Genomic DNA, 57,671 nt, shown 5'->3' with positions numbered 1-57,671 from the left:
CATTCCTGTACAATCCAAATCATAAATCATGACTTTCCGCTTCGGCCGTTCCACTTCGACTCCAGCTCTTGCCAATTCATATAATCGTTTCCCATGGACACGGACAGCCGAATACATAGGCGGAATTTGTTCAATTTCGCCTCGGAAACGTTGGAATACCTGATGTATTTCATCCAAAGAGAGGGAAGGAACCGTAACCTCTTCCAGTACTTGTCCCGTTTGGTCTTCCGTATCCGTCGAAATTCCCAATTTCATCGTTCCAGCGTAACGTTTCGGTAAATCCTGAATATATTCAACAATACGTGTTGCCTGTCCCAAACAAATAGGGAGCACGCCTTCCACTTCCGGGTCTAGCGTGCCTGTATGCCCTACTCTTTTTTGTCCCGTCAATCTCCTCATGAACCCGACTATATCATGTGAAGTATAACCCTTTGGCTTTCTGATTGGAATTACACCATGGAGTGTCATGCTTCTTCAAACTCCCTCTTCGCTTGTAAACGAGACAACACGCTTTTTTGGGCTTCCTCCAGGCTGGCATGAATCGTACATCCAGCCGCTCGAGCATGCCCTCCACCACCAAACGATTTGGCCAATTGTCCGACATCGGTTTTTTTCCGGGAACGCAAACTCACCTTGACAGTTTGTTCATCGATTTCACGAAATAAAATCCCGACATCCACGCCTTCGATATTCCGTGCATAGTTTACGATCCCTTCCACTTCCTGATCCGGCTCTATATCATTCCGTTTCAATACCATCCAGGCAATTGAACCATCTTGAGCCAGTTGCAATGTGGACAAGGCTTTTTGCAGGAGATTGAGTTGCCCGATGGTGGTTGTTTCCAACACAATATCTGCAATCTCATGCGACTTGACACCCAATTCAACCAACCTGGCAGCTTGTCTCAATACTTTTGGCGTGGTATTCGAATAACGAAATCCGCCCGTATCCGTCAACAATCCCATATAAATATAAGAAGCGAGTGATAAGTCCACCTTGCATTGCATGAATTCAATCCAGTCAAACAGAATTTCCACTGTGGCTGCCGCTGTTGGCATGACCACATTTATCGTTCCATACAAATCATTTGTCGCATGATGATCAATATTTAAAATCTGTACACCATCAGCAAAAAGCTCACGACAAGTTCCCATTCTTTCTCGATCTGCTGCATCCAGCGCGATGACATGGTGAAACTTCTCCGATACTTCTTGAGGCATGAGGATCTCTCTGGTTTCGGGCAAGAATCGAAATTTTTGTGGAACCGGTGATTCGTTCACCATTACCACTTCTTTCCCCAAAGAGCGGAGAAGATGTCCCATCGCTAGCGTGGAACCAATCGCATCGCCATCTGGATGCAGATGAGAAAGAACCAGAAAACGATCCGCTTGTTGAATAAATCGTGTTGCATCTGAAAAGTTATGCATCCCGATCAATCTCCGTCGATTTCACTTCTTCCAGCAAACGATTGATATGTTCACTATGCTCCAGCGAATCATCAATGATGAAATGAAGCTCAGGTACATGGCGAATTTGCACCCGACGGCCAATTTCAGTGCGAATGTATCCTTTCGCTTTTTCCAGCCCAGCCAATGACTGTTTCTTTTCTTCGGCAGATCCAAAAACACTTACATATACTTTGGCAATCTGTAAATCTCCACTCATTTCCACTGCTGTGACTGTCACAAAGCCAATCCGTGGATCTTTAATTTCAGTTTGAAGAATATGTCCCAATTCTTTTTTAATCTGTTCACCCACGCGACTCACACGAATCCGAGCCATATGGACTCCTCCTCATACACCTTACATAAATGTAACCTCTGCATGAATGATTTCCAGACCATCTGTTTCCTCTAGCAATCGCAATGCCTGCTGGAGCTCTTTCTCGATCAGTTGCTTGCTGCTGCCAACACCCGCGACTGCCAGAGCGGTCATTTGTCGATCATCCTGTTTTCCAACTTCTGCCACAGACAAATTGAATTTGTTCCGCAGTCGGGTCAAGGCGCTTTGAATAACACGACGTTTATCTTTTAATGAGGTGGAGCTCATTACCCAACCTTCACATTCCAACAAGCCAACAACCACTTTACTTTCGCTCCACTTCCTCGATGACATAAACTTCAATGACATCTCCTTCTTTAATGTCATTGTAATTTTCAATGGTCATACCACATTCGTATCCTTGTGCCACTTCTTTTACATCATCTTTGAAACGTTTGAGTGTATCCAGCTTACCTTCGTGAATGACGACGCCATCACGAATCAGGCGAACACGTCCATCACGGACCACTTTTCCTTCCGTCACATAACATCCGGCAATCGTACCCACTTTGGATACTTTGAAAGTTTGACGTACTTCAGCAGTACCAACCACTTTTTCCTCAAATTCTGGATCAAGCAGTCCCTTCATCGCTGCTTCAATTTCTTCAATGACATTATAAATCACGCGATGCAAGCGAATATCCACTTTTTCCTGTTCGGCCATCGCTCTGGCGTTTGGCTCTGGACGCACATTAAATCCGATAATAATCGCATTGGATGCTGATGCCAACAGGATATCCGACTCCGTAATCGCTCCAACCGCAGAGTGGATGATTTTGACTCGTACTCCCTCTACATCGATTTTCTCCAATGCACCTCGGAGTGCCTCTGCTGAACCCTGAACATCCGCTTTAATAATGATGTTCAGTTCTTTAATATCCCCTTCCTGGATTTGTTTAAACAAATCATCCAGAGTTACACGACTCATTGCCCCGCGTTCTTCTTCTTTTTGTCTTGCCTGACGTTTTTCTGCGATGGCTCTACCTTTTCGCTCATCTTCAAATACAATAAACTGGTCTCCAGGATTTGGCACATCCGGCAGTCCCAAAATCTCAACAGGAGTAGATGGAGGTGCTGATTTCACCCGACGACCGCGATCATTGACCATGGCCCGGATTTTACCGAAATAGTTCCCGGCAACAATCCCATCTCCCACTTTCAGTGTACCGTTTTGCACCAAGACAGTGGCTACTGCACCTCGACCCTTGTCTAATTCCGCTTCAATCACAACACCACGAGCCCGTTTATTGGGGTTCGCTTTTAGCTCCTGTACCTCTGCCACCAGGAGAATCATCTCAAGCAATTCATCGACTCCCTGACCCGTTAAAGCCGAAATAGGAACAAAGATTGTGTCTCCACCCCAATCTTCAGCAACGAGTCCATGCTCTGTCAACTGTTGCTTGATGCGTTCTGGATTGGCGTCTGGTTTATCGATTTTGTTAACGGCAACGATAATCGGAACTTCCGCTGCTTTTGCATGGTTAATCGCTTCAACCGTTTGTGGCATCACACCATCATCTGCAGCGACAACCAGAACAGTAATGTCCGTTACTTTTGCTCCACGTGCGCGCATGGTGGTAAACGCCGCGTGCCCAGGTGTATCCAGGAAAGTAATCTTTTTCCCATTGGCTTCCACTTGATAAGCACCGATATGCTGGGTAATTCCACCTGCTTCTCCAGCCGTAACGTTCGATTTGCGAATTCGGTCCAATAATGTCGTTTTTCCATGGTCTACGTGCCCCATAATGGTCACAACAGGTGGACGTTCGACCAGATCTGCAGGATCGTCGACTTCTTCAATCTCTTCGAAATTGGATTCATCGATCTCCTCTTTAAAATGAACGGTAACACCAAATTCATCAGCAACCAGTGTCATTGTATCTACATCGATCTCTTGGTTAATGGTTGCCAAAATCCCCAACATCAACAATTTCTTGATGACTTCTGATGCTTCTTTACGAAGTAACTTGGCAAATTCTCCAACTGTAAGCGGTCCTGATACTTCAATTTCTTTTGGAAGAACAGGTGCCTGTTTTTCTTTTGCTGCTACTTCTTTATGGTCTTTCTTTTTGCCGCGTTTTTTACCATGAGGCGGTGTCAATTCTTTAACGGGTTCATCTTTAAACTTGGAGAAATGGCTTTTGGTCTTCCGTTCTTTCTTTTTGGACTCTACACGTTTTTCATGTTCTTCTGCCGTAATGACAACCGCTTTCGGCACTTCTACGAAATCAGTTCGTGTCTGTACAGGTTTTGGAGGATTTTTCGGATTTTTTCCTTGCGTTTGATTTGGTTTATTTCCTCTATTTTGTGTTTGATTTCCTCTATTTTGCTGTTGATTTCCTTTATGTCCTTGGAAGTTTCTTTTATTTCCTCCATGTCTAGAGCGCGGACCCTGATTGGATTTCGCGCTTTTCTGTTTCTTCTCTGTCTGCATTTTCTGTTCCTTTGCTTTTGGTGTCGCATCTCCGTCTTTCGCTTGTTTCATATACTGCTCCACTTGCTTGATCATTCCTTCGTCCATGACACTCATATGGTTGTTCAGTTTGATATGGGCTTTTTCCAGGATGTTTAATAGTTCTTTACTAGTGATATTCAATTGCTTGGCGTATTCATAGACACGTATTTTTGCCAAATTCATTCACCTCCGTTTAATTACTGAGCAAGTTGCCGAATCATTTTGGCAAAGCCCGGATCGGTCACAGCAATCACAACCCGTTCTGCTTTACCGATGGCTTTTCCCAACTCTTGTCTCGTACCAAAACGGATGAGCGGAACTTGATAAGATTGGCATTTATCCGTTAGCTTTTTTTCTGTATTTTTCGCAGCATCCTTTGCCAACACGACCAATTTGGCCTTGCCTGCTCGAACTTCACGAATGACAAACTCCTCGCCCGAAACGACTTTCCCTGCTCGCATAGCCAGCCCCAACGCATTCAACAGCTTATTCATCGGTTGCTACCCGCTTTACGTATTCCCTTAATTCATCATAGATCTTTGGGTCTACATTGGTTTTTAAAGCCCGGTCGAGTGCTTTTTTCTTTTGTGCTAAATCAATATATTCTTCTTTGGCACATAAATAAGCACCTCGCCCGGATTTTTTTCCTGTTGGGTCAATGACCACTTCGTTCTCTGGGGTCCGAACTACGCGAATCAGTTCCTTTTTTGGAAACATTTCTTGAGAAGCAACACATTTGCGCATAGGGATTTTGCGTTTTTTCATTCCCCAGACACCTCCCGCGCCAAAAAAGGCTTTTCTCGCTTATTCCTGGTTTTCTGTACCTTCTACTGTTTCATTGATCTCATTTTCTGTTGTCTCTAGAGGTACTTCTTCTTGCATGATTTCTTCCTGAGCTTTATTGGCTTCAGATTCACTCTTGATATCGATTTTCCAATTGGTCAGTTTCGCCGCCAGTCGTGCATTTTGCCCTTCTTTACCAATAGCAAGCGAAAGCTGGTGATCAGGCACAACCACTCGAGCGATCTTTTCATCTTCCAAAATGGTGACTGATAGAACCGTGGAAGGACTCAGTGCATTGGCAATCCATTCTTCAATGTTATCAGACCAGCGTACAATATCGATTTTCTCGCCTTTCAACTCATTAACTACATTCTGTACTCTCATTCCTCGATGGCCTACACAGGCTCCGACCGGATCAACATTGGGATCATTGGAGTACACAGCCACTTTCGAACGATATCCAGCTTCTCTTGCAATGGAGCGAATTTCAACGACTCCATCAAAAATCTCTGGCACCTCAAGTTCAAACAAACGGCGAAGCAATCCCGGATGGGTACGAGAAACAAAGATCTGTGGACCTTTTGTTGATTTTTCCACTTTGGTGATATACACTTTCACCCGGTCTCCATGTCTAAAACGCTCGGTCGGCATCGTTTCAGAAAATGGCAACATGGCTTCAACACGTCCAAGATCAACATAATAGTAACGATTGTCCGACCGTTGAACGATTCCCGTCATGATATCTTCTTCACGATCAATAAAGTCTTGATAAATAATGCTCCGTTCCGCTTCGCGAATGCGTTGCGTTACCACTTGCTTTGCCGTTTGTGCAGCAATTCGGCCAAAGTCAGCAGGAGTCACCTCGATTTCCACAATATCTCCCAGTTGGTATACCGGATTCATTTCTCTGGCTGCCTCGAGAGAGATTTCCAATCGTGGATCCAATACTTCCTCTACAACTGTTTTTCGAGCGAATACACGCACAAGTCCCGTCTGACGATCAATATCTACACGGACATTCTGCGCTGAATGGAAATTGCGCTTATATCCTGAAATCAATGCTGCTTCGATTGCTTCAATTAAAATATCCTTACTGATTCCCTTTTCCTTCTCCAGTTGTTCAAGGGCCTCGATGAACTCAACATTCATCGGTCCTTATCCTCCCTTCACTAAAAGACAATGGCTAACCGAGCTTTCGCTACCTTCGCAAGCGGAAGGGTAATCGATCGACCGTTTACTTCAACTGTTAAATGATCTTCTCCGTAGTGAGTAAGCATACCTTCAAATACTTTATTTCCATCAATGGGTTCATATGTAGAGATATGAACATATTTGCCAATCGCTCGCTTAAAATCAGACGATTTTTTGAGCGGGCGTTCGGCACCTGGTGAAGATACCTCCAAAATATACGCACCAGGAATAGGATCTGTCTGATCCAATGCCTCACTTAATTTTTCGCTTACTCTGGTGCAATCATCCAAATCCACGCCTTTTTCTTCACGATCGATAAAAACCCGCAAAAACCAATTTTGTCCTTCTTTTTTAAACTCAATATCGACAAGCTCCAGACCTTCCGCTTGCAAAATAGGCAAAGCAATTTTCTCCACCGTTTCAACTACTTGGCGGCTCAAATAGAACTCCTCCTTCATTTGCTTGCGAGCAAATGCAAAGAGTGGGCCACTAAACCCACTCTTTCCATCCAAAAGTATCTACAAATAAAGTTTAACCAAAATGATTATAACACAATCGCAAAAAAGCTTGCAATGATTTACTGAAAACGTTGCTCTTTCCAGTACGTGTTCTGTTATAACATTTCCAATAATCCAATCGCAAACCTTTATGATTTTTTCCACTTCTTTTTACAGGTTTTACATTCCCAATAACTTCCGGTATTATAGACCCATTTACTCTCACAGTAGGGGCAATATCGATACAAATAAACATCCATATTCTTTTTCAATTTCTCGTTTTCCCACTTCTTCCCCATAATCCTCATCCTTTCCTGATGAAAAGATTGAGAAGTCCTACACACAACAGATTTACGCCAAATTGTGCAGAAAAATGGCACCTTTTCTCCTGATTTTTGTGACCTGTTGAGCGAAAACACCTATCTCCATAAAAGCAAAAATCACATGAAATGATGTTCATATATTCATAAGTAGAACATAGACAGCCTCCCCTTGTTTTCATTGGGGATTCAAGGTTAAAAACAAGCAGGCCAAACTCAATGGGGTACTCATTTTTCACACATCGAAAAGCAATAGAGAAGAAGCTAGAAACTTACACACAAAAAGGAAGATAAGGGAGAGAAAGAGGCAAACAAGAAGGAAGTTACACCAAGATCCATCGGATCCAAGCAAGTATTTGGAAAAGACAGCGACCCGAATCGAAAAGGATTGCTAATTCTCTACACGTAATAGAAAAAATAATTCATAATATTATTATACCTCGGGTTTCTATTTTCGTCAATTCGAACCATTCATTTCCAGTGGTTGCTTATACCCATCCGGTATTCTCTTCCCATGTTTTTCGGCATCGCTCACACTCAGCAAAATTACCCACGCGGTAAACATGTTTATATCCACAATGCGGACATGCATCCTCATTGTTTTTTTCCATTTCGATGTCCCAACTGCTTGTTCCTTTTTTATCTTTGTCTTTTTTGCGATTCCAAAACATGATGTCACCCCCATTGTCTTCATATCGATTATAAACAAATATTTATAGATTAGTATAAATATTATATAAAATTATTATAAAATAGTCAAATAAATTATAAAATATTACATTTTATGGACATTGTTATTGAAACAAATCCATATCTGCTATCATCCATTTTAATAAAAGTATTGTTTTTAAATTTTCATAATTAAACAGGAATCAATAAACAGATACCGTAATAAAGAAATAGAACCACAACAGGGAGGTCTCTAAATGGCTGAAAAGAAGATGAAAAAAGGGTCAGGACTCAAATATGCCCCAGAAGTGATTGAAACAATCGCAGGAATTGCTGCAAGCGAAATTGAGGGAATTGTGGGCATGAGCGGTGGAATGGTTGAGGATTTCGCTGAACGTCTTGGCAGAAAAAACTTTGCCAAAGGTGTTTCGGTCGAAGTGGGTGAAAAAGAAGTGGCCGTCGATTTGAAGGTGATTGTTGAATATGGTCGCAATGTTCCTGAATTATATAAAAAAGTGGTCATGAATGTGGAACAGGCAATCCAAAACATGACCGGGCTCTCCGTCGTAGAAGTAAATATGTATGTAGAGGGTGTTATGATTCCAGAGCCAGCTCCAAGGGAAAACTTACCGAAGGAAAGACAGATTCGCTAGGAAACGACAAAAATCCTGTTGACCAAGAACCATCAACAGGATTTTTGTCATGAAAAAACAGATCTTTATTGTTTATGCTTTTTCCATGCCATGATAAAACCCTTCTCTATCTCAATCCTCTACCTTTTCAAGCGAACAATGCGCCAAGTATTCCTTGCACTTAACACGAGCCATATGATCGATATCCTTTTCAGCGTTTCTGTACTTTATCTTGTCCAATGCGTTGCCGGCACCACTCCAGTGTTTTCCGGATCGCTTCCCGGTGTGGCGTTACCTCGGTGCCGAAGGCATTTGCGTATTTATTGTGGTTCATGACAAACGGTTTTTCAAATTGATATAAAATTTCTTTTACATCTCTCATAAACGGACTGAATAAAGATAGGAAAGCAATTCCCAGTTTTGGTGCCACACTTAATTTTGCCTGTGTTCCTGCTTCTTCATATACCATTTCGATGAACTGTCTCGTAGTTAAGGTTTCTCCACTGGGAATATGCCAGATTTCACCCAATGCTTCTTCACGTTCACCCAGTGTAATTAAACCTTTGGCATAATCATCGATAAAAGTATATGTGTGAGGTGCATCCGGATCACCAAGCACCTGTGCGGGCTTTCCTTCCAATGCTGCAATAAATAGCTTTTCACCTACGATAGAATCCAAAACATCTGGACCATAGAAGTTGGAAGCACGCCCAATTGCGGCTCTAATTCTCCGATGGGCATGTGCTTGCATAATCTTGTCCGCGATTTGCGCTCGTATTCGCCCTTTGGGTCCAGTAGCTGCATTTGGAAGCTCTTCGGTCATCTCTTTCGAGACAGGTCCATACATATAAAGATTATCTCCATAAACCAGCTTTGCCCCAGAAGCTTCTACTGCCAAGATGATATTTTCTATCATGGGCACTAACTTTTGAGACCATTGACTGTAAGGAACACTGGTACAGTTATAAACGACCGTGGCATCTTGGCAAACTTTTTGCATCATAGTAGAATTTAGATCAATGCCGTTTTTTGTTTTCGAAGTGTAGAGAACTGAAATTTTTGCTACGACCCCTTTAGGTCGCTAGCTCATTTCAGCCATTACTAAAAATGATATAAAAAAACGACACCGCCTATCTCTATAGGCCTAGTGTCGCTTTTTTATTATTGCCCATCTGCTTTTTTCAGCCAGTTTGGCAGTTCTTTGAGCACATCTTCGTGGGCCAGCTCAGCGCTTTCTCCAGAGCGGCGCAGTTTGATCTCGACAATCCCTTCACTTGCTTTGGCTCCAACGGTGATGCGAACCGGGATTCCGAGCAAATCGGCATCCTTGAATTTCACACCAGCCCGCTCCAGGCGATCATCGAAGAGTACTTCCATACCCGCTCTCTTCAGCTCTTCGTACAGTCCTTCGGCGATTTTGGCCTGGTCTTCATTTTTCATATTAACGGCAATGAGGTGAACCGCAAATGGTGCCACATTAACAGGCCAGATGATGCCATTCTCATCATGATGTTGCTCAATGATGGCAGCGACCAAACGTGAGATTCCAATACCATAGCATCCCATAATGAAAGGTTGCTCTTTGCCACTCGCATCCAGGAAGTTTGCATTCATGGCCTGGCTATATTTGGTACCCAGCTTGAATACATGTCCAACCTCAATACCTCGTTGGAACTGGATCGCACCTCCACAGCGCGGACAGACATCTCCTTCTTGAATGATGCGCAGATCTGCATATTGATCCACCTGAAAGTCACGTCCAGGTTGTACATGAACCAGGTGTGCATCGACTTCATTGGCACCCACTACAGCATCGATAACCACTTGAACAGCTTGATCTGCAATTACCTTGACCTGCTCCTTGAGCCCGATCGGACCGACAAAACCGGCTGGCACTCCGGCAATTCGACGAACGGTTTCCTCATCAGCCAGTTCACATACCGTTGCGTCAAACAGGTTTTTCACTTTGACTTCATTGACTTCATGATCCCCACACACCAGTACCAATACTGGTTCTTCATCCACGATAAAGAGTAAGCTTTTGATAAACTGATGAGTAGGCAAGCCTAAGAAAGTGGATACTTCTTCGATGGTTCTTTTTCCTGGCGTACTTACCTTTTCCATCGCCGGAACAGAGGCTTGACCATTATCTTGTCCTTGGAAGACCACTTCCGCCATTTCAATATTGGCTGCATAATCGCATGCTTCACAAATAGCAATGGTATCTTCACCGGCATCAGAAAGTACCATAAATTCGTGCGTTCCTTTTCCGCCAATCGCGCCAGCATCAGCTTCCACTGCACGGAAATTCAAGCCAAGACGGGTAAAGATATTCACATAAGCTTGGTAAATGTCTTCATAAGTTTGATCCAGACATTCCCGATCTGCATGGAAGGAATATGCATCTTTCATAATGAATTCACGACCACGCAACAGACCCGAACGAGGTCTTTTCTCATCGCGGAATTTCGTTTGAATTTGATATAACGTCATCGGCAGTTTCTTATAAGTATTGATCTCACCACGAACAAGGGCGGTAATGGTTTCTTCATGGGTTGGGCCCAGAATAAAGTCCCGTCCATGCCGATCTTGAAGCTTAACCAGCTCAGGCCCATACGTATCATAGCGTCCCGACTCCTGCCACAGTTCAGCGGGATTTAGGGCAGGCATCAGCAGTTCCTGTGCACCCGTTCGATTCATTTCCTCCCGTACAATCTCGATAATTTTTTGTAAAACACGTTGTCCCAAAGGCAAGAAGTTATAGACTCCTGCAGCCACCTGCCGCATATAACCCGCGCGAAGCAGCAATTGATGGCTGACCATTTCCGCTTCTGATACGGTACGAAGTGTAGGTATTAAAGCTGTCTTCTGTCTCATACCCATCCCTCTTTTTTCTTACTTGAATTTATGTGAAAAAGATTTTCATGATGTCATTATAGGTTACAACCAACATCAGCATCATCAATAAGGCAAACCCGACCAGGTGAACCAAATGTTCCTTGTTCGGATGAACTGGACGTCCACGAATCGCTTCAATGCCGATGAACACAAGACGGCTTCCATCCAAAGCGGGAATCGGCAGCAAATTGAATATGGCCAGGTTTAAACTTAAAAGAGCGGTCCATTGAATTAATGGATCTACTCCTTTTTTGGCAATTTTTCCGGTCATATCGCCCATTTGCACAGGTCCAGCCAGACTTTTGATCGATAGATCCCCCGTCACAAGCTTCACAAAGCCATCCAAAATGATCGTTGTCCAATCATACGTACGTTTAAAGCTGTCAGCAACCGCTTCAAACAGATTAGGCTCTTTCACATATTTGCTTTGATCAAACACTGCACCGATCAAGTAGACGTCCTCTTCCTTTTTTGGCTTTACTTCCAAATTGAGTGTCTGTCCATTACGCTGGACTGTCACCTGAATCGGCTCGCCTTTGGACTCCTGGATCAAATAACGAAGCTTTTCAGCCGAAACTTTTTCGCCATTGATGTGTGTGATCACATCGCCTTCTTTCATGCCCGCCTTGGCAGCTGGAGCATCTTTGACAAAATGATCTACAACGAGCTGATCTTCTACACCTACTTGAAATGCCAGGACCGTAAACAGAATGAGTGTCAAAATAATATTAAACAGAGGTCCAGCAAAAATCGTCATCGCCTTCTGTCCGACCGTCTTGGAAGCAAACTGGCGATCCAGCGGCGCAATTTGCACTTCATTTTTTTGATCATAATGAATGATCGCCTTCGGATCAAGCGAATACTTTGTCTCATGCCCTTGCTCATCTTCCAGAACCAGGTTGCATTCTTTTTCCATATCCATCTGGATGACACGTCCGACAATCAAAGGCTGTCTGGTATTGGCTGGTTCATTAATGTAAATATGATCAACCAATCCTTTGCTATTTTTCGTTATATAAACAAGCGTACCTGTTTTTATCTCCACCATCTCAGGATCTTCGCCCGCCATCCGGACATAACCACCCAATGGCAAAATCCGGATGGAATAGAGCGTCTCTCCATATCGTTTGGCAAAAAGCTTCGGTCCGAACCCAATTGCAAACTCACGAACCAAAATTCCCGCACGTTTCGCAAATAAAAAATGGCCTAATTCATGGAAAAACACCAAAACACCCAACACGAGAATAAAAACCAAGACTGTTTGCATCTTTGTTCCATTCACCACCCTGGTTTAGTAGCGAGCCAAGACATGCATCTCTATTCAAGCAGACATGCTTACCCACCTGTTAGCAAAATCTCTTGCCCAACGGTCTGCTTCTTCAATTTCTTCTAAAGTGGGGTTCGCTAGCGGTTCATGTTTCGACAAAGCCTGTTCAATCACCTGCTCGATCGCCAAAAATGAAATATGGCCTGCAAGGAATTGTTCGACAGCCACTTCATTGGCAGCATTGAGCACAGCTGTCATCGTTCCTCCTACTCGTCCTGCATCATATGCCATCTGCAGACAAGGATATCGCTTCAAATCCGGTTTACGAAAGTCTAATCGAGAAATCTGAACCAAGTCAAGAGGCTTGGTTAAAAGAGGAAGACGTTTGGGATAAGTCAGTGCATACTGAATGGGCACTTTCATATCAGGTGTTCCCAATTGAGCCATAACCGCCCCATCATGAAACTCTACCATCGAGTGAACAATACTTTGTGGATGGATCAATACATCAATGTGATCATAGGAAAAACCAAATAGCCAATGGGCCTCAATCACTTCCAGTCCCTTGTTCATCAATGTGGCTGAATCGACCGTCACCTTTGCTCCCATCGACCAATTTGGATGCTTGAGTGCTTTTTCTGGGGTCGCATGGACCAACTCTTCGCGCGACCAGTCACGAAATGCACCACCCGAAGCCGTTAAAATTAACCGACGAACATCTTCCCTTCTTTCCCCATTTAAACACTGAAAGATCGCCGAATGCTCACTATCAATGGGCAATATGGGGACACCCGCTTTTTCAGCCGCTTGCGTAACGATGTGTCCTGCAGTCACCAATGTTTCTTTATTGGCCAAACCGATTTTTTTATCTGCTTGAATAGCGGCAAGAGTTGGTGGGAGTCCCCGGCTTCCGACCAAGGCGGAAACAACCATGGTTGCATCAGGATGGGTGGCAACTTCAATCAGTGCTTCTTCTCCATAGAGAACCCGAACTTGGCCATTCAAGGCTTGTCGTACCTCTTCAGCCGCCTCTTTGGTTGCCATTGAGATCATCTTTGGATTAAATGTCTTGGCTTGTTTGATCATCTCTTCCACATTGGAACCCGCTGCCAATGCCACGACTTCAAACTCATCGGGATGCTGGCTAACCACTTCCAATGTGCTTCTCCCAATGGAACCCGTAGAGCCTAATATGACAACCTTCTCTGGCATGCTTATTTTCTCCCCTCAAACAATATCGAATAAACTCAGAATAATAAAAGTAAAAAGGAGGCTGTCAAAGCGATCTAAAATACCACCATGTCCAGGCAAAATAGCTCCAGAGTCTTTGACTCCCGTTGTTCGTTTCCAGGCCGATTCGACGAGATCACCCACTTGTCCAGAAAAGGAAATGGCAAATCCAAGTAGAATTCCCATGGACAAATGACCGAGATTAGGGAAAAAGTGAACCATCACCACACTCATTAATACGCCAAATACCAAGCCGGCCACAAATCCCTCTACTGTTTTGTTCGGGCTAATCTCTGGCCATAATTTTCGCTTGCCAAAGCGCTTTCCCAAAAAAAGCGCAGCTGTATCTGTAGCCCATGTGACAAAAATAATCAATAATGTCAACACTAAACCATCCACTCGCCAAATCGTCCGAATCATGTAAGCAAAGCCATATCCTATGTATAGTGCCCCTACAAACAAATAAGCCATTTGATGGATATCAAACCGATTCTTGGACAATACAATCAGAACAAAAAAGAGAACCATTCCCAAATTAATTAGTTCCGTGTTTTCAAAGATCGGATAGGATGGCAGGGTTACGTGTTGGTTGAGACCGGTCGTAACCAGTAGCGACCAAACCAGAATCAGTCCAACAAACACCTGGATTTGGTTCCAATTCAAATCTTTCATTCGACAATACTCCAAATAGGCAATGGTCGCCAATACAAAGATCAGGCTTGAATACCACCAGTTTCCCAACCACAAAAGAAAAAGAAAACCCGCTGCCCCTAACACCCCCGTAATCACTCTTTGCTTCATTGTCTTCTTAACCCCTGTCTTTCTTACACTGCTCCATATCGACGTGAGCGATGTTGGAAATCAACAATCGCCTGATAAAACATCTCAGAAGTAAAATCAGGCCACAATTCATCCGTAAACCATAACTCACTGTATGCCAGTTGCCATAATAGAAAGTTGCTCACACGAATCTCACCACTGGTCCGGATAATCAAATCCGGATCCGGTAAACCTTTCGTATGCAAATAACGATTCATCAATTGTTCATTAATGTCTTCCTTATCAATATTTCCTTTTTCCACATCGTCTATAATATGGCGAATTGCATGCAAGATCTCATCCCGAGCTCCATAATTGATGGCAAAGTTAAGAATAAGTCCGGTATTATGCTTGGTTTTCTCTTCAAATTCATTTAATGCATATTGGGTGTAGGAAGGGGTTTTTTCTTTTTCGCCCAACATCTGTACCTTTACATTTCGCCGGATTAGCTCATCCAAATCCGTTTTTAAAAACTCCAGCGGCAATTTCATTAAATAATCGACTTCTTCCTTTGGGCGTTTCCAATTTTCTGTAGAAAAAGAGTAGAAGGTTAACACCTGAATGCCAATTTCATCTGCAGCTCGAATAATCTCTCGTACCCGTTTCATCCCAGCTGCATGTCCCGCTGTACGCGGCAGACCACGTTTCTTGGCCCAACGCCCATTTCCATCTGTAATGATGCCGACATGTTTGGGAATAGGGGATTTCCGGATCTCCTCGATTAAATCATCGACTGTAAGTTCGCCCTTCTCGCTTGAACCCACCCAACGTTTAAAAGACTTAAGCATATTCATTCCTCCGGAATAAACTCGCACTTTTTGTATGTCTAGTATATTACATCTTCTCTGATCCAAGAAGTATATGTAGCTGGAAAACCCCCTCATTACCTGAAGGGGTCTTCACCCAAGTATATGCCAATTAGATCTCCATAATTTCTTTTTCTTTTGCCTGGACAATGCTATCCACTTCTTTGCTGAAACGATCCGTCAGTTTTTGAATCTCGTCTTGGCCTCGGCGAGCAACATCCTCCGGAATTTCACCATTTTTCTCCAGCTTTTTCAAATCATCATTGGCATCCCGACGGATATTACGGATCGCCACTTTTGCTTCTTCACCGGTTTTGCGAGCGATTTTTACCAGCTCAGCACGACGCTCCTGGGTCAGAACTGGCATGTTAATGCGAATCACATTTCCATCATTGCTGGGAGTCAGCCCTAACTCTGATTTCAGAATCGCCCGTTCAATCTCAGCCAAAGCCGATTTATCCCATGGTTGGATCACCAGGGTACGTGGATCAGGAGTCGAAATGTTGGCTAACTGATTGACAGGCATTTCGCTGCCATAATACTCTACAACCACTTTATCCAATAATGCTGGATTTGCTCGCCCTGCACGAAGTGATACCAGATCTTTTTTCAATACTTGAATCGCTTTTTCCATTTTTTCCTGTGCCTGTTTTTTAATTTCATTTACCATTGGATACGCCCCCCTTTACTACTGTTCCAATATGTTCTCCCAATGTAACCCGTCTAATATTGCCTTCCGTGGAAATATTGAAAACAATTAAAGGAATATCATTATCCATACACAACGATGCCGCTGTTGAATCCATGACACCCAATCCTTGATTAAGTACGTCCAGGAAGGTTAAAGTATCGTATTTGACTGCATCTGGATAAACACTCGGATCAGCACTATACACGCCATCCACGTTATTTTTCGCCATTAAAATCACTTCTGCTTCAATATCAGCGGCTCTCAGTGCTGCCGTCGTATCTGTGGAGAAGAATGGATTACCAATTCCTGCGGCAAAAATGACTACACGACCTTTTTCCAAATGCCGAATCGCCTTGCGTCTGATATAGGGTTCAGCAATTTGTCGCATTTCAATCGATGTTTGTACACGGGTAGGTACACCAATAGATTCCAAGGAATCCTGTAACGCAAGCGAATTCATTACGGTTGCCAGCATTCCCATATAATCGGCTGTCGCACGGTCAATTCCTTTCGCCGCTCCGGAAATCCCACGCCAAATATTTCCGCCACCAACAACAATCGCAACTTGAACACCTAAATCTACAACTTCCTTGATTTGTCTGGCGATGGAGGAAACCACTTCCGAATCAATGCCATATCCCTGTTCTCCTGCTAGAGCTTCACCACTTAATTTTAATACAATCCGCTTATATTTAGGAGTGCTCATAACATTCCTCCACTTCTACCCACGATCACATCTCGTCATATTCACTGCAAAAAAAGGGAACACAGCATAGTGTTCCCTATATGTTTTCCATTCCATTACTTCTTGACTTGGGACATTACTTCTTCTACGAAGTTATCCTGACGTTTTTCCAAGCCTTCGCCCATTTCATAACGTACAAAGCGACGAATCGAGATATTTTCCCCAATGCGGGCAATATGCTCTTTCACCAGCTCATCAACGGTTTTGTCTTGATCTTTAATGAATGCTTGTTCCAACAGGCATACTTCCTCAAAGTATTTGTTCAGGCGACCTTCCACGATTTTTTCTACTACTTTTTCAGGTTTTCCTTCACCTAAAGCCTGCTCTCTTAAAATCGCACGCTCTTTTTCAATTTCTTCTTGAGGTACATCTTCACGACGAATATATTTTGGATTCATGGCAGCAATTTGCATCGCAATATCTTTTACCAAACGTTTGAACTCATCCGTTTTCGCCACGAAGTCTGTTTCGCAGTTGACTTCAACCAGTACCCCAATGCGACCGCCTGCATGTATGTAAGACTCAACGATTCCCTCAGCAGCGATTCGACCTGCTTTTTTAGCCGCAGAAGCCATTCCTTTTTCACGCAGATATTCAATCGCTTTTTCCATGTCGCCATTGGTTTCAACCAATGCTTTTTTGCAGTCCATCATACCTGCGCCTGTTTTTTCACGCAGTTCTTTTACCATAGCAGCAGTAATTGCCATCTTTCTTTCCTACCTTTCGATTATGATAACTCCCCGCTGATATTCGGGCACGAAAAGAATTTTAAACACGGAAGTTTCAGTGATTATGATAAAGGGGTGGGCAAGGATTCAACCTGCCACCCCCCTCATTTTCTTAAGAAGCAGTGTTTTGTTGCTCACCTTGTCTTCCTTCCAAAATCGCATCGGCAATTTTAGAAGTGAACAGGCGAACAGCACGGATGGCATCATCGTTACCCGGAATTACATAATCCACTTCATCTGGATCACAGTTTGTATCTACGATTGCGATAATTGGGATATTGAGCTTACGTGCTTCTGCTACTGCAATCCGCTCTTTGCGCGGGTCGATGATAAAGATCGCATCAGGCAGTTTCTTCATGTTTTTGATTCCGCCCAAGAATTTTTCCAAGCGAGCTTTTTCTTTCTTTAACAGGATGACTTCTTTTTTGGGAAGTACATCAAAGGTTCCGTCTTCTTCCATACGTTCCAGTTCATGAAGACGCTCAATACGTTTGCGAATGGTTTGGAAGTTGGTAAGCGTTCCACCGAGCCAACGATGGTTCACATAAAACATATCGCAACGTTCAGCTTCTTCTTTGACAGCTTCTTGTGCCTGTTTTTTGGTTCCAACGAACAGGACCGTTGCATCCTGTGCTGCGAGATCGCGCACAAAGTTGTACGCTTGTTCCATCATTTTAACGGTTTTTTGCAGGTCAATGATATAGATCCCATTGCGCTCGGTAAAAATGTACTTGCTCATTTTCGGATTCCAACGACGGGTTTGGTGACCGAAATGAACACCTGCTTCCAACAATTGCTTCATTGTTACAACTGCCATCGATAAATCCTCCTTGTGGTTTTCATCCTCCGTTGAATTCATCAGGAGTCAGAGACCGATCAAAACGGCACCGTCTGCTCTCCCAATCCTTCAACGTGTGTGGTCTATACACCAATGACGAATATACCATAAACAGTAAACATTTCGCAAGCATTTCGCTCGAATTAAGAGTGACGATGTTTCATCAAAGCAGGAACGAGACGATCATTCAAAATTTTGATATAGGTCCCTTTCATACCCAGAGAGCGTGACTCAATGACTCCGGCACTTTCCAGCTTTCTTAAGGCATTGACGATGACTGAACGTGTAATGCCTACCCGATCTGCGATCCGGCTCGCCACGAGCAATCCTTCTTTTCCATCCAATTCGTCAAAGATATGTTCTACTGCTTCCAACTCACTATATGAAAGAGCGTTGATCGCCATTTGTACAACAGCCCGACTCCGTGCCTCTTCTTCTGCTTCCTCTGCTTTTTGCCATAAAATCTCCATTCCAACAACCGTTGCTCCATATTCCGCCAAAACGAGATCGTCATTGGTAAACGCCTGATCAAAACGGGTCAGGAGAAGTGTGCCAAGTCTTCCGCCACCACCGCTAATCGGAACAATGGTAGTATATTGGTGCTCAAACATGCCATTTATCAGCCTCGTAAAACTGTATTCACTCTCTTTATCCAAATTGTGTACAGTATTTCTTACTTCCATTAAAAGCTGATTATACTCTTCGGGAATTCTTCTTTCTCGCAGCACCTCATTGTTGACTTCATCTTCGGCAAATTCCTGGGTCACTGCAAACCCAAGAATTTTTCCCTTCCGACTGATCACATACGTATTGCAATTGATAATATCTCTTAATACCTCTGCCATTTCCATAAAGCTAACTGCCTGTCCGCCTGTTCGCTGCAACAGACTATTAATTTGCCTTGCTTTATCTAGTAGTTTCATTTATACGGATCTCCTTTCTTGGATTACAAGATATACTGACTCAAGTCTCTGTCTTCCACAATATCCGCCAAACGTTCACGGACATACTGTGGAGTAATCACAAACTCTTCCAAATGAATATCAGGTGCTTCAAAAGATAATTCCTCCAAGAGCCGTTCCATGATGGTGTGCAGACGACGGGCACCGATGTTCTCAGTCTGACTGTTGACTTTGGCTGCCAGCTCAGCGATTTCCCGAATGGCTTCATCCGTAAAGGTGATTTTTATGTTTTCCGTTTCCAGTAGAGCGACATACTGTTTAATTAATGCACTTTTGGGTTCAGTTAAAATTCGGACAAAATCATCAGCTGTCAAATCCTGAAGTTCGACTCGAATCGGAAAACGACCTTGCAGTTCTGGAATTAAATCGGATGGTTTGGCTACATGGAATGCTCCGGCCGCAATGAACAGGATATGATCTGTTTTGACAGGGCCATACTTCGTCATGACGGTCGAACCCTCAACAATGGGCAAGATATCCCGCTGTACTCCTTCTCGTGACACATCAGGCCCTTGCCGGTCCTTGCCTGCGATTTTATCAATCTCGTCAATGAAAATAATTCCAGACTGTTCCGCACGCTCCAGCGCATCCTGAATGACCTGATCCATATCGATCAGTTTTTGCCCTTCTTCCTGGGTCAACACTTCTCTTGCTTCACGGATCGGCAAACGGCGTTTTTTGGTTCTTTTGGGCAAGAACTGTCCGAGCATTTCCTGCATATTCATCCCCATTTGTTCTGCCCCTGTGCCAGCAAACATATCAAACATGGATGGAAGTTGTTCTTCGATCTCGATTTCAATGATTTGATCTTCCAGTTCGCCACGTAACAATTTTTCTCTGACTTCACGCCGTCTTTCTACCACACGTCCATGATCTTCTGAATCATAACTGCTATCTTTGTTTGCACTTTGCGGAAACAAGAGTTCAAGCGGATTTTTAAAAGAAGGGGACGTTTTCTTCGTTGGCACCAATATTTCCACAATACGGTCATTGGCTAAAGCGCGCGCTTGATTTTTCACACTTTCCAATTTCTCGGACTTGACCATTCGAATGGCTGTTTCCACAAGATCCCGAACCATTGATTCCACATCACGCCCGACATAACCCACTTCCGTAAACTTGGTTGCTTCCAGTTTAACAAAGGGAGCTCCGACCAATTTCGCCAAACGCCGGGCAATCTCTGTTTTTCCCACACCTGTAGGCCCAATCATCAAAATGTTTTTGGGTACGACTTCATCTCTGAGCTCAGGTGGCAACAAGTTACGGCGATAGCGATTGCGAAGAGCGATAGCCACAGCTCGTTTGGCCTGATCCTGTCCAATAATGTACTTATCCAATTCTGCCACAATCTGTCTCGGAGTCCATTGTTCTGAATTTTTACCTGCGCCAGCCAAGATTATACCTCCTCCACGATGATTTGATCATTCGTAAACACGCACACTTCGCTAGCGATGGTAAGAGCCGCATGCGCTATCTCTTTCGCTGACAGTTGAGGGGCATAACGTTTTAACGCCCTTCCTGCTGAAAGTGCATAACTTCCTCCAGAACCAATGGCCAGGATGTCATCATCCGGTTCAATGACTTCACCATTTCCGGAAATCAGGAACATATGCTCTTTATTCAATACGATCATCATCGCTTCCAAACGACGCAGTACTTTATCCGAACGCCACTCTTTGGCCAACTCTACCGCAGCACGTGCCAACTTGCCTTGATATTCTTCCAGTTTGGCCTCAAACTTTTCAAATAACGTAATTGCATCAGCAACAGAGCCAGCAAAACCTGCCAACACTTGTCCACGATACAGACGACGAACTTTCTTGGCTCCATGTTTCATAATCATCTGATTGCCAAAAGTCACCTGGCCATCTCCAGCGATGGCGCCTGATCCATTATGTCGAATCGCAAAAATAGTAGTTGCATGAAATTGCTGCATTGTTTCACCAGCCTCTCCTACACTCTGACCACACGGTCATGGTATCATACCCTATCCACCATTCGCAAGATTAATTGTTTATCATCCGGGTAAAATTCTGAATGTTTTCAATCGCCCGTTCTGCGTAACGCTCTGCCCGTTCTTTTTTGGAACGAATGCGCTCAGGTAACTCTGCAAACAACCCAAAGTTTGCATTCATGGGCTGGAAGTGCTTTGGATCAGCAGTCGTAATATAGTGGGCGAGGCTTCCAATTGCTGTTGATGGAGGCGGTACAACGGGCTCCTTTCCAGAAACCAGGCGTGCCGCATTGATCCCGGCCAGGAGACCGGACGCTGCTGATTCCACATAACCTTCAACCCCTGTCATTTGCCCTGCAAAGAATAGGTCATCTCTTTGCTTGAATTGATAAGTGGGTCGCAACAGTTTGGGAGAATTGATAAACGTATTGCGATGCATGACACCATAGCGAACAAACTCGGCCTGCTCCAATCCTGGAATCAAGCGAAATACCTCTTTTTGCGCTCCCCACTTTAAATGGGTTTGAAAACCGACCATATTATATAACGTACCCGCACTGTTATCCTGGCGTAACTGCACCACAGCAAAAGGTCGCTCTCCTGTCCGTGGATCTACTAACCCAACAGGCTTTAGCGGACCAAATAACAGCGTCTTTTTTCCCCGCTGGGCCATGACTTCAATCGGCATACACCCTTCAAAATAAATCTCCTTCTCAAACTCCTTCAGTGGTACCACTTCTGCTGATACGAGTGCATCATAGAAACGGTTGAACTCCTCTTCGGTCATCGGGCAATTGATATAAGCAGCCTCCCCTTTATCATAACGAGATGCAACGAAAACTTTATTCATATCAATGCTATCTTTTTCAACAATGGGGGCGGCCGCATCGTAAAAATAGAGATATTCCTCGCCTGTCAGGGCTTTCAGCTTCCTCGACAATGACTCGGATGTAAGAGGACCAGTCGCAATCACGGTAGGGCCATCGGGAATGTCAGTCACTTCGTCTGTCACGATCTCAATCAATGGATGATGGTGAAGGGTCTGGGTAATTTCTTCGGAAAATGCTTCACGATCGACAGCAAGTGCACCACCCGCTGGCACTGCATGTTTATCGGCACTTTTCATGATAAGTGAATTCAAATGCCGCATCTCTTCTTTCAAAACACCCACTGCATTGGTCAATTGATTGGAACGCAAGGAATTACTGCAAACAAGCTCTGCAAATTGTCCACCACGATGGGCGGGTGTTCTTTTTTTCGGACGCATTTCATAAAGGCGTACGGGAATACCCCGTTCTGCAATTTGCCATGCCGCTTCACTGCCGGCAAGACCCGCTCCCACTACGGTCACCTGTTGTTTACTCATGCTGTTCAACCCCTTATGTTTTGATTTCTTCATAATCACACTTGGTACAAACAATGGCGGTCTCTTTTTTCTTCTTCTTTTCAACCATCAGGCTGCCACACTTGGGACAAGGTCGATTCACCGGTTTATCCCAAGAGACAAAGTCGCAGTCCGGATATCGATTGCATCCATAGAATAAACGGTTCTTTTTCGATTTGCGCTCCACAATTTCTCCTTGGTGGCATTTTGGACAGGGAACACCCGTTGACTTCAAAATCGCTTTTGTAAAACGGCACTCCGGAAACGCAGAGCAAGCCAGAAATTTTCCGAAACGCCCGAACTTGTAGACCATCGGGCTCTGACATTTTTCACATGTCTCATCGGAAACTTCATCAGCAATTTCCACTTCTTTCATTTCCTCTTCAGCAAAAGTCAGGCGCTCTTTAAACGGTTGATAAAACTGGTCCAGGATCTGAATCCAATCGGCTTTTCCCTCTTCAATTTGATCCAGATCCTCTTCCAAATGAGCCGTAAATTCGACATTGAGAATTTCAGGGAAAAACTCTTCCATCAGCTGGATCACGATTTCACCCAGTTCAGTGGGAACAAATCGTTTTTCTTCCAAACGCACATATCCGCGCTTTTGAATTGTGTCCAGTGTAGGGGCATACGTACTCGGGCGTCCAATCCCTTTTTCTTCCAGCGTTTTCACCAATCTCGCTTCTGTATAGCGAGGAGGTGGTTGGGTGAAATGCTGTTTCGGTTCAATTTTTTCCCGTTTCAGCGTCTCCCCCTGGGTAAGGGGCGGCAGGAATTTCTCATCTTCATCCGCTTTTTTGCCATCATCATTGCCTTCCACATATACCTTCATATATCCGGGAAATTTGATTTTCGAACCAGTCGCCCGAAACAGCGCCCTACCTGCTCGAATATCTGCAGATACGGCATCCAAAATGGCTGGAGCCATCTGGCTGGCAACAAACCGTTCCCAGATCAATTTATATAGACGAAGCTGATCTCTCGTCAAATAATCTTTCAGCATCTGCGGAGTCCGCCATACCGAAGTGGGGCGTATCGCTTCATGCGCATCCTGGGCTCCTTCTTTCTTTTTATGTGTACGAGGTTCTTTTGGGATATAGGCATTTCCAAAGGTTTGCTTGATATAATCGGTTGCTTCTTTCTGTGCCACCTCGGAAATGCGTGTCGAATCGGTACGCATATAGGTAATCAACCCAACGCTTCCTTCTGTTCCAATATCGACTCCTTCATATAACTGCTGGGCAACGGCCATCGTTTTCTGCGCACGGAAATTCAGCTTTCGTGCTGCCTCCTGCTGCAGTGTACTTGTAATAAAGGGTTGAGCAGGCTGACGCTTTCTTTCGCTTTCCTTGATCGACTCCACGATAAATCGCTTGCCTTTGATTTCGACCAGAAGCGCTTCAACATCTTCTTGTGATTTAAGTTCAACTTTCTTTCCTTCATAACCGTAAAACTTCGCTTCCAACTTCTCTTTGCCAGATAGCAAATGAGCCGTCACTGTCCAGTACTCTTCGGGTTTAAACTCACGGATTTCCCGTTCCCGGTCAATAATCAATTTCACTGCAACCGATTGTACCCGTCCGGCGCTAAGGCCTTTCTTTACTTTTTTCCATAACAATGGGCTGATCCCATAACCAACGAGGCGATCAAGAATTCTTCGGGCCTGTTGCGCATTGACCAGGTCCATATTGATTTGACGTGGGTGTTTAAAGGCTTCGACGATCGCCTGTTTGGTAATTTCGTTAAAAACAACCCGACACTTCTCATTGATCGGCAAATCCAGGCTATGCGCCAAATGCCAGGCGATGGCTTCTCCTTCACGATCAGGGTCTGCCGCCAGATAAACACGTTTCACCTTCTTTTTGGCATCCCGCAGTTCTTTGAGCACATCCCCTTTTCCGCGTACGGTTATATATTTCGGTTCAAATTGATTATCTACATCTACCCCTAATTGACTTTTTGGCAAATCACGTATATGGCCCATTGATGCTTTCACAATGTATTTTTTGCCCAAATATTTGCCAATGGTTTTTGCTTTGGCTGGTGATTCGACAATAACGAGCGAATCTGCCATTTTCATTACCTCCTCTCGTACGCTTTCTCATCTATTTCAAGTGAGTATTTTTCCTATTGTTTCCCTGGTTCACACTCGTATTTGTTACAATACCAAATTTTGAACTTGCTCGGCAAGCTTTCACTTCTTCTTTTCACTCCGATCGCAAACGATTCGTTTTGTCTACTGGCGTACATAGTAAGATCCAGGCAACTGAACAATCAACTGCTTGAGTTGCAGTGACAGAATCGCCTGGTGAATTTCTCCCATGGTCATGGCTGGAGCAACCCGTTCGATCAATTCTGTCATCTGGATCGGATCCTGTGAGATATATTGTAGAAGTTTATGCTCATTTGCGTTTAATGTGCTTTCAATGGATGAACTCTTTTTTTCTTTTTCCTGTGGCAAGATGTATGGAAATTCTTCAAATATATCTTGCGCACTGGTTATGCACTTCGCTCCCTGTTGAATGAGGCGCAATGTCCCTTGACTTTGTTCTACCATGATGGATCCAGGCACTGCAAACACTTCTCTTCCCTGTTCCATGCTGTAATCGGCGGTAATGAGCGACCCACTGCGCCTGGCTGCTTCAATGACGACAGTTCCATGACTGAGTCCACTGATGATGCGATTCCTCCGCGGAAATAATCCCGGATGGGGTTGGGTATCCGGTGGCATTTCCGAGACCACTGCACCCTTTTTTATCAATTCTTCATAGAGGAAACGATGATTTCTCGGATAAATGACATCCACGCCTGTCCCCAATATGGCAACCGTTTTTCCTTGCACCTGTAAAGCGCTCCGATGGGCTTCTGCATCGATCCCATGTGCCATTCCACTCACAATCACCCACCCTGCCTGAGCGATCTCTTCACACAGATAGCGGGTAGTCCGAATGCCATAAGCAGAAGGTTTCCTCGTTCCTACCACGGCTATGCAATGATCTGATAATAAATGTATATCTCCTTTCACATAAAGGACCCATGGCGGTTGGGCTATCTCTTTTAACAGCTCTGGATACGTTTCATCCATGGGGGTCAGTGGAATGATGTTTCTTCGCTTTAAGTCGGTGACCACTTGTCTGATAAAATGGGGATTCCACTTTTTCTGCAAATGCTCAATTTTATTTTTGGAAGTTTTGTTCATGCGCAAGTAATCAGTTAACTCTGGGGATATTTCCTGATCCGGTAACCAACCCCATTCCAGCATCCGGTGAATGGTATGCCATCCGATCCCATCAATCTGATTTAAAGCGATCAATCCATCTTGTATTTTCATCCTATTCCCCCAATTTATTCCAATATCGTTGAATGAAAAAAGGAACCGATGTGGTTCCTCAGCTTGTTGACAAAATTTCCGTTTATGCCGGTTTTCCTTTTCCGTTTCACTCCCGTTGCTTAAAATCGAGCAAGAAGTCGTTCAACTGGAAAAGGAAAACCGGGTTTGTCAACGGCCTCTTGAACCGATGTGGTTCCTTTTTTTCAATTTCTCAGTTCTTTGTAATGCACTCGCCAAGCAGTCCTCTTTCTTCCAACACACGTACCAAGGTTTCGCCGATAACCGCTGGGGTAGGTGCTACCGCTACACCGCATCTTTCCAAAGTGGCAATTTTTTCTGCTGCTGTTCCTTTACCGCCGGAAATGATCGCACCTGCGTGTCCCATCCGTTTTCCAGGAGGTGCAGTTTGTCCACCGATAAAGCCAACAACCGGTTTGGTCATGTTTGCCTTAATCCATTCAGCTGCTTCTTCTTCTGCGGTTCCGCCAATTTCTCCGATCATGATGACCGCTTTGGTGTCTGGATCTTCTTCAAACGCTTTTAAGCAGTCAATAAAGTTGGTTCCATTCACAGGGTCTCCACCGATTCCCACGGCAGTGGATTGACCAATACCACGGGTGGTTAATTGATGAACTGCTTCATAAGTAAGGGTTCCACTACGCGAAACGATACCAACATGTCCTGGTGTATGAATATATCCAGGCATGATTCCGATTTTACACTCACCGGGGGTAATGACACCTGGGCAGTTTGGACCGATGAGGCGTGTTTTCTTTCCTTCCATGTACCGTTTTACTTTTACCATATCCAGTACTGGAATTCCTTCTGTAATACAGACAACCAAGTCCAATTCTGCATCGACCGCTTCCATGATCGCATCAGCTGCAAATGGTGCCGATACATAGATCACGGAGGCGTTTGCGCCCGTTTCTTTTACTGCCTGCTCAAGAGTATTGAAAACAGGAACGCCTTCAACCATGGTTCCGCCTTTACCTGGGGATGTACCACCAACGACTTTGGTTCCGTATTCAATCGCCTGTTTGGTATGGAAACGCGCAGTTGCGCCTGTAATTCCTTGAGTAATGACTCTGGTATCTTTATTTACAAAAATACTCAACGTAAAGACCCGCCTTTCTTTCTCGATTTGGTCATTATTCCTTGCTTAAGCGTTTTTTACCAATTCAACGATTTTTTGCGCTCCATCTGCCATGGAATCTGCTGCCACAATATCCAAACCGGATTCATTCAGGATTTTCTTACCGAGTTCAACGTTGGTACCTTCCAAACGAACCACCAGCGGACGATCCAATCCAATTTGTTTAGCAGCAGCTACTACACCGGAAGCAATCACGTCACATTTCATGATTCCACCGAAGATATTGACAAAAATTCCTTTTACATTTTTGTCGGACAGAATGATTTTAAAAGCTTCTCTCACTTTGTCTTCGGTTGCGCCGCCACCTACATCCAGGAAGTTGGCTGGCTCACCATTATAATGCTTGATGATATCCATCGTTGCCATGGCAAGGCCCGCACCGTTTACCATACAACCGATGTTTCCATCCAGCGCAATGTAGCTGAGGTCATACTTGGACGCTTCGACTTCTTTCGGATCTTCTTCATCCAGGTCACGTAATTCGACAATATCTTTTTGACGGAACAAGGCATTGGAATCGAAGTTGAGTTTTGCATCCAAAGCCATAACCCGACCATCTTTGGTGGTAACGAGTGGGTTGATCTCTGCCAAAGAGCAATCTTTATCCACAAATGCATTGTACAAGCCCAACATGAATTTAGCGGCTTGGTTCACTTTGTCTTTTGGAATATTGATGTTATATGCCAAACGACGAGCCTGGAATGGCATCATGCCTACAGCCGGATCGATATATTCCTTGAAGATTTTTTCCGGGGATTTGGCGGCTACTTCTTCGATCTCCATTCCACCTTCTTCGGAACCCATCATAACAACCCGGCCGGTCGAACGATCGATCACCACACCAATGTAATACTCTTTTTCAATGGGACAACCTTCTTCGATCAACAGGCGTTTCACTTCTTTTCCTTCCGGACCCGTCTGATGGGTTACGAGAATTTTGCCAAGAAGCTCACTGGCATATTGACGTACTTCATCGAGGCTACGAGCCAGTTTCACTCCACCTGCTTTTCCGCGTCCACCCGCATGGATCTGGGCTTTCACTACCCAAAGGTCTCCACCCAGTTTTTTGGCAGCCTCTACTGCTTCGTCTACTGTAAACGCAACATGTCCATTTGGAACCGTTACACCATATTGCTTCAGGACCTGTTTACCTTGGTACTCGTGTACGTTCATTCCCGATCCTCCAATCAAAGTCATTTACTTCATGAATCCATTCTGCCAAACTCGCTAACCATTATGTAAAAATATCCATAAAAAAGAAAAAATCCATTCCATCGCCAGTTTGGCTCAAAAGCAAGTATAGCGCATGGCAAGGGGATTTGCCAACCATTTCAATGCAGTGTTTTTTCACGCATGAAATAGATAACATGTAAATTTGGCATGATTTGACCTGGGATGGTTTCTTTTGTTAATGGCAAACGTTTTCTTTTCCATTAAAAAAGAAAAATGGACTTTTTCCAGTCATAAATAATAGAACAGACTAGTTTTCTAGCCTGTTCATCACAAGTGATTTTCCCATTAATCCATCATGTATTTTACAACTGTCGCGATAATAAAGACGAGGAACAGGATCCCAAAGGACCAGTTAAATCCTTTTACTCCATACAATGCATCATATCTTTCTTCTTCACGTACATCTTGATGATTGCTCATTGAAAACCCTCCTCTTCAAACATTGCAACCACAGTTTCTATATATCATACCAAGTATATCACGCTTTATCCCAATCGAAAATGATATGCTTCCACAGGAATCTGACAAATCCATGGAAATTGAAACAGGGGAACGACTCATGATCATGATAAAAAAAGGTCGACTTACCCATAATGATAATAAAAACAGGAGATGATCTTATGCGTTTGTCACGATTTTATCAACACGTAAGTGTCTTTGCCTTTTTACTCCTTTTTGCCATACCAGCTTATGCGGCTGCCAACCCTTTACCCGTTCGTGATGTCCATCTCTTCACCGTTGAATACAAGACCAAAATCAATGGACAAGAAGCAGAGGTGTACCGCTGGGATCCTGGTCAGATTATCGTCAAAAAAGGGGAAACGGTTGCTTTACATTTGCATGGCTTTCACGGGAAAGAACATGCCTTCTCCATTCCCAAGCTCCAAATCAAAGGAAAAGTGAAAAAAGGGGAAACGACAACGGTAACTTTTCAAGCCAAAGAGCCGGGAACCTATGAATTGATCTGTCACAATCACTATACCCATCAACAGCATGGACCGATGATTGGATATATCACGGTGGTGAACTAGCGCTCGAAATGGCAATGCGTGTACATACAAACATGAATGTAATCCCTTTTCCAAAAAACGAGGTTGAATGGAGCAATGGACTTTACAGAAATGCTGTCTGAAAGCCCACGGTTTGAGGGGCTGTTGACAAATTAAAGGGATTTTTGTTAAAACGTGTAGAATTGATCTACACGTTTTATTCTTTGGAGGTGGATTCCATATGATGGGAAGAGATGAATTCAAACAAAGTCAATTTATTTTTGTAAACTTAGATGATTTTGTTCCACAAAATCATTTACTCTTCAACAACATGTAGATTTTACATTTATTTATGATAAAGTTGAGTATCTCTACTCAAATGTAGGACGTAAATCGGTTGACCCTGTCCTTCTCATCAAAATGTTATTAATTGGTTATCTTTATGGAATCCCTTCAGAGAGACGACTTGAAGAGGAAGTAAAAGTTAATTTAGCATTTCGCTGGTTTTTGGGTTTAGGTTTAGAAGATAAAGTACCTGACCATTCCACCATTAGTCAAAATCGTCGAAGACGATTTAAAGATAGTACAGTTTTTCAAGATATATTTGATCATATTGTCCAACTTTGTATCGAAAAAGGACTTGTAACTGGAGAAATTGTAGTAGTAGATTCAACACATATTAAAACCTATGCTTCACCAGAAAAAGTTGAGAAAGTTCAGATAGATAAAAAGCCATCTGATTATCTTATTCAATTAGAAGATGAGGTAAAAAAGATAGAAGAGAATTTACAACGAAAGCGAGAGGTTAAAGGATATAAAAAACGCGGAGTACAACGCCAAATAAAGAAAAATATTAGAAAGTAGAAGTAATCAAAAGCAAAACAGATCCTGATGCAGGATGGATGAGTCGACCAAATAAACTGAAAGGATTCTACTATCTTGGGCATGCTAGTATTGATTGTAAACATGGAATAATTACCGACCTTTACGTTTCCCCAGGAAACGTAAGTGATAAGGATCCATTTATTGATCTTCTTAAGATCCAAAAGCAAAAGTATCCGTTACCCATTAAGAAAGTCGTAGCTGATAAAGGTTATGATAGCTCTATCATCCATCAACAACTAAGCACATTGAAAATAAAAGGGTTTATTTCTCCTCTTGAAATAAACCATTCTTCTAATGGATTTATATATAATGATCAAACTGATCAATTTACTTGTCCCGAAGGAAGCCATCTCGTTTTTACTCATTTAGAATACCCTAGTGATAAAGAGCGTTATAGAAAAATATATTCTGCTAAAGCAGATCAATGTAATCAATGTTCGCTGCGCTTTAAATGTTTTGGAAAAGCAACTAGAGCAAAAACGTTCAAAAAACCATTGTTTTATGAATTTTTGGAACAAAATAGAGAACACTCCCTTACTATCGAATATAAAAAACTCCAAAGACTACGTAGGATCTGGTGTGAGGGAACGTTTGGGACTCTTAAGCAATTACATAATCTAAGTAGAACACTTAAGAGAGGCATTAAAAATGTTCAAGAACAATGCCTCTTTTCGGCAATGGCATTAAACTTAAAAAGGATGATAAAAGCATTAGTATAAGTAAGATTAGTAAACAGAAAATATTTATTTAAGCAATTTTGGGCTCTAGTAGAGCCCAAAAATACAAAATGGATTGGTTATCTTTATCTCCAATCCATTTTGTCAACAGCCCCTTGAATCGTGGGATGAAAGACGGCGTTGCTCGGTAATCCCATCATGGGATTGCTTAGAGCAACAATTTTCTATATAACCAAACATATGAGCGGTGCTCATCCTACTGGTAGTAGGTCGAATATTCCTGTGGACGTCATGGTATGAGGTTCTGGTAGCGAAAAGTCTCCTACCAGGTAAAACCATGAGAGTGAATTAAAGGAACTAGCATACTGGTAACAGGTATGCCGCCCATGTGGGTACATGCGGCTTGGTGCCGTAGAACTGCATGGGATGGGGTGATGACACACCCCTAAACTTGGGCGTTGTCCAAAACGGAAACGGACTGCGGACGCTAACGACCCAAGAATCCCACGGCTTCAGCCGTGTGGAGTGTCAATCGATCAGCCTCGTTTTTCCATGACGATAAGGTTGCTGGAAGGTTTTTAATCATTTGAAATGATACACCCGTCCAAACAACATAAAGTACAACTTTTCTAGATAAAATACTTCTAACATTACATTAGGAGTGTTTTATCATGTACAAAAAAGCTGTTTTGTCTGCAATGGGACTGTTACTTTTACTTATTGTACCATCGCCACATCTGCAGGCTGAAAATGAAAAACCCAAACCCTCCTACACGCTGATTCAAGATACACTAATTACTGCATTGACGCCTTACCTCAATCAGGCAGTAAATGATTATTATAAGGAATTTAAACAATTTTCTCTGTGGGATGCCAGGATTCTGGAAATCAAACGTTTGCAAGAAGGAGGATATGATTTCAATGTGAAATTAATGGTGCAAACGTTTGAGCATGCCCACTCCCCTCCTTATGGAAAAGAAACGATTACACTCAATGTCAGTCCTTTTGGGGTCAAAGTGATTGGGTATCAGCATCAGGGCGATGAATGGGAGAAACGAATCCATCGATTTTACCAAGACGCCCTTACTGATCTCATTCAGGCCTTTGACCTGAAGTTGCAAACTTTTACCTTCTACCGCTATGGACAATTATTGTACAGGGTGAAGGAAAAATCGCTGATTGACATTGTGAGGTCCATTCAGGCCAACATTATCAATAAAGAAATTACACCACCTGAAAAAAACGTTATCAACCCTGTTACCTATATCAAGGGGGATCAAGCTTATATTCTGTTTAAGCTTGCCGATGGAACCAATGTGCTCTATGTACTGCAAAAAGAAAAGAACATTTGGAAAGTAATGGAACAAAAGAAAAAACCAGGTAAAAAGATGAAAAAGGAGTTACTTTGGTACATGTGAGCCCATCACTCACAGAAAAACAAAAAACACTTGCAAATCGACCAAGCTGAAAGTGGGTAACTTTGGCCTGGCGAATGGATGCAAGTGCCTATGACAGAAGACAGATTCATTGAAGCCCTTTAGGTGATGCGATACTGAATCGGAATCACTTGCTGGTTCAGGATACAGAAACAGCGAACTTCCGGCTTTACTCCTGAGAGAGATACAATCACATACGCAGATTCTGGGTAGTTGGCATGAACCACGTTGTTTCGGGATGGATATGGAGGTGCTGTGGGATGAGAATGGTAAATTCCCACCAACTTTTCTCCTTTTCCCTCCATTTGCCGAAAAACCGCTTTGATCTGTCTGATATCCATTTCAAATGCATGAGGGCTTTGCAGCACATTGGTCATGGGCCACAGTGTACAAGCCTTTTTTCCTTTTCCTGATAAAAGTCCACAGGCCTCTCGGGGGCGTTCCTGAAGACAGTGTTGAATCATGGTGGTATAAACGTTTGGACTGAATACCAAATCATCAACAAAAGTTCTGTTAGGATGGAGCTTTTTTACCGCAACATCCACCACGCCGGGCAACCGGTTGCTTTTGCGACTGCCCCTGTGCTGGTTGAGGCACTGGGCGGACGAGCCGAGCATTATTTTGCATGGGCTGACAAAGGTTGAACCTGGTTTTTTTGAGGTGAACCTTGATGGCTCATCACTGGAGAAGGACCTTTCTGCGGGTAAGAAGGCGTTGACTTCTGATTGGCCATCCGGCGTGCAAGGTTTTCCATCATTTGATAATTGGTGTATACACTTTGCGAAGGAGTGGGTCTGCTTTCGCTATTATGGGTACTTTTATAAGGGGAGTACTGTATCTGGCTCGAATCCACTGATAAATGTTTTTTTGGTTGCCAGGTTGCTTTCGTCTCCGTTTTTGCTTGCGTCTCCCTTTCTTTTTCTAGGGTATGTATATTCGAAAACATCACCCAAAGTCACCATGGACATCCGGTTTGGGTGCAGATCCAAGCCCATTTTTCTCCGACTGAAAATTCTCCTGGAATGTTCTGGATCAGACAGGACCGGATGCGATCGATTGTCGTTTTGAAAATGATTTGCCTTCAGATATTGTTGTAAAATGCCATCTTTAATTTTCAATGCATTCCTGAGACTCTGCTCCCTTTCTTTCCACTTTGTCAATTCATCTTCGAGCCGCTTTACCTTTTTGTCCGTTTCTTCCAATAACAATCGGTATTCTTCATCTTTATATTCAACCAGTTGTTTATACTCCTTTTCTTTCCATTTATACCATGCAATGATCTCATTTTTTTGTTCCAACAATTTGCGCTTGACCTTCTCATCTTTTTGTTTTTCCGACACGCTTTTGAAAGTCACCTATGAACCCGATCCATCCGGACAGGTGGTTCGAAATATCGATATCAACGGCTCAGGATGGCGTTATTGGATGGGGTTGCTGTTAAGTTGCACTGGTGTATGGGTATCTGGTCATCCCTGGCACTTGTCGCATTGTATCTATGGGTTCCGGCCTCTTTTCCCCTTCATCTCGTCCTGGCTATAGCCGGTGCGGCCTCCTTCATTGAATCCAAGCTGTATCTTGGGTAACCCGGGTATCGGTTCTTTTCTCGGTCACGACCTCTGTTCGATCAGGAGTGACCTTCGAAAGGAACCGATTTTTTTCGTTTGCTATCCGTCTAAAGATTCCGTTATATACCGGGTTTGTAGAGCGGCCTCATATTTTTTTCTGTTTCGTTATGATAAGATGAAATCAAATCCGAATGTGGCGGAGGGGATGATCTTGGAAATCCGCTTTCAAACCCCTTATCAATATCTGTTTATTCATCAAAATGTGAAGCATCTGTTATTGCTATGGAAGAAAGAACGAAAAAAGGAGATTTATGTTGTCCACGAAGAAAATAACACCCTGTATTTGCGCTATCCGGGCGAAACCTATACCGAAATCGTCCTGGATCAAATCAGTCCCATCTTTTTTCAACAGCTCGAAACAGAAGAAGGTGCTTTTCAGGCGGTCCTGGGTGCCACCTTTGAATATCGCGGCAAGCTGATCGGTATGTACTACCCTCAGGAAAATCCGACAGAGCAGCTCTACTTCTTTGAGATTCGAGAAGATAAAATTTTGGAAATCCCTGATGAAGAATATGAAAGTGTTGTCCAAACTTTTATCAGAGAATTTCCCGAGTACATAGCCAATCCAAACTGAGTGGTGATGATCGTGAAGTTGCAACTGCATACCCCATTATGCAATTTACTGGGCATCACTTACCCCATCATCCAGGCAGGGATGGCCGGAGGTCCTACCACTGTGCAAATGGTCGCATCTGTATCCGAAGCGGGAGGTTTGGGAACACTGGGCGCTGCTTATATGGCCCCTGAAGAAATCCGTCAAGCCATCCGCTCCATTCGTCAACTGACCCAAAAACCATTTGCTGTCAATCTGTTCGCCCTTGAAATGAAAGATGACTTTTCGCGCATCACAGAGGTACAAACCGCTCTTCGTCCTGTTTACAACGAACTGGACATCAAATCCCCTTCCCAAACCCTGCAAACACCCAATCATTTGACAGGGCAAATTGAAGTATTACTGGAAGAAAAAGTCCCTGTCATCAGTTCAGCACTTGGTATTTTTCCAGATGAAGTGATTCAGGAAGCCCACAAACAAGGCATGCTGGTCTCTACCATGGTCACAACCGTCGAAGAAGCGATCCAGGCCGCTGAAAAAGGCTCCGATTTCATCGTTGCCCAGGGAAGTGACGCAGGTGGACATCGCAGCACCTTTGACACCACCAGGCATCCACTCGGAGCAAACATCGGTACCTTTTCCCTAATTCCCCAAGTCGTCGACCATGTGCCCGTGCCTGTTGTCGCTGCAGGCGGTATCATGGATGGCAGAGGCCTGATCGCCGCACTCGCTCTCGGAGCCCAGGGTGTACAAATGGGAACCCGTTTCCTGACTGCGATCGAATCAGGAGCCCATCCGCTTTATCAAGAAGCTCTTCTCAACAGTAGCGAGGAAAGCACAACCATTACCACAGCCTTCACTGGCCGCCCTGCACGTGGCCTGCGCAATGCATTTGTCGAACAATTTGAAGCAACAGGGATTGAACCCTTGCCCTTCCCAAGCCAACATACGTTGACATCGGAAATTCGCAAAGCAGCCACACAGCAAAAAAAGCCACAATATATGTCAATGTGGGCTGGACAAGGCACCCGACTATTGAAACAAGGGCAGAGCGTTCAAGAAATGATCCAGGAAATCGTGAAAGAAGCAGAGGACATTTTAGGGTGAATCGATGGCGAAACAAAGAGTCATATAACAAAACTCAGTCCCTTCCTTCCGTTGGGACTGAGTTTTGTTCATTGAAAATGATAATCAGTATTGTATAAAGCGCTTTCATTTAGATTCCTAGATTACTTTCTGGTTTGTTCGACTTCCACACACTCTTCCATCTCTTCCTGCTCTTTCAGCTTCTGGGCCAGTTTCAAGGCAAGCTCTGTGGAACGAATCAATTCTTGCTTCTCTTTTTGTTTACGGAGTGCAAGCGCTTTATGGAAATGGTCCAGTGCCTCATCATAACGGCCTAATTCCATCAGGCATTTCCCGATATGCTGAAGGGCAAAATCATGATAAAAGTACAATTCTTCACAATCAGTCAGATCCTTAACCTCTTGAAAACAAGCAAGCGCTTTATCATGCTGGTCTCCGTATTTATAAGCTTCTCCCAAGCGAATCAGGGTTCTTGCCAAAAGGGCTGGATTATTGAACTGCCGAGCGATCTTCTCTGCTATGGTTAGATAACGGATAGCCGGCTCCGGCTGATCCAGTACCCGATATGCATTACCCAGATAACTGTTTAAAAAGAGAAGCACTTTTTTGTTCTCTTCTCGCTCCGGTTGCCTTTCTATATTATAAAGCAATTTCTTTGCTAAACGAATCGCCCTTTCCAGTCCCGCTCGATCCGTAGCTACCTCCCGATAATAACGATCCGGATCAAAGCGGGTAAACAAAGAAAGATTCGGCAAAGTCTCTTTCATTCCATATAGATGCATTTTGATTTTAGCACTCCATTCAATCCGTTATAAGTGATAGAAAAAATTCGGGAGTACATGAGTAGAGACCATGTATATTCTGAATTCAGTATACTACATAATCTGCTTTCTTTCTACCAATTAATAAATCTGACTCAATATCTTCATATTTTATATAACAAAGAATTTATTAAGATTGATAGATTTAGAAAAGTACTGGAGTGTACATATCTTTTAACCAACGCTCCGTTTGTTTATTGACCCCTGATCAGAATATGGTACGATCACCAACAACACTGATACATATGTATCCTTAGGCAGTTCCTATGTACAACTACTATGAGATAAAACAGGCTACTATATCAATCCAGCAGCCTCATCCTTACATAACATATACCAGATGAATACTCCTCTGCTTATGTTCTACCAAGAAGCGGGGATTTCGAGGGTATATCCTAACGGACATTGACACTCGTGGAGTTGACATGGCGTTCTTACGAACCAACTCCTCTATCCCATCCGAAAATGCATTTGGGACTTTTCTGAGGATGTTATACGTACCTAACATCGGGATGGATGAGCGTTCCATCTCTGGAGCGATAGAGCCCGCATTGATCCGGCAAAACTGTTTGGAGGTGAAACCGCCAATGGTTTACAAAAAACTTCGGCCAAAGAAAGATGAACGCATCAGAAAATTGGAAGAAACTGTGATGAAATATAACAGCCATATGAAAAAGCTCCTTACCATGATAAATGCATACAAACATATGATTGATCAAAGAGATGAGATCTTATCGCAGCAACGAAAAAAGGAAAAAATCTATCAACAAGCGTTACAGCAAATAAACGATATGATTCAACATTATATACAAGACTTACATGATTAACTGTGATCCTGACTTCACTTGATGTTTTTTAATGATGGTGTGAATTCGATCAATGATTGGGGTATCATATTGTGACTGCATCCATTCTGTTAATGTGATACCCCCGTAAAATTTTATGGATGTAATGACTGATCTCAACGAGTTCCCCTGGTCAGATAAAACATGGATGGGACAGGTTCTATACCTGTCCCATTTTTCATTAAGGTTGTTATGACTGCAGAAGCTTTTTCATTTCGTGTGGTTAACAACCTCTTTCTAATCATTTATACGCTTATCTCAATCAAAACCATTTCTTTTTCCATATATTTATATAACAAATGAATTTATGCGATGGGGGGGGTTTTCTTTGTCTGATCCATTAAATGAGATGAATCAAAAAGCTTTCAGATCATCTAATAAATCCAGTAAGAAGGATCTATTTTCCAAAAATTGGTTCACTCCGCCAATTAGCTTGAAAAAACAAACTTTTACGGAAGGAGATCATAACGTTCAAACCATTACACTTATGATCGAAATATCGAATGAAGACGCCAAAGAACTATCCGATGTGAGACTGACTCATTTCATCCCTAAAGAAAGTCCATTTTCTTTCAACCAGGTTGAAGTAGATCAAACAATTCTTCCAGACACGCATCCAGGAGAAGGAATTGATTTAGGGACAATTTCTCTTGGACAAACAAAACAATTGATTTTTCAAAGCAAAGTGGATCAAGAGGTTGATCTGTCTAAATTTGATAGCAAAATAATCGTTACCTTTAAAGATAAAAAGCATAATACAATGTACGAATTTACTTTTTCGAATAAAGGGGCTTTACAGTTAGAGAAATCCCCTTTCTGCAATTGTCCAAGTTTACAGGATTGCTCTTGTGAAGAAACATCATATAAAATCGTCGCCGACGGTGATGATGATCTGGATTTTGATCTGGATGATGAACTCGACTTCTGGCTGGACTAATACGTATAAGCAGCAAAAGGACGGGAATAGGAAAAGAATCTATCACCCGTCCTTTTGCTAAATTAGTGAGTCGTTTGTATGAAACAGGCCAAGGATATCCAACGTAGAATGATAGTCAAATAGCTATCAAAATAACAAAAACTATAGGAAAGCAACCATTTCACTCGATATCCTGCACCTTTATCGATCGAACGACATATCATTTTACTATAAAAGAAAATATCGAATAACAAGAATTGGAGAAAACAACTATTTCCTTATCAAGCCGACACCAAGTTCAATAGAAAAGAATATATTATACCAAAACATAGAAAAAAAGGATGATGCTAGATGACTGATAAACAAGAAAATAATTATTTTAGAAAAATAGCAAAAGGTTTGAGCAAAGGGTTATGTAAACAGATAAGCAAGGCAATGGAACATCAACTCGAACAATGCCTCCAGGATGAAATATATAACTTGCTCGTTGAAGTTCTATCAAAAGAAAAGGTTGAAGAAATGCTCAAACAATCTTCGCCACCAACCATTCATTTAGTAGAAGCCTTAAAACCAGAAGCCAAAGACAAAGTCATCAGCGCCATTATAAGCAGTATTGAACAAATCAAAGAAAAAGGGGAAATCTCCTCCTATTAAAACAAAAAGGAGGAAATCTAAATGACTCAAACCCGGAAAAAAAGAAAAAAAAAAGGTCTCGTCGAAAAACAAGAGCCTTTCACAGTAAACAGATGATGAAAGGAAAAGTCCGCAATAAAACGCCTCGCAAGCATAAAACCCCTGCCGTTCAGGAAACAGTTGCTACCATTAAAAATATTGCATCCATTAATGGCCCCATTCATGGATATATCAACATTATCATCCAAATCCCCACCAATCATGGCAATGTCAATGTGATCAATGAAAGTGACGATACTTCGGTACAAAACACTTCTGCTTAACGAATCTCCTATTGAAAGGAGGTGATATAAGATGTGTTTCAGAAGACGTAGACGTAGACGTAAGCATGATTTATTTAGAGTGAGAGCTAGAAAAAACGCTAGCATTATCTTGATTAACAAAACCGGTCCGATCAGTGGAAACGATGTCGATGTCAAGCAAAAGATCAAAAACAAAGGGAATGCAAATTCAGTAAAAGCTAAAGATCTGGCTTTGACAAACGATAATCGTAAAGAAGAAGAACACGATCATTAATATTCAAAGGGCCTAAGGGCCCTTATTTTATTTATAATATTATGAAGCCCTCATGGACGTGTATTTTTTTGTGCAAAAAGATCTATGATGGAACTATAATAAAGAAATACCGTGTAATATAACGATTAACATTATTATAAACTGTACTTGACTGGAACTATCCTGTTTTCTTCTTGAAATGATAATAAGGAGTGCAACATCGTGCGGCTATTTATTGTAAATAAACGTTCTGGTAGGGGTCGTGGGAAAAAAGTATGGACCAAAGTACGGCAAATATTGGAAATCCGAAAAATCCCTTACCAGGTTGAATTTACAGAATACCCGGGACATGCGACAGAAATTGCCCGGGAGGCTGTTCATTCCAATATCGAAGCAGTGGTCGCCGTCGGTGGGGATGGTACCTTACATGAGGTAGGGAACGGACTGGTGGGAACCGAGATTCCTTTAGGATACATTCCTGCCGGATCAGGAAATGACTTTGCACGTGCAGAAAATATCCCTCGCGATCCTGAGCAGGCGTTGGAACGAATTTTAAGACATCAAGTGCGGCTCATTGATACAGCTGATTTGGGTGGAAAAGTACTCGTTGGCTTTACAGGAATCGGCTTTGATGCGCAAATTGCTGACTTGGCCAATAAATCTTCTCTCAAGCGTTTTTTTCGCAAATTCATCTATTTGGTCTTTTTGCTCCGATGCTTATGGACATATCGGCCCACAAAAGTAACGATTTCCCTCGACGGAAAATCTTATCATTATGATGGAGTGTGGCTTATCGCCATTAACAATACCTCATTCTATGGCGGTGGCATGAAAATTTGTCCTGACGCACAAAATGACGATGGCTGGCTGGATATTTGCTGTGTTAAATACTGTCGTCCCAGAACATTATTGAGAGTTTTTCCCCAAGTGTATAAAGGAACACATATCAACCACCCTTTTGTGTCGATCCATCGTGGTAAAGAAATTACGGTTCAGTCTGAACGACCACTGATCATTCATGTGGATGGAGAAATATATGGAACCACTCCACTCTCCGTTACCATTCGCCCAAAATCACTGAGAATATTATGAAAGCCTGAACATTTTCATGTATATCATATGAATATTTAATTATTTTATTATTTACAGAAAATATTCTTTGGTATATAATAGAACAAGATGAACATAGCACAAGATCAGCTTGATTCATACCAGTTATTCCACTTTCCTCTATCCATTTACTTGGGGGTGGAAGCTTTGGTTCGTTCCAAATGCCCACGTTGCGGCAGAGACGATTGCTGTGGTAAACCAGATTGCAACTGCTAATGAATGATGCAAAACAAGATCCAGCGCAACAAAGCTGGATCTTTTTATTTTTAAAGCCCCATGATTTCCTGTAACCGTTTCATATCCAGGTGTTGTTCTATCCAATCTGCCAACTGATCATATATTTTTTCTCGTTCCTGGCGCCAAGAAGAGCCCGCTTCCTGATCAGGCAATCCTTTGCGGCGACGAAGCTGATTGATCCATCCGATCGTAAAACCGGGATGATCAAAAATACCATGCAGATAGGTGCCCCACACAAGGCCGTCCGCTGAAATTACTCCATCGAGCCTGCCATCAACCAAACGAAGCAATGGCCGGGTTTGACCCATGCGCTCGGTTCGTCCCAAATGAATTTCATATCCTGTTACTTGCTGAACATTTCCCCAATCTACCAACAACTCTCCACTCGTTCGAACTGTTTTTTTGCCAGGGACAAACCATGTCTTCATCGCCAGCAATCCGAATCCCTTTTGTTCTGTTACCTGATGGGATTCAATTCCTTCCGGATCGATCAATTGCTCCCCCAACATCTGATAGCCACCGCAAATGCCAACAACAGCACTCCCTTGTTGATGAAGATGCAGGATTTCATCATAAAGTCCCGTTTCTTTTAACCAGGAAAGATCCTCCATGGTATTTTTGGTGCCGGGCAGGATAATGGCATCCGGGTTACCCAATTCCCGCTTTGACTTGACATAACGGACACGGACTCCTGCCAAATGCGATAAAGGAAGAAAGTCGGTAAAATTGGAAATGCGCGGGAAGCGGATAATGGCAATCTCGATCTCTACGGGCCCAGCATCATTCCCTTTTAACTGGAGTCTCTCCAAGGCCATCGAATCCTCCGGATCCACATCCATATCCATATACGGCAGTACGCCCAAAACGGGGAGACCTGTTTCTTTTTCAAGCCAATCGATCCCAGGGTCCAACAGATCTTTGCGGCCGCGAAATTTATTAATGATAAAACCTTTGACCCGCTTTTTTTCATCAGGGTCCAAAAGAGCCAGGGTACCGATAATGGATGCAAACACGCCACCCCGTTCAATATCTGCTACCAAAATAACCGGGGCATCGGCCAGATGGGCCACACGCATATTGGCAATATCCCGATCTTTGAGGTTGATCTCTGCAGGGCTGCCTGCTCCTTCGATCACTAACACCTCAAACTCCTGGGACAACCGATGGAGTGACTCTTTCACCGGTGCCAAAATTTTTTCCAGTACTTGAGCCCGATAGGAACCTGCTTCCATATCGGCATAATGACGGCCATGTACAATCACTTCGGAGACCATATCGCCTTTCGGCTTGAGCAAGACCGGATTCATATCGGTGGTCGCTTCAATCCCGGCTGCTTCCGATTGCACTCCCTGTGCGCGACCGATTTCTCCTCCCTCTTTGGTTACATAGGAGTTTAAGGCCATATTTTGCGATTTAAAGGGAGCAACCCGATATCCCTGGCGGTAAAAATAACGACATAAAGCAGTACAGACCACGCTTTTTCCTACATCTGAACCGGTTCCTTGCACCATGATCGTTTTCATGCTTTTCATTCATCCTTTGCTTAGAAACTACCTCAAAACTCTACGTATCTACGGAGTTTTTCCAAGCGAGTGTGACTTATGAGCCCTACCCGATCCTTCCTTGCAGGGCACTATCGGAACGAGTCGGAAAAACGGAGCGGGTATTGCATTGATCTGTAACTCCAAGGCGTTTTGAAATGACTTTTAAAATTCAATACCACGAACAGCGGGAATACCTGCCTGGTAATAATGTTTGACCGCCTGGATTTCAGAAACAAGATCGGCTCGTTTCAATACTTCGGGATGTGCATTTCTTCCCGTCAAGACCAAGTGCATGTGAGAGGGTCGCGTTTCGATCAATTCGAGTACTTCGTTTAAAGGCAGTATATCATCAATCGGGAAACGCTCGATGGCCAAAGCATTGTTGATCTCATCCAGGATCACGACATCATGCTCGCCTGCCTGCACTCTTTCTTTCGTAAATTGCCAGGCTTCCTGCAGTGCCTGACGATGTTCTTCCGGTGTTTTGGTCCAGGTAAAACCGACACCCAATTGGCGTATTTCCACGCCCAATTTTTGCAAAGCGATTTGCTCGCCATAGGTACGTTCCGATGATTTGATAAATTGCAAAACCAGCACACGCATCCCACGGCCGACTGCCCGTAAGGCAAGCCCCAGGGCAGCAGTGGTCTTGCCTTTTCCATCTCCGGTATAAACCAGGGTCAATCCGTGACGATCCTTACGCATGGTAACCTCCCTTTTGTTGGCGATAAGTCCTGCAGACATTCAACCAGCGTTCAACCATGGCTGGATTGGAAGGGAAATACAAATGAGTGTATCCAGCGAGCAAATTCCCCTTGGCATACCCCTCTTTTTGGACACCACGCCGTCCTGTTATTTGATAGGCGGAAGGATAATCATCGTTTTCCATGGTCAAGGTAGAGTAATGGAACTCATGACCTCGCGCACTTTCTCCTTGTCTTAGCAGGATATTGTCTGTCGCCGCTAACACTTCCCGATAACCAAGTGCAGCAAGGCGGTTTTGCATTTTGACCGTAGCCGGTATCACTCCGACCATGGGATAAGCTTGACCATGACGGTCAATCAGCTCCCGACACAGATACATATACCCGCCACACTCGGCAAAAGTCGGCAGCCCTTCTCTGATCCGCCGGGCAATGGACTGCTTCACTTCCTCTTGGGCAGTGAGTTGCCTGGCAAATTCCTCCGGAAATCCGCCACCGATCAGCAAACCATCTGCTTCCTCAGGTACAGATTCTCCTGACAGCGGACTGAAGAATTGCAGTTTGGCACCTGCATGCTCCAGCAGCTCCAAATTTTCCGGGTAATAGAAGTTAAAGGCCGCATCTCTGGCGACGGCAAGAACAACCGGCTCTTTCGTCTTTTCCTTCGGCACAAAAAGACGATCCATTGGTTCAGACAAAACGGGAGCCGCTTGGGCGATGGAAAACAACCGGGCCAGATCCACTCTTTCTTCCATCAAGGCCGCCAGCTTTTCAAATAAAGGATCCAATTCCCCACGTTCGATCGCAGGTACCAATCCGAGATGTCGTTCAGGAATATCAATATCACTCTCCCGCCCTAACCATCCGAGTACAGGCACACCGCATTCCTGCTCAATCGCGGCCTGTACCAGACGGACGTGCCCTTCACTTCCGGCTCGATTTACAATCACGCCTGCGATCTGCACATTGGGATTCAGAGACTGATATCCTTTGACGATGGCTGCTGCGCTACGGGCCATGCTTTGGATATTGACCACCAAAATAATCGGGCTGTTAAGCAGAATGGCAATTTCAGCGGTACTGCCCTGATCACTCAGTGGGCTCTTTCCATCATATAAGCCCATCACCCCCTCGATGATCGAGAGATCAGCTCCGTCACTTCCACGCAAAAAAATCTCTTTCATCCGTTCTGGTTGACACATCCATGTATCCAAATTGCGCGAGGGACGACCTGTCACTGCTGTATGATAACTCGGATCAATATAGTCAGGCCCTGCCTTAAAGCCCTGAACTGACAAGCCCCGTTTGCGAAAAGCGGCCATCAATCCAAGTGTACAGGTTGTTTTGCCCACTCCGCTCCCGGTTCCGGCAATCACAAACCGTGGTCGATAGAAGATCATCTCTTTTCCTCCCCATGGGGCACCATGGCAATCGAAATGGTGACATTGCCCGACTTTTTCTTGGTCAACAACCAATCTCTAGCCCCTGCAGATAAAAGGGCGGCCGGTTCACTTACGCCATAAGCACCCGTGTATTTATAGACAGTTTCCGAAGGGTTTGAAAGCGGAACCGTATTCAGTTCCGCAGGCGTAAATACATCCAAACGCCAACCATATTTTTGGCATAAATCGATTAAGCCCGCTTCGTCCTTTTTCAGGTCAATCGTCGCTACATTGCGCACACTTTTGATCGAAAGCTTTAACTCATCCAAAGTGTCCTTAACCACCTGTTCGATTTCTTTCATGGGAGTGCCACGATTGCAACCCAATCCAAGAACCAGCACTTTGGGTCGATACAGCACGCCATTGCCCAGAAAGTGTTTTTCCTCCTCAGGCGTCAAGATTCGGTGCGTTACAACCAGTGCAGCATCAAAATCGTGTTTCCACGCCTCCTCCATGGATCGTACGACTCGAATATGATCCGGAATCGGTTTGTCATAGGTCCACCAGTTGGTTTCGCCTGACTCCTGAATGATCAGGATCTTTTCTTCATTCACCACCGCTGCACTCACAGGGGTTGCTTTTTCAAAACTTTCGATTTCCCAGCCAAAAGCATGACCAAATAAATCAACCGGAATTGTTTGTTGGACATCGGAGGCCGTGGTGATGACAGGACGTGCCCCAAGGAGACGAGCGACTTGCCGTGTCAATTCATTAGCTCCTCCCAAATGACCAGACAGCACACTAATGACATGTTCGGCCCAATCATCAATGACGGTTACAGCCGGATCTGTTTTCTTGTCCTTAAGGAGTGGGGCAATCATGCGAACGACGGCTCCCAGTGAAATAATGAGAATGATACCGCTATAGCGTGCAAACAAATCCGGCAAAATAAGCCTGACAGAGCCTGTAAACAGTGTGATCCGCCTGTTTTGTTCATCGCCACGCGCAAACTTTTCCATATAATACACATCGGTACCCGGGAGTTGATCGCCCAATCGCCGAGCGATTTCCACCCCGTGCTTCGTAATCGCCACTACGGCAAACCGCCCACTCACGATGGACTCACCCCTTTGCGATATCCATGTGTAAATGTTTCATCGTACAATTTTGAGCGATATTGGTGCCCACGTTCATACAGCTGGGGATCCAAAGCCCAACCTGCCAGGATCATCGCATGGCTGCGAATCCCCGCTTGTTGCATGTCCTGATCCAGATGCTGGAGTGTGGTTCGAACCACTTTTTGGTCCGGCCAGGTGGCTCGTTGGACAACAGCAACGGGTGTGTCTTCGGACCATCCCGCTTCGAGCAACTCTTTGACAACCTTTTTGGTTAAGGTAGCACTCAGGAACAAGGCAATGGTGGAATGATGCCGGGCCAAGTCTCGCAACTTCTCCTTTTCAGGAACCGGTGTCCGGCCTTCCGCTCTGGTAAGAATCACGGTTTGTGTCAGCTCTGGAATGGTTAGCTCCGCTCCCAACACCGCTGCGGATGCGAATACCGAGCTCACTCCAGGAATGATTTCCACTTCTATTCCTTCCCCCTTGAGCAGGGCCATCTGCTCAAAAATGGCTCCATACACAGCTGGATCTCCGGTATGAACACGAGCAACACTTCTGCCTTCCTGTACATGCTGCACCATGATCGAGACCATTTGCTCCAGGGTCATCCCTGCACTTTTCAGTACAATGGCTTCCGGTTTGGCTTGTGCTATCAGCTCCTCACTGACGAGTGAATCGGTATACAATACCACATCCGACTGCTGCAAAATCTGTTGCCCTTTGACCGTAATCAGCTGCGGATCGCCTGGTCCGGCTCCAACGATGTAGACTTTGGCTTCTAGCATCCTTTTTTCACCACCATCAATGTCAAATAGTTGAGTTTTTGCCCCTTCAGTTCTGCTACCTGGCGCCAAATCATTTCCTGTCTGGAGGTTACCTTGGTCACAACGGCTGCCTGATTCAATAAATCCAGTTCTTCCAACACATCGATGATCAGATCCAGCACTTTTGCCACCTTTAAAAAGATCACGGTATCATGTTCGAGCAATGCTTTTTTCATCGCCTCGCGATCCGTATTCGCTGGTACGATGACCACCTGTTCATCGCCATCGGCAAGCGGCAGATTAAGCTTAGCCGCTGCACCATTGATCGACGAAATTCCCGGAACCGTCACAATCTCCACTTCCGGATGCTGTTGTTGCATCACTCGGCTCATATGGATAAACGTACTGTAAAGGAAAGGATCTCCTTCGGTTACAAAGGCGACATCTTTTCCCTGGCTTAACCGTTCCCATACTTTCTCGACAGTGTGATGCCACTCTTTTTCCAAAACTGCCCGATTTTTGGTCATCGGAAAAACAAGGCCGAGCATTTCTTTTTCCAACGGATTGATGTATGTTTCTACAATGGCCAAGGCATAGCTTTTCTCTCCCATCCGTTTTTTGGGATAGGCAATGACAGGAGATTCTTTTAACATCCGATACGCCTTGACCGTGATCAATTCCGGATCTCCTGGACCAACCCCGATACCAATCAAACGGCCGATTCTACTCATTGGTTCCTCTCCTTTTCCTGTTTTCTTTCCCCAACCACCACATAAACAGGGTTGAGCCCTTCAAGCCGGGTCAAGTTTAATATCGGTTTGCTGCGAGCCACTTGCAGCAAGGTCGTCCGTACCACAAATCCTTCTTCCTGGAGGGCTTTTTGTGTGGTGGTCAAGGTTTCAAAGGTAGCGGCGTTGACGACAATCCGCCCTCCCTCTTTCAGCCGGGCACAGCAAACGGCCAACAGCTCTCGAAGCTCCCCACCACTCCCGCCAATAAATACGGCATCCGGATCCGGAAGCTCGTCCAATCCCTGGGGAGCTTTGGCATGAATGACTGTAAAATCCGTACGAAACTTCATGCGATTGGAATGGATGTTGGCAAGATCCTGTTCATTTTTTTCAACCGCAAATACCTGTCCATAAGGGGCCAGTTTGGTCGCTTCCACAGACACTGAACCGGATCCAGCCCCAATATCCCAGACGATACTATTCGCTCGGAGTTTCATTTCCGCCAAACTCACGACACGAACTTCCTTTTTGGTAATAAGCCCTTTTTCCGGTTTGCGCTGGGCGAATTCCTCATCGGGAATGCCCAGGGACCAGCTAGGGAACACGACACCTGATTTTCGTTTCAGGATGACCACATTGAGCGGAGAAAAAATCGCATCCACCAGCTCATCCAATTCCCACCAGGTACATCTCTCTTCTGTAGATCCCAGGTTTTCAGCCACAAATGCCTGGTATTCGGTCATGCCAAATTGCAGTAAATACTGGGCAACAGCCCCCGGCGTATTCACTTCATCGGTGAGCAGTACCACCTTTTCCTTGCCATCAATTCGCTGAGCCAGACCCTGGATGGGTCGGCCATGAACACTTTCAATCTGCGCTTGTTGCCAACTTTCGCCCATGCGGGCAAATGCCAGCTGAATGGAACTCAGGTGCGGGTGCACTTCCACTCTCTCTTTGCCCAATTTACGAACCACGAGTGCAGCAATCCCATAAAAAAGCGGATCACCAGATGCCAACACGACCACTTTTTTCGTTTGGGCCTCTTTCGCAATCTGCTCCAGTACGGGCTTGAGTCCCCCTTTTATGACAATCCGCTGCCCGCTAAACTGGGGGAAAAACGAAAGCAAACGTTCCCCACCTACCAATACATCCGCTTCTTTGATCCATTCGATATATCGTGGAAACAAATTATTTTGACCATCATCTCCGACACCGATGATTTTAATCCGGTTCGCCACAGAGCTCCGCCCTCCCCAACAAATCGCCTTTCATTTTGACCAAAATCGTTTCAACAGTTAATCCGCCTTCGACATGGCTGAGACATTGTTGGCAAATTTTCTCGCATAGCAAGGTGAAAAACGATGGATAACCTGCTTCTTCCATCAACTGACCGGCATGTGTCGCATGATTGGCCTGTCGTACCTGTTCGACCAACTCGGACGATGCACCCGCCTCTTCAGCGACTTGGGCCAGAAAGTTGAGATCGACCGGTGCACTTTTGGAATGAACCATCATCACACCTTGCGCCACTTTTGAAAATTTCCCCATCATGCCCACCAAAGTCACTTTCTCTACCTCAGCCTTCCTGGCATGTTTTAAAGCAAAACCGACAAAATCCCCCATCTGGATGAAAGCTTCCTCAGGCAAGTCCGGCAACAACTTCATGGCATGTTTTTCGCTACTGCCACCAGTTGTCAGAACCAAATGGGTACAACCATTATCTTTGGCTACCTGGATGGCCTGGGCCACACTCGCCCGATACGCAGACGTGGAAAATGGAACGACGATCCCCCGTGTTCCCAATATGGAGATGCCGCCAACAATACCCAGTCGCTCATTGAGCGTTTTCTTGGCAATCTCTTCACCATCCGGGACGGAAATCAACACTTTCACCCCTCGGTGAATCCCATACGCTGTCAGCACTTCTTCCACAGCTTCCCGAATCATCCGCCGGGGAACCGGATTGATCGCCGCTTCTCCCACTGGTACAGGCAATCCCGGCTTCGTTACACGTCCGACTCCAATCCCGCCATCCAAGTGCAGTCCTGGCTCTTCTGTCCAGGAAACGGTCGAAACGATCCGGGCACCATGAGTGGCGTCCGGATCGTCTCCTGCATCTTTGATCACACTGCATTCCGCTTCATTTCCCCTCAGACGGGCCTGCTCGATCTTAAAAGTCACTTGCTTCCCGATCGGCAACGTAATCTCGACTTCCGATACGGGTTGATGGGTGATCAGGGAAAGCAAAGCGGCTTTCGTACTTGCGGTTGCACAAGCACCTGTGGTATAGCCATAGCGCATTTCTTTCGGCTCTTTCTCTTCCATTTGTTTCTTCATCATTCATCCCCTCAGGATTGATCCAAGCGTTCAGCCAATAGGAATAAAGCATTGACAATCGCCACAGCTGCAGGACTTCCTCCTTTGCGGCCGCGATTGGTAATAAACGGGACATCCAGCTTGGTCAATTCCTCTTTGGATTCAGCGGCTGAAACAAAACCGACAGGTACTCCTACAATTAACCCCGGTTTGGCAACTCCTTCCCGAACAAGCCGAATCAATTCCAATAATGCTGTTGGAGCATTTCCAATCGCAAAAATGCCGCCTTCTGCTTCTCTTACCGCTTTACGCATGGAGACAATCGCACGTGTTGTTCCCAAACGTTTGGCTTCTTCGACCACATCAGGATCCGAAATATAGACATGAACATCCCCGCCAAACTTATTAAGACGTGGTTTGCTGATGCCGACCTGGACCATTTGCACATCAGCGACAACGGGTTTACCGCTCCGAATCGCTTCGATCCCGGCCTGAATCGCTTTGGGATGGAAAATCAGGCTCCGTCCCAGTTCAAAGTCAGCGGAAGCATGGATCACCCGCTGTACGACAGGAAACTGTTCTTCTGTAAAGGGGTGCTCTCCCAATTCCTCTTTAATGATGTCAAAGCTCAGGCTTTCAATTTGATGCGGTACCGTTGTAACGGGTTTAAAAGGTTGATCGGCCATCTTCCTCTTCCTTTCCAATTAGATGTTGAACCACTTGTTCCATGTCTGAAAAAACGAGACCATAGTCCAGCTTCGGGCGTGAAATCAAAATCACATGGATGTCCATTTCCAAAGCGGCCTCCACTTTTTCATCGACAGAACCCACCTTGCCGCTTTCTTTGGTAATCACGGTGGTAACGCCATAATGGCGATACAGCGCCTGATTCAGCTCTTTACCAAACGGCCCTTGCATGGCAACGATATTTTTCTGCTCAATGCCCAGCTCCTGACATTTTTTCATGTTTTCAACCCGAGGCAACATGCGGGCAATTAAACGAATGTCAGGCTCAGACAATAACCTTTTCGCAAAAATCTCCAGCGTTTTGCTTCCTGTCGTCAACATGATGACGCCTTTTTTGCGGGCGGCTGCTTCTGCCGCTTCTTGATAGGAAGACACTACCTGAATCCGAGGATCCTGGTGATAGCCCCAACCTGGCCGTTCATAGCGAATGTATGGGATGCCACAAGCTTGAGCAGCGGCCATCGCATTTTTCGATGCCTCTTCGGCAAACGGATGGCTTGCATCGACGACCGTGTTCAATTTCTGTTCCCGAATCAACTCCATCATCTGCTCCTCTGTCAGACGACCGACCCGGACAGGAATATCCACTTCCTGCAGGCTTTTCGCCGCACTGTCACTTACCACTGAAGCCAAGAGTGGAACGCCAACCTGTTTGATCCGAATTGCCAGCTCCCTTGCATCACTGGTTCCTGCCAAAAATAAGAGCATGACCATCTCGTCCCTTTCTACTTCTAGTGATGATGGTGATGATCATGATGATGATCGTGATGATGATGGTGGTGATGATCCAATCCCTGGGCTAGAGCTTGTTCCGCCAGCTTTTCCCATGTCCAGCCCTCACCGGGATTTTCTTCACGCAAGCGCTGCTCAAAAACCGGCATGAGCTCATCATCCATGCCCAAATACGCGGACATCGCCATCTGAATATGGGGATATTTCTCCTGAAACTCCTTGGTAAACCGTTCCATCCGCTTGATCAGAACGCCAGTAAAGAGAAAATAAGGCAAAACAATAATCTTTTTGGCACCGAGACGAATGCAGCGCTCCATTCCTTCATGAAATAATGGTTCCGTCACTCCCATGAAAGCGACTTCTACCCATCGGACATCGGTTTCTTCCCAAAAGAGACGAGCCACTTTATATAAATCACTGTTGGCATATTTATCACTGGAGCCACGTCCAACGACCAAAACGGCTGTATCTTTATGGATTTGCGGCTGGATCTCTCTCAGGCGTTTTTTCATAATCTCAAGCACCACTTCATCCACTTCGATCGCCCGTTTATACGTAAACTCTATATCCGGATATTTTTCCTTGGCTTCATAAATGGCAAAAGGAATATGCACTTTGGCATGACCAGCGGCAAATAGCATCATCGGTACCAGGGTGATTTTCTTCGCTCCACGTGCGACGCAAATATCAATCCCTTCTGGAATATCGGGCGAAGCAAATTCCAAAAAGCACGTTTCCACCATCTCTGCATCCAGTTGTGCCGCCATCCGCTGGGTAAATTGCTTTAATTCCTCGTTTCCTTCCGGATCCTTGCTCCCATGTCCCACAAATAAAATCGCCTCCAAACCGGCTTCCCCCTCTATGCTGTTGGTTGCATACTCTTAAGCTTGTTAAAAGCCATTTCAAAAACCCGCTCCGTTTTTCCAACTCGTCCGATAACGACTTGCAAGGAAGTATTCGCTCCGAGCCGGAAGCGAGAGAAACGGGCAAAATACACTGCCGCTTCAGTAGAAATTGCCTGCGTTTTTAAGACCTGTGTTTTCCGTTTCGTTCCAAAAAGACCCCTGATTTATCAGGTAACCTCATTCATGAGTCTCCACAAGCCAACTCTGGTACGACTGGCTTCACTTCTTCTTGATAACGAAAGCCTGCCACTTCCTTGACTCGTTTGAAAAACTTGTGAAAACGTTCATTGGGTTGTGCCTGTTGCACATACGCCTTGACCACTTTTTCAACTGCTTCTATTAACTGTTCTGGCGATAACCCTTCCGCCACACGTTGTGCAGGATGTGCATTGCGGCCGATTTTCTTTCCGCCCATGAACAGATCAAAAGTTCCCCGACGATAAACAATCCCGATATCCTCGGTCACCGCTCCATAACAAGCCATGGCACATCCATTAAATCCCACTTTCAATTCTTTTGGCACAGCCATCCCTTCCAGGCGGCGATGCAACTCCTCCGCATAGGGAATGCCTTCTCCCTTATCCCCATCACAAAAATCACAAGCTTTTACCTGAACCACATCGCCAATCGGGCTGAGTAAAAGTCCTGATGCTGTAAGTTGTTCGACCATCGGGTTTGGATCATCGGTTGGTACACGCAATATCAGCTGATGATGGGGCGTGTATTCGATCTCACCCTTTTCACCGGCCACTTCGGCAATCAAGAGTAACTGTTCGGGAGAAAATTTCTTATTCGCCACTCCTGGAGACACGGCTACCTCGAAAATGGAGACCGGTTTTTTAAACGTTTCACCAGCCTGGCCGGACGTTTGTATAACTCCCTGTGCTTGCAACACGGCTAATGCTTCTTCCGCCAATGCTGCCGGATGAGTGTCCGTTTCGGTTCGTGATACGGTTGTCGACTCAGATTGATCCTTTGGCTTTTCCCTGGCTTGTTCCAATGCGTTTAACGACCAGGGCTCTGCTTCTGTTTTCAAGCGTTCATGCGGCTTGAGATCCTGCTCGACACGATCCAAGGTATATTTGCGCTGATAACCCCGTGGGGTAATCATCAGTCCCTCATAAACAAACGTACTGGAATTTCCGATGATCACTGTTGTCAACATGCCGATCTCATGTTGCAGCATCTTTTCCAGTGTGGTCAATACGACATGCTGGCGTTCACGATACGCACTCTTTACAAGCCCAACCGGTGTATCGGGTGAACGATATTTCAGCAAAATCTTCTGTGTCTCTACAATTTGTCGAGTGCGCCTGCCACTGCGTGGATTGTATAAGGCGATGACAAAATCGGCTTGTGCCGCCGCTTCGATTCGCAGGGCAATGGTTTCCCAAGGCGTCAAATGATCGCTTAGACTGATGGTACAGGCATCATGCATGACCGGTGCCCCCAGCAGGGAAGCACAAGAGTTGATAGCGGAAATGCCTGGGATCACTTCCACCTCGACCCCTGTATCTGGCCGCCATCCCTTTTCGGCCAGCACCTCATAAACGAGTCCTGCCATGCCATATACACCCGCATCTCCGCTGGAAATGACGGCCACTTTTTTCCCTGACTCCGCCAATCGCACCGCTTCCTGTGCACGACTCACTTCCTCCGTCATCCCTGTGCGGACAATCTCCTGCTCCGTCAACAGATGACGAATGATATCGACATAGGTGTTGTAACCGACAATGACATCGCTTTCCTGAATCGCTTGACGCGCACGCTCTGTCATATGCTCGAAACTTCCCGGCCCAAAGCCAATGATCAAGAGTTTTCCTTTTTTCATCGCCCTATTTCTCCCTTTCTCTCCTCGATTTGCTCTTCTGCTGGACGAACCATTTCCATCGCTTGCAAAACATGAACAGGAAGAACCAAACTCTCCCCTTGGTCGACAGCTATATCCCCTGCAGCCCGCACGAGTCCCCCCAATTCACGAAAACGGGTGGACAGCTTTCCATCTCGTCCAGCCCACAGCCTGGCTTGCTGTATGACCAATTCAACCGCTTCACGAGTAAAATGGGGAATGTATCCATCTTTTGCCACTTCCTGTGCGACAAAACGCGCCAACTTTTCACGGTTTTCTGCGTTGTCTTCCATCACATCCGCCATAACCACCTCATATCCATACCCGCGAATTCGGGAGCGAAGTGCGGGATGCAACTTGTCCAAATCGGGGACGTTTCCTGCCAGAACGAGTACAAAGTCGCAAGGAACCGGCTCTGTTCGTACCATAGTACCGCTCGATCCCGCATTTCTCCCGGTAATCGACAGCTCTTTTTCCTGTAAAGCCGTGAGCAGCCGCTGCTGTGTATCTATATCGAGCGTTGCTACTTCATCGATAAAAAGCACCCCACCATGCGCCAGATGAATAGCCCCCGGCTCGACCAAATGATGAGGAGCAGTGGCCAGATTTCCCGATTGATAGGGGTCATGGCGGACATCTCCCAATAGTCCCCCTGCATGCCAACCAGTCGCATCAATAAACGGCACGCTGGAGCTACTGGAGCTAGCCACTAACAGTTTAGGAGCTTCAAGGGAAGGCATGGATCTGCTTCTGCTAACCAGCCAGGATCCGAAAAACAGAACGACCAAACCGAAAGTAAAGTAAGAAACCTGATTGCGTGTCCATGCCAGATACCCTGTGACCGTCAATACCGTCAAAACAAACATGCCAAAGAGAAACAGGGAAGCCCAACGCTCTTGTTGCTGTTTCCGTTCGAATTGCTCTAGCATCCGCTTTCCCTGTCCGGCTGGCACCGTTTTTACCTGCAAGATATGACGATCCTGCTGACCAGGATAAATCAGTACATCTTCTTGCTCGACAGGTGGCATCCATTCGATCATGGCCCGTCCCAGCATGCTTTTCCCTGTTCCGGGTTCACCGATCAAGAGAACCGATCGTCTGGCTCGTGCCGCACGGCGAACAATCTCAACCGCGCGATCCTGACCGATCACTTGATCGATCAATCTTGCAGGAATGGGAATCTCTTCCGTTGTTTGCCAGGAGGTGTTTGGCTCTGTTTTCTGCTCTTGCAGTAAGACACCGTTTGCCACATCCTCCTCCCCTTTCCAACAGACATTCAGACAAAATGGGAAAAGGACTTAAACGTAGCTCTTTGTTTCCCAGCGTGTTGTAATCATGCGCACGATTTTATGTTGATCGGTACGTATTTGTTGAACGATCTTTTCTGTATACGCTGGAAGTGACTGTTCCCGTACAAAGGGAAGTAATATCATGGCCAACGTCTGGCGCACTTCAGGGACTTCATCTTGCGACCAACGGGATAGCCATTGCCACCCCGAAGCAAAGTCCGTTCGCAGAATTGCCAGTCCTCCCCAGGCCACCCCTTCCCGTACCCGAAAATCCGAATCTTTCGCCAACTGGTATAACAGCCGTTTTACTTCTTCCGCCTGCTTCTGGTAACAGCGCGGACATTCTCGTCCAGCCATAAAGCGCAAAATCCAGTGCTTTGCGTGTGCCCATTTGCAAAGGAAAGGATAGGGATCGGCTGATTGTCTTTCCAACATTCGTGTCACATACTCCATATGCCAGGTCAGTGCCTGTACATCTCGTCGATCAGCCAGCCAGCACAGCAGCCGGGCATGCAGTTTCAATAACCATGCTTCTTTCATTCCCATCCTTCCTTCTAATGGCACGGAATGAACATCAGTGCATGCCTTAATTCATGGGTTGCATCATGGAAAGCAGGTATATTGGAAAACAGGAGCGTATAGAGAATAACACCGATCATGACCAGGACCGCCCCCAACTGGATTGGCAAAGAACGAAAGAGATGTTTTTTCACTTTTTTCTGTTCATGCTTTTTTTCATGTGGAAAATGATAGGCCATGCTTGTTTCCTCCTTTTCAGGCTTATGCCATTTTGTTTACCCATCGTTTTTGTCTCCATTTAGCCAGCGCAACCCCTGCCATCATTGCAAAAAATACGACTAGCATGAAGAATAGGAAGCTTTTGATCTTTGTATCCATAGGTGGCTCAATGGCTGTCACTTCAACTTCCTTGACCACACTGGCAATCGCCTGATTTTGTCCATGGTAAAAAGCTTCCAGACGAATTTGATGTGGGGAGCCGTCATAAAACTGGAACAGAAATTGGAAAGCACCTGTTTTTGACAACGTTTTGGTTTGAAAAATAATAGCGCCTGTTTCTTTACTGAAAGCAGTTATGACGATATCCAATGGTTGCTGAGGGGCTTGTCCATTTTGCAAAAGCCTGCCTGAAAAATGCGCCATTTTTCCTACCGTTGCCTGTCCGTCTGCTTGGTCAAACTTCCATTCCCAGTGATTCTCAGCATAAGCAGTCGACGCAAACAGACAGAGAAACACAACTGTAAACAGCATGGATTTATATCGTTTCATCTGCTCGTCCCCTCCAGGTGGTCAATAAAAATCCGCATGCCAACCCCAACAGGACAAGTCCGCTGATAAAGAGAATCAAGTTACGTACTTCATCCGGATTCTCATCAATAGCAATCGGAATGACCTGTTTCTTTAGTGTCGATCCTTCTACTCCCTCCACACTCAGCTGATAAGTGCCTCGAATCGGAAACATGTATTGAAAACGAACTTTGCCATCGTGGACTGCAAATGTCCCATCCAGCAACTGTGTTCCTTCCACGATGGGAAAATCGGTGGTAGGGAAAAATTGTTTGGGTGGGCTTGATAATTGCACCCGAACCAAACTTCCTTCACTTGCCTGGACCGGGACTTCGACTTGTGCCAGGTTTCCATCCGGAATCGCCTGATCCAATGGAACAGGATGACTTTCCTGATGCGAGCCTTCATGCTCATGCCCTCCATGAGCCCATACAGGAATACTCACTGACAGACACAGACATAGAACCCCTAACCACACTCTCCACTGAATGCGCATGGTTTTCCCCCTTTACCCATGAAAAATAAAAAAACGCTTTCCGCCAGCCACGAGCAGAAAGCGTTTACATTCGGATATGAATCTATTACACTCTCATAAGTAAAGCTTTTCTACATTTTTTGGCATAGAAAAGCCCACCATGAGAGAAACTCTCATACCGTCCGTAACACCTTCCTATCCTCGTAGGTCAAGCGGTGTTGTTAGAAAAGGCAGGTCTCCTGGCTCATGGGTCAAACGCCGCTCTTTTGTCTAGCCTTCCCATCGATTCGACAGTGACTAGACCCGACTCCCCATTTACAGTGGCGGGACCGCGCCGGACTTGCACCGGACTTCCCTTTTAAGGAATGGATTTGCATCCACTCCACCTTTTCCCATCTATTTCATTATCAAGAAACTATCAAGTTCAGTATATCGAATACATTAATTGTTTTCAATATGATTTTATATATTTAAATTTTACTATCATAACGCATGTGGTTATGTACGCTTTTAACATGGCAAAACTTAGCTGATTTGCCAAGAAATAATGGTAAAAATATAACCTGGATCATGAACGGATATTGTTCATTTATTCGAAAATACGATTCATTTTTTATAGTTACAGATCCATTGGCTTATCCGTTTATCATGTACCCTATTTTCTATCTTTTAAAACCATCTTGCTTCCATTCCAGGGTCTGTCTCGTCATCGGCGTTTCGTTTTCCCGGCTCGCCGACATCGCCCTGTGAAGAAGCATTACAGGGCCGCTTTGAGCCAGAAGCGCAGATGCGCGCAAAGGACGGCGGATCATTAAATCTTGAATCTGTGCGTCCGCAGTCCGTTTCCGTTTTGGACAACGCCCAAGTTCAGGGGTGTGTCATCACCCCGTCCCATGTAGTTCTACAGCCCTGGACCGCATGTACCCACATGGGCAGCGTACCTGTTACCAGTACGCTAGGCTACTAACCCGGAAATGGCTTTAGCTATATTGATCGCTCCATTCAGATCAGCATGGCAGGTATAACCACACT

At 44.8% G+C, this 57,671-nt stretch carries 62 protein-coding genes, 1 pseudogene and 1 riboswitch (1 of these 64 running past the window's edge); of the genes and pseudogenes, 14 read left to right on the top strand and 49 right to left on the bottom strand.

The window, feature by feature from the left end; genetic code table 11:
* The 10 genes from truB to BMZ78_RS07945 all read right to left on the bottom strand — a co-directional run.
* Positions 1-468, bottom strand: partial view of a tRNA pseudouridine(55) synthase TruB gene (gene truB, locus BMZ78_RS07990; RefSeq protein ID WP_093229400.1) — the 5' portion only. Its footprint begins 435 nt before the window's first position; 468 of the gene's 903 nt are visible here — the first part of the coding sequence; it begins with the start codon at positions 466-468; the stop codon falls past the left edge of the window.
* Complete coding sequence (locus tag BMZ78_RS07985; RefSeq protein ID WP_093229398.1) at positions 465-1,427, bottom strand: DHH family phosphoesterase; 963 nt, start codon at positions 1,425-1,427, stop codon at positions 465-467. The genes truB and BMZ78_RS07985 overlap by 4 nt, the downstream gene beginning before the upstream one ends.
* A complete protein-coding gene (rbfA, locus tag BMZ78_RS07980; protein WP_093229397.1) occupies positions 1,420-1,782 on the bottom strand; it encodes a 30S ribosome-binding factor RbfA in 363 nt (120 codons plus the stop codon). The genes BMZ78_RS07985 and rbfA overlap by 8 nt, the downstream gene beginning before the upstream one ends.
* 21 nt (positions 1,783-1,803) lie before the next feature.
* On the bottom strand, positions 1,804-2,115 hold the full coding sequence (locus BMZ78_RS07975; RefSeq protein ID WP_245739784.1) for a DUF503 domain-containing protein: 312 nt from the start codon (positions 2,113-2,115) through the stop codon (positions 1,804-1,806).
* Positions 2,087-4,453, bottom strand: a complete 2,367-nt coding sequence (infB, locus tag BMZ78_RS07970; protein WP_425263921.1) for a translation initiation factor IF-2 — start codon at positions 4,451-4,453, stop codon at positions 2,087-2,089. The genes BMZ78_RS07975 and infB overlap by 29 nt, the downstream gene beginning before the upstream one ends.
* A gap of 20 nt (positions 4,454-4,473) precedes the next feature.
* Positions 4,474-4,770, bottom strand: coding sequence for a YlxQ family RNA-binding protein (locus BMZ78_RS07965; RefSeq protein ID WP_093229392.1), 297 nt, complete (start codon positions 4,768-4,770; stop codon positions 4,474-4,476).
* Complete coding sequence (rnpM, locus tag BMZ78_RS07960; RefSeq protein WP_093229390.1) at positions 4,763-5,041, bottom strand: RNase P modulator RnpM; 279 nt, start codon at positions 5,039-5,041, stop codon at positions 4,763-4,765. The genes BMZ78_RS07965 and rnpM overlap by 8 nt, the downstream gene beginning before the upstream one ends.
* 39 nt (positions 5,042-5,080) lie before the next feature.
* The gene (gene nusA, locus BMZ78_RS07955) at positions 5,081-6,208 is read right to left on the bottom strand and encodes a transcription termination factor NusA (RefSeq protein WP_093229389.1); all 1,128 of its coding nucleotides are present in this window, start codon (positions 6,206-6,208) and stop codon (positions 5,081-5,083) included.
* Positions 6,209-6,228: 20 nt separating this feature from the next.
* Complete coding sequence (gene rimP, locus BMZ78_RS07950; protein ID WP_093229387.1) at positions 6,229-6,690, bottom strand: ribosome maturation factor RimP; 462 nt, start codon at positions 6,688-6,690, stop codon at positions 6,229-6,231.
* 865 nt (positions 6,691-7,555) lie between these two features.
* Positions 7,556-7,738 carry a hypothetical protein gene (locus BMZ78_RS07945; protein ID WP_093229386.1) on the bottom strand — a complete coding sequence of 61 codons (183 nt, stop codon included), beginning with the start codon at positions 7,736-7,738 and terminating at the stop codon, positions 7,556-7,558.
* A 255-nt stretch (positions 7,739-7,993) separates the two neighbouring features.
* Between BMZ78_RS07945 and BMZ78_RS07940 the strand changes: the two genes are divergently transcribed.
* Complete coding sequence (locus BMZ78_RS07940) at positions 7,994-8,389, top strand: Asp23/Gls24 family envelope stress response protein (protein ID WP_093229384.1); 396 nt, start codon at positions 7,994-7,996, stop codon at positions 8,387-8,389.
* Positions 8,390-8,579: 190 nt separating this feature from the next.
* Here the strand turns inward: BMZ78_RS07940 and BMZ78_RS07935 are convergent, their stop codons facing one another.
* The 19 genes from BMZ78_RS07935 to BMZ78_RS18535 form a co-directional block, all read right to left on the bottom strand.
* Positions 8,580-9,368 (bottom strand): NAD-dependent epimerase/dehydratase family protein, encoded by a 789-nt coding sequence (locus BMZ78_RS07935; RefSeq protein WP_341849633.1) that lies wholly within the window; start codon positions 9,366-9,368, stop codon positions 8,580-8,582.
* A gap of 161 nt (positions 9,369-9,529) precedes the next feature.
* Positions 9,530-11,245 (bottom strand): proline--tRNA ligase, encoded by a 1,716-nt coding sequence (locus BMZ78_RS07930; RefSeq protein WP_093229381.1) that lies wholly within the window; start codon positions 11,243-11,245, stop codon positions 9,530-9,532.
* A gap of 28 nt (positions 11,246-11,273) precedes the next feature.
* On the bottom strand, positions 11,274-12,533 hold the full coding sequence (rseP, locus tag BMZ78_RS07925) for an RIP metalloprotease RseP (RefSeq protein WP_093229380.1): 1,260 nt from the start codon (positions 12,531-12,533) through the stop codon (positions 11,274-11,276).
* A gap of 54 nt (positions 12,534-12,587) precedes the next feature.
* Positions 12,588-13,745: a 1-deoxy-D-xylulose-5-phosphate reductoisomerase gene (locus BMZ78_RS07920; RefSeq protein ID WP_093229378.1), complete on the bottom strand. Its 1,158-nt coding sequence runs from the start codon at positions 13,743-13,745 to the stop codon at positions 12,588-12,590.
* Positions 13,746-13,760: 15 nt separating this feature from the next.
* On the bottom strand, positions 13,761-14,564 hold the full coding sequence (locus BMZ78_RS07915; RefSeq protein ID WP_093229377.1) for a phosphatidate cytidylyltransferase: 804 nt from the start codon (positions 14,562-14,564) through the stop codon (positions 13,761-13,763).
* A 23-nt stretch (positions 14,565-14,587) separates the two neighbouring features.
* A complete protein-coding gene (locus BMZ78_RS07910) occupies positions 14,588-15,370 on the bottom strand; it encodes an isoprenyl transferase (protein ID WP_093229375.1) in 783 nt (260 codons plus the stop codon).
* Positions 15,371-15,500: 130 nt separating this feature from the next.
* The gene (frr, locus tag BMZ78_RS07905; protein WP_093229374.1) at positions 15,501-16,058 is read right to left on the bottom strand and encodes a ribosome recycling factor; all 558 of its coding nucleotides are present in this window, start codon (positions 16,056-16,058) and stop codon (positions 15,501-15,503) included.
* Positions 16,048-16,785: a UMP kinase gene (gene pyrH / locus BMZ78_RS07900; RefSeq protein ID WP_093229372.1), complete on the bottom strand. Its 738-nt coding sequence runs from the start codon at positions 16,783-16,785 to the stop codon at positions 16,048-16,050. The genes frr and pyrH overlap by 11 nt, the downstream gene beginning before the upstream one ends.
* Before the next feature lie 95 nt (positions 16,786-16,880).
* Complete coding sequence (tsf, locus tag BMZ78_RS07895; RefSeq protein ID WP_093229371.1) at positions 16,881-17,531, bottom strand: translation elongation factor Ts; 651 nt, start codon at positions 17,529-17,531, stop codon at positions 16,881-16,883.
* Between the two features lie 133 nt (positions 17,532-17,664).
* Positions 17,665-18,369 (bottom strand): 30S ribosomal protein S2, encoded by a 705-nt coding sequence (rpsB, locus tag BMZ78_RS07890; RefSeq protein ID WP_093229369.1) that lies wholly within the window; start codon positions 18,367-18,369, stop codon positions 17,665-17,667.
* A 164-nt stretch (positions 18,370-18,533) separates the two neighbouring features.
* The gene (codY, locus tag BMZ78_RS07885; protein ID WP_093229368.1) at positions 18,534-19,313 is read right to left on the bottom strand and encodes a GTP-sensing pleiotropic transcriptional regulator CodY; all 780 of its coding nucleotides are present in this window, start codon (positions 19,311-19,313) and stop codon (positions 18,534-18,536) included.
* A gap of 23 nt (positions 19,314-19,336) precedes the next feature.
* Positions 19,337-20,746, bottom strand: coding sequence for an ATP-dependent protease ATPase subunit HslU (gene hslU / locus BMZ78_RS07880; protein WP_093229366.1), 1,410 nt, complete (start codon positions 20,744-20,746; stop codon positions 19,337-19,339).
* Positions 20,747-20,748: 2 nt separating this feature from the next.
* Positions 20,749-21,288 carry an ATP-dependent protease subunit HslV gene (gene hslV, locus BMZ78_RS07875; RefSeq protein ID WP_093229365.1) on the bottom strand — a complete coding sequence of 180 codons (540 nt, stop codon included), beginning with the start codon at positions 21,286-21,288 and terminating at the stop codon, positions 20,749-20,751.
* Positions 21,289-21,358: 70 nt separating this feature from the next.
* The gene (gene trmFO / locus BMZ78_RS07870; RefSeq protein ID WP_093229363.1) at positions 21,359-22,672 is read right to left on the bottom strand and encodes an FADH(2)-oxidizing methylenetetrahydrofolate--tRNA-(uracil(54)-C(5))-methyltransferase TrmFO; all 1,314 of its coding nucleotides are present in this window, start codon (positions 22,670-22,672) and stop codon (positions 21,359-21,361) included.
* Between the two features lie 13 nt (positions 22,673-22,685).
* Positions 22,686-24,764 (bottom strand): type I DNA topoisomerase, encoded by a 2,079-nt coding sequence (topA, locus tag BMZ78_RS07865; protein ID WP_093229362.1) that lies wholly within the window; start codon positions 24,762-24,764, stop codon positions 22,686-22,688.
* A 162-nt stretch (positions 24,765-24,926) separates the two neighbouring features.
* Complete coding sequence (gene dprA, locus BMZ78_RS07860; RefSeq protein ID WP_093229360.1) at positions 24,927-26,021, bottom strand: DNA-processing protein DprA; 1,095 nt, start codon at positions 26,019-26,021, stop codon at positions 24,927-24,929.
* A 211-nt stretch (positions 26,022-26,232) separates the two neighbouring features.
* Entirely contained in the window at positions 26,233-27,138 is a 906-nt protein-coding gene (gene sucD, locus BMZ78_RS07855) for a succinate--CoA ligase subunit alpha (RefSeq protein ID WP_093229359.1), read from the bottom strand.
* A gap of 45 nt (positions 27,139-27,183) precedes the next feature.
* Positions 27,184-28,350, bottom strand: coding sequence for an ADP-forming succinate--CoA ligase subunit beta (gene sucC, locus BMZ78_RS07850; RefSeq protein ID WP_093229357.1), 1,167 nt, complete (start codon positions 28,348-28,350; stop codon positions 27,184-27,186).
* Positions 28,351-28,695: 345 nt separating this feature from the next.
* Positions 28,696-28,830 carry a YqzM family protein gene (locus tag BMZ78_RS18535; protein ID WP_139203293.1) on the bottom strand — a complete coding sequence of 45 codons (135 nt, stop codon included), beginning with the start codon at positions 28,828-28,830 and terminating at the stop codon, positions 28,696-28,698.
* Positions 28,831-29,030: 200 nt separating this feature from the next.
* Between BMZ78_RS18535 and BMZ78_RS07845 the strand changes: the two genes are divergently transcribed.
* From BMZ78_RS07845 to BMZ78_RS07830, 4 genes and pseudogenes are all read left to right on the top strand, one after another.
* The gene (locus BMZ78_RS07845; RefSeq protein WP_175482360.1) at positions 29,031-29,441 is read left to right on the top strand and encodes a cupredoxin domain-containing protein; all 411 of its coding nucleotides are present in this window, start codon (positions 29,031-29,033) and stop codon (positions 29,439-29,441) included.
* Positions 29,442-29,732: 291 nt separating this feature from the next.
* A pseudogene (locus BMZ78_RS07840) lies at positions 29,733-30,263 on the top strand (transposase); the annotation flags it as partial.
* 38 nt (positions 30,264-30,301) lie between these two features.
* Positions 30,302-31,003 carry a transposase gene (locus BMZ78_RS07835; protein ID WP_093229352.1) on the top strand — a complete coding sequence of 234 codons (702 nt, stop codon included), beginning with the start codon at positions 30,302-30,304 and terminating at the stop codon, positions 31,001-31,003.
* A gap of 629 nt (positions 31,004-31,632) precedes the next feature.
* On the top strand, positions 31,633-32,379 hold the full coding sequence (locus tag BMZ78_RS07830) for a DUF3888 domain-containing protein (RefSeq protein ID WP_093229351.1): 747 nt from the start codon (positions 31,633-31,635) through the stop codon (positions 32,377-32,379).
* Positions 32,380-32,498: 119 nt separating this feature from the next.
* On the opposite strand, the gene BMZ78_RS07825 is transcribed toward BMZ78_RS07830, so the two are convergent.
* Together BMZ78_RS07825 and BMZ78_RS07820 are read right to left on the bottom strand one after the other, a co-directional pair.
* A complete protein-coding gene (locus BMZ78_RS07825; protein WP_245739783.1) occupies positions 32,499-32,945 on the bottom strand; it encodes a M67 family metallopeptidase in 447 nt (148 codons plus the stop codon).
* 270 nt (positions 32,946-33,215) lie between these two features.
* Positions 33,216-33,737 (bottom strand): hypothetical protein, encoded by a 522-nt coding sequence (locus tag BMZ78_RS07820; protein WP_175482358.1) that lies wholly within the window; start codon positions 33,735-33,737, stop codon positions 33,216-33,218.
* Positions 33,738-33,809: 72 nt separating this feature from the next.
* Here BMZ78_RS07820 and BMZ78_RS19130 point away from each other — a divergent pair, with 72 nt between their 5' ends.
* The 3 genes from BMZ78_RS19130 (at position 33,810) to BMZ78_RS07805 (ending at position 35,682) form a co-directional block, all read left to right on the top strand.
* Positions 33,810-33,980, top strand: a complete 171-nt coding sequence (locus tag BMZ78_RS19130) for a DUF1360 domain-containing protein (RefSeq protein ID WP_341849631.1) — start codon at positions 33,810-33,812, stop codon at positions 33,978-33,980.
* Positions 33,981-34,173: 193 nt separating this feature from the next.
* Positions 34,174-34,596: a hypothetical protein gene (locus BMZ78_RS07810; protein WP_093229348.1), complete on the top strand. Its 423-nt coding sequence runs from the start codon at positions 34,174-34,176 to the stop codon at positions 34,594-34,596.
* A gap of 12 nt (positions 34,597-34,608) precedes the next feature.
* Entirely contained in the window at positions 34,609-35,682 is a 1,074-nt protein-coding gene (locus BMZ78_RS07805; protein WP_245739781.1) for an NAD(P)H-dependent flavin oxidoreductase, read from the top strand.
* 122 nt (positions 35,683-35,804) lie between these two features.
* Here the strand turns inward: BMZ78_RS07805 and BMZ78_RS07800 are convergent, their stop codons facing one another.
* Positions 35,805-36,443, bottom strand: coding sequence for a tetratricopeptide repeat protein (locus tag BMZ78_RS07800; RefSeq protein WP_093229345.1), 639 nt, complete (start codon positions 36,441-36,443; stop codon positions 35,805-35,807).
* A 527-nt stretch (positions 36,444-36,970) separates the two neighbouring features.
* Between BMZ78_RS07800 and BMZ78_RS07795 the strand changes: the two genes are divergently transcribed.
* The 6 genes from BMZ78_RS07795 (at position 36,971) to BMZ78_RS07770 (ending at position 40,523) form a co-directional block, all read left to right on the top strand.
* On the top strand, positions 36,971-37,309 hold the full coding sequence (locus BMZ78_RS07795; RefSeq protein ID WP_139203291.1) for a hypothetical protein: 339 nt from the start codon (positions 36,971-36,973) through the stop codon (positions 37,307-37,309).
* Between the two features lie 346 nt (positions 37,310-37,655).
* Positions 37,656-38,264: a hypothetical protein gene (locus BMZ78_RS07790; RefSeq protein WP_093229342.1), complete on the top strand. Its 609-nt coding sequence runs from the start codon at positions 37,656-37,658 to the stop codon at positions 38,262-38,264.
* A gap of 330 nt (positions 38,265-38,594) precedes the next feature.
* Positions 38,595-38,897 carry a hypothetical protein gene (locus tag BMZ78_RS07785; protein ID WP_093229341.1) on the top strand — a complete coding sequence of 101 codons (303 nt, stop codon included), beginning with the start codon at positions 38,595-38,597 and terminating at the stop codon, positions 38,895-38,897.
* Between the two features lie 92 nt (positions 38,898-38,989).
* Positions 38,990-39,199 (top strand): hypothetical protein, encoded by a 210-nt coding sequence (locus BMZ78_RS07780; RefSeq protein WP_093229339.1) that lies wholly within the window; start codon positions 38,990-38,992, stop codon positions 39,197-39,199.
* A 31-nt stretch (positions 39,200-39,230) separates the two neighbouring features.
* Positions 39,231-39,452, top strand: coding sequence for a hypothetical protein (locus tag BMZ78_RS07775; RefSeq protein ID WP_093229338.1), 222 nt, complete (start codon positions 39,231-39,233; stop codon positions 39,450-39,452).
* A gap of 201 nt (positions 39,453-39,653) precedes the next feature.
* Positions 39,654-40,523, top strand: a complete 870-nt coding sequence (locus BMZ78_RS07770; RefSeq protein ID WP_175482359.1) for a diacylglycerol/lipid kinase family protein — start codon at positions 39,654-39,656, stop codon at positions 40,521-40,523.
* Between the two features lie 284 nt (positions 40,524-40,807).
* Here BMZ78_RS07770 and BMZ78_RS07765 read toward each other — a convergent pair whose 3' ends face one another.
* The 17 genes from BMZ78_RS07765 to BMZ78_RS07685 form a co-directional block, all read right to left on the bottom strand.
* Complete coding sequence (locus BMZ78_RS07765; RefSeq protein ID WP_093229335.1) at positions 40,808-42,301, bottom strand: cobyric acid synthase; 1,494 nt, start codon at positions 42,299-42,301, stop codon at positions 40,808-40,810.
* Positions 42,302-42,484: 183 nt separating this feature from the next.
* The gene (gene cobO, locus BMZ78_RS07760) at positions 42,485-43,027 is read right to left on the bottom strand and encodes a cob(I)yrinic acid a,c-diamide adenosyltransferase (protein WP_093229333.1); all 543 of its coding nucleotides are present in this window, start codon (positions 43,025-43,027) and stop codon (positions 42,485-42,487) included.
* The gene (locus BMZ78_RS07755; protein ID WP_093229332.1) at positions 43,020-44,426 is read right to left on the bottom strand and encodes a cobyrinic acid a,c-diamide synthase CobB; all 1,407 of its coding nucleotides are present in this window, start codon (positions 44,424-44,426) and stop codon (positions 43,020-43,022) included. Before BMZ78_RS07755 ends, cobO begins: the two co-directional genes overlap by 8 nt.
* Positions 44,423-45,523 carry a cobalt-precorrin 5A hydrolase gene (locus BMZ78_RS07750; protein WP_093229330.1) on the bottom strand — a complete coding sequence of 367 codons (1,101 nt, stop codon included), beginning with the start codon at positions 45,521-45,523 and terminating at the stop codon, positions 44,423-44,425. Before BMZ78_RS07750 ends, BMZ78_RS07755 begins: the two co-directional genes overlap by 4 nt.
* A complete protein-coding gene (gene cobM, locus BMZ78_RS07745) occupies positions 45,520-46,311 on the bottom strand; it encodes a precorrin-4 C(11)-methyltransferase (RefSeq protein WP_093229329.1) in 792 nt (263 codons plus the stop codon). The genes BMZ78_RS07750 and cobM overlap by 4 nt, the downstream gene beginning before the upstream one ends.
* Positions 46,305-47,021 (bottom strand): precorrin-2 C(20)-methyltransferase, encoded by a 717-nt coding sequence (cobI, locus tag BMZ78_RS07740; protein ID WP_093229327.1) that lies wholly within the window; start codon positions 47,019-47,021, stop codon positions 46,305-46,307. The genes cobM and cobI overlap by 7 nt, the downstream gene beginning before the upstream one ends.
* Entirely contained in the window at positions 47,018-48,259 is a 1,242-nt protein-coding gene (gene cbiE, locus BMZ78_RS07735) for a precorrin-6y C5,15-methyltransferase (decarboxylating) subunit CbiE (RefSeq protein WP_093229325.1), read from the bottom strand. The genes cobI and cbiE overlap by 4 nt, the downstream gene beginning before the upstream one ends.
* Positions 48,243-49,346 carry a cobalt-precorrin-5B (C(1))-methyltransferase gene (locus BMZ78_RS07730; protein WP_093229543.1) on the bottom strand — a complete coding sequence of 368 codons (1,104 nt, stop codon included), beginning with the start codon at positions 49,344-49,346 and terminating at the stop codon, positions 48,243-48,245. The genes cbiE and BMZ78_RS07730 overlap by 17 nt, the downstream gene beginning before the upstream one ends.
* Positions 49,347-49,369: 23 nt before the next feature.
* Positions 49,370-50,023 carry a precorrin-8X methylmutase gene (locus BMZ78_RS07725; RefSeq protein WP_093229323.1) on the bottom strand — a complete coding sequence of 218 codons (654 nt, stop codon included), beginning with the start codon at positions 50,021-50,023 and terminating at the stop codon, positions 49,370-49,372.
* A complete protein-coding gene (gene cobK, locus BMZ78_RS07720; protein ID WP_093229542.1) occupies positions 50,004-50,792 on the bottom strand; it encodes a precorrin-6A reductase in 789 nt (262 codons plus the stop codon). The genes BMZ78_RS07725 and cobK overlap by 20 nt, the downstream gene beginning before the upstream one ends.
* Before the next feature lie 23 nt (positions 50,793-50,815).
* Positions 50,816-51,661, bottom strand: coding sequence for a sirohydrochlorin chelatase (locus BMZ78_RS07715; RefSeq protein ID WP_093229321.1), 846 nt, complete (start codon positions 51,659-51,661; stop codon positions 50,816-50,818).
* A 241-nt stretch (positions 51,662-51,902) separates the two neighbouring features.
* On the bottom strand, positions 51,903-53,552 hold the full coding sequence (gene cobJ / locus BMZ78_RS07710; RefSeq protein WP_093229319.1) for a precorrin-3B C(17)-methyltransferase: 1,650 nt from the start codon (positions 53,550-53,552) through the stop codon (positions 51,903-51,905).
* Positions 53,549-54,820 (bottom strand): ATP-binding protein, encoded by a 1,272-nt coding sequence (locus BMZ78_RS07705; protein WP_093229318.1) that lies wholly within the window; start codon positions 54,818-54,820, stop codon positions 53,549-53,551. The genes cobJ and BMZ78_RS07705 overlap by 4 nt, the downstream gene beginning before the upstream one ends.
* 48 nt (positions 54,821-54,868) lie before the next feature.
* On the bottom strand, positions 54,869-55,399 hold the full coding sequence (locus BMZ78_RS07700) for a HEAT repeat domain-containing protein (RefSeq protein WP_093229316.1): 531 nt from the start codon (positions 55,397-55,399) through the stop codon (positions 54,869-54,871).
* 14 nt (positions 55,400-55,413) lie between these two features.
* Positions 55,414-55,617: a CbtB domain-containing protein gene (locus tag BMZ78_RS07695; protein WP_093229315.1), complete on the bottom strand. Its 204-nt coding sequence runs from the start codon at positions 55,615-55,617 to the stop codon at positions 55,414-55,416.
* Positions 55,618-55,639: 22 nt separating this feature from the next.
* The gene (locus BMZ78_RS07690; RefSeq protein WP_093229313.1) at positions 55,640-56,146 is read right to left on the bottom strand and encodes a hypothetical protein; all 507 of its coding nucleotides are present in this window, start codon (positions 56,144-56,146) and stop codon (positions 55,640-55,642) included.
* Entirely contained in the window at positions 56,133-56,660 is a 528-nt protein-coding gene (locus tag BMZ78_RS07685) for a hypothetical protein (RefSeq protein WP_093229312.1), read from the bottom strand. Before BMZ78_RS07685 ends, BMZ78_RS07690 begins: the two co-directional genes overlap by 14 nt.
* A 191-nt stretch (positions 56,661-56,851) precedes the next feature.
* Positions 56,852-57,044: riboswitch (cobalamin riboswitch) on the bottom strand.
* Positions 57,045-57,671 lie beyond the last annotated feature (627 nt).

It is taken from the genome of Thermoflavimicrobium dichotomicum, assembly GCF_900114055.1.
Taxonomy (GTDB): Bacteria; Bacillota; Bacilli; order Thermoactinomycetales; family Thermoactinomycetaceae; genus Thermoflavimicrobium; species Thermoflavimicrobium dichotomicum.
Note: the sequence above shows the minus strand (reverse complement) of the source record. Positions and strands in the feature narration are given on the sequence as shown.

Excerpts from the sequence above, each read along its gene's own strand:
- BMZ78_RS07985 (WP_093229398.1), bottom strand. The coding sequence starts at position 1,427 with ATGCATAACTTTTCAGATGCAACACGATTTATTCAACAAGCGGATCGT.
- rbfA (WP_093229397.1), bottom strand. The coding sequence starts at position 1,782 with ATGGCTCGGATTCGTGTGAGTCGCGTGGGTGAACAGATTAAAAAAGAA.
- BMZ78_RS07975 (WP_245739784.1), bottom strand. The coding sequence starts at position 2,115 with ATGTCATCGAGGAAGTGGAGCGAAAGTAAAGTGGTTGTTGGCTTGTTG.
- BMZ78_RS07965 (WP_093229392.1), bottom strand. The coding sequence starts at position 4,770 with ATGAATAAGCTGTTGAATGCGTTGGGGCTGGCTATGCGAGCAGGGAAA.
- rnpM (WP_093229390.1), bottom strand. The coding sequence starts at position 5,041 with ATGAAAAAACGCAAAATCCCTATGCGCAAATGTGTTGCTTCTCAAGAA.
- nusA (WP_093229389.1), bottom strand. The coding sequence starts at position 6,208 with ATGAATGTTGAGTTCATCGAGGCCCTTGAACAACTGGAGAAGGAAAAG.
- BMZ78_RS07945 (WP_093229386.1), bottom strand. The coding sequence starts at position 7,738 with ATGTTTTGGAATCGCAAAAAAGACAAAGATAAAAAAGGAACAAGCAGT.
- BMZ78_RS07940 (WP_093229384.1), top strand. The coding sequence starts at position 7,994 with ATGGCTGAAAAGAAGATGAAAAAAGGGTCAGGACTCAAATATGCCCCA.
- BMZ78_RS07935 (WP_341849633.1), bottom strand. The coding sequence starts at position 9,368 with ATGCAAAAAGTTTGCCAAGATGCCACGGTCGTTTATAACTGTACCAGT.
- BMZ78_RS07930 (WP_093229381.1), bottom strand. The coding sequence starts at position 11,245 with ATGAGACAGAAGACAGCTTTAATACCTACACTTCGTACCGTATCAGAA.
- rseP (WP_093229380.1), bottom strand. The coding sequence starts at position 12,533 with ATGCAAACAGTCTTGGTTTTTATTCTCGTGTTGGGTGTTTTGGTGTTT.
- BMZ78_RS07920 (WP_093229378.1), bottom strand. The coding sequence starts at position 13,745 with ATGCCAGAGAAGGTTGTCATATTAGGCTCTACGGGTTCCATTGGGAGA.
- BMZ78_RS07915 (WP_093229377.1), bottom strand. The coding sequence starts at position 14,564 with ATGAAGCAAAGAGTGATTACGGGGGTGTTAGGGGCAGCGGGTTTTCTT.
- BMZ78_RS07910 (WP_093229375.1), bottom strand. The coding sequence starts at position 15,370 with ATGCTTAAGTCTTTTAAACGTTGGGTGGGTTCAAGCGAGAAGGGCGAA.
- frr (WP_093229374.1), bottom strand. The coding sequence starts at position 16,058 with ATGGTAAATGAAATTAAAAAACAGGCACAGGAAAAAATGGAAAAAGCG.
- pyrH (WP_093229372.1), bottom strand. The coding sequence starts at position 16,785 with ATGAGCACTCCTAAATATAAGCGGATTGTATTAAAATTAAGTGGTGAA.
- tsf (WP_093229371.1), bottom strand. The coding sequence starts at position 17,531 with ATGGCAATTACTGCTGCTATGGTAAAAGAACTGCGTGAAAAAACAGGC.
- rpsB (WP_093229369.1), bottom strand. The coding sequence starts at position 18,369 with ATGGCAGTTGTAACAATGAAGCAATTGTTGGAAGCAGGTGTTCATTTC.
- codY (WP_093229368.1), bottom strand. The coding sequence starts at position 19,313 with ATGAAACTACTAGATAAAGCAAGGCAAATTAATAGTCTGTTGCAGCGA.
- hslV (WP_093229365.1), bottom strand. The coding sequence starts at position 21,288 with ATGCAGCAATTTCATGCAACTACTATTTTTGCGATTCGACATAATGGA.
- trmFO (WP_093229363.1), bottom strand. The coding sequence starts at position 22,672 with ATGAGTAAACAACAGGTGACCGTAGTGGGAGCGGGTCTTGCCGGCAGT.
- topA (WP_093229362.1), bottom strand. The coding sequence starts at position 24,764 with ATGGCAGATTCGCTCGTTATTGTCGAATCACCAGCCAAAGCAAAAACC.
- dprA (WP_093229360.1), bottom strand. The coding sequence starts at position 26,021 with ATGAAAATACAAGATGGATTGATCGCTTTAAATCAGATTGATGGGATC.
- sucC (WP_093229357.1), bottom strand. The coding sequence starts at position 28,350 with ATGAACGTACACGAGTACCAAGGTAAACAGGTCCTGAAGCAATATGGT.
- BMZ78_RS18535 (WP_139203293.1), bottom strand. The coding sequence starts at position 28,830 with ATGAGCAATCATCAAGATGTACGTGAAGAAGAAAGATATGATGCATTG.
- BMZ78_RS07845 (WP_175482360.1), top strand. The coding sequence starts at position 29,031 with ATGCGTTTGTCACGATTTTATCAACACGTAAGTGTCTTTGCCTTTTTA.
- BMZ78_RS07835 (WP_093229352.1), top strand. The coding sequence starts at position 30,302 with ATGAGTCGACCAAATAAACTGAAAGGATTCTACTATCTTGGGCATGCT.
- BMZ78_RS07830 (WP_093229351.1), top strand. The coding sequence starts at position 31,633 with ATGTACAAAAAAGCTGTTTTGTCTGCAATGGGACTGTTACTTTTACTT.
- BMZ78_RS19130 (WP_341849631.1), top strand. The coding sequence starts at position 33,810 with ATGGCGTTATTGGATGGGGTTGCTGTTAAGTTGCACTGGTGTATGGGT.
- BMZ78_RS07800 (WP_093229345.1), bottom strand. The coding sequence starts at position 36,443 with ATGCATCTATATGGAATGAAAGAGACTTTGCCGAATCTTTCTTTGTTT.
- BMZ78_RS07795 (WP_139203291.1), top strand. The coding sequence starts at position 36,971 with ATGTTATACGTACCTAACATCGGGATGGATGAGCGTTCCATCTCTGGA.
- BMZ78_RS07785 (WP_093229341.1), top strand. The coding sequence starts at position 38,595 with ATGACTGATAAACAAGAAAATAATTATTTTAGAAAAATAGCAAAAGGT.
- BMZ78_RS07780 (WP_093229339.1), top strand. The coding sequence starts at position 38,990 with ATGATGAAAGGAAAAGTCCGCAATAAAACGCCTCGCAAGCATAAAACC.
- BMZ78_RS07775 (WP_093229338.1), top strand. The coding sequence starts at position 39,231 with ATGTGTTTCAGAAGACGTAGACGTAGACGTAAGCATGATTTATTTAGA.
- BMZ78_RS07765 (WP_093229335.1), bottom strand. The coding sequence starts at position 42,301 with ATGAAAACGATCATGGTGCAAGGAACCGGTTCAGATGTAGGAAAAAGC.
- cobO (WP_093229333.1), bottom strand. The coding sequence starts at position 43,027 with ATGCGTAAGGATCGTCACGGATTGACCCTGGTTTATACCGGAGATGGA.
- BMZ78_RS07755 (WP_093229332.1), bottom strand. The coding sequence starts at position 44,426 with ATGATCTTCTATCGACCACGGTTTGTGATTGCCGGAACCGGGAGCGGA.
- cobM (WP_093229329.1), bottom strand. The coding sequence starts at position 46,311 with ATGCTAGAAGCCAAAGTCTACATCGTTGGAGCCGGACCAGGCGATCCG.
- cobI (WP_093229327.1), bottom strand. The coding sequence starts at position 47,021 with ATGAGTAGAATCGGCCGTTTGATTGGTATCGGGGTTGGTCCAGGAGAT.
- BMZ78_RS07730 (WP_093229543.1), bottom strand. The coding sequence starts at position 49,346 with ATGGAAGAGAAAGAGCCGAAAGAAATGCGCTATGGCTATACCACAGGT.
- BMZ78_RS07725 (WP_093229323.1), bottom strand. The coding sequence starts at position 50,023 with ATGGCCGATCAACCTTTTAAACCCGTTACAACGGTACCGCATCAAATT.
- cobK (WP_093229542.1), bottom strand. The coding sequence starts at position 50,792 with ATGCTCTTATTTTTGGCAGGAACCAGTGATGCAAGGGAGCTGGCAATT.
- cobJ (WP_093229319.1), bottom strand. The coding sequence starts at position 53,552 with ATGAAAAAAGGAAAACTCTTGATCATTGGCTTTGGGCCGGGAAGTTTC.
- BMZ78_RS07700 (WP_093229316.1), bottom strand. The coding sequence starts at position 55,399 with ATGAAAGAAGCATGGTTATTGAAACTGCATGCCCGGCTGCTGTGCTGG.
- BMZ78_RS07695 (WP_093229315.1), bottom strand. The coding sequence starts at position 55,617 with ATGGCCTATCATTTTCCACATGAAAAAAAGCATGAACAGAAAAAAGTG.
- BMZ78_RS07690 (WP_093229313.1), bottom strand. The coding sequence starts at position 56,146 with ATGAAACGATATAAATCCATGCTGTTTACAGTTGTGTTTCTCTGTCTG.
- BMZ78_RS07685 (WP_093229312.1), bottom strand. The coding sequence starts at position 56,660 with ATGCGCATTCAGTGGAGAGTGTGGTTAGGGGTTCTATGTCTGTGTCTG.